The organism is Ruegeria sp. YKSF57 (assembly GCF_059612585.1).
The window spans coordinates 1-57,671 of record NZ_JBXWQW010000015.1 but is presented as its reverse complement, the minus strand read 5'-3'; the positions used below and the strand labels follow the sequence as shown (position 1 = coordinate 57,671).

The window sequence follows — 57,671 nt, the reverse complement described above, 5'->3', positions numbered from 1 at the left end:
TAGCGGTGCGCTAGGAAACTCTTGTTCACGGAGTTTTCTAGCACGGCGTCAGGCTTCACGGTCTGGCGTCGTCTCCTTTTCGGGGGTTTGCACAGCCTCCCGTGCGGGGTTGTGAGGACGCACACGGCGAAACCACGCGCAGATTTTGTCAGTAGCGAACTTCTTCAGAACCATAGTTCCCGGCGTGATCGCGCCAGTCGACGAAGACGGAACGGTAAAAGTAGCTGCCACATCCATTCGGGATGCTCAGGCCGGATGCGGCTGGCACCTGGCCCACGGTGGATCTTGTCCATCGGTAGTCGCCCTGCACGCCGTAGGACCCCAATCGCGTCGAGTCGCTGCGATTGCAGTCGCCATCTCGGTTTTCATGCTGGCGGTACTGGATGTGATAAACGCGAATGCTACGCACGAAATCAAAGGCGTCGCCTGAGATGTCGATGTCCGCTTGCTCATCCGCTTGGACGCGAACAAGGGGGATCGGAGTCGATTCCTGCGGTTCGGGCGGATCGCGGAATGTGATGTCATAAAGGCGTTCCATAGGCGACATCGGACTGGGATCGTTGAGCGACACACCCATCGGACACCGCCAGATTTGCAAGGGCGGCTCGATCGGCCAGGGTGTGATCCGCCGAATGAAGACCGCTCTGGCATGCACGCAGGGCGCGGATGCAGGCCAGCCGCCCGCAAGGCAGAGGAGGATCGCACAGTCGACCTGATAGGCCTGAGCCGGTGCTGACGAGGCCATTAGTCCAGATATGCTTATTGCCGTGGCTGTTGCCACGCCGTGGATCACGTGCTTCATGATGCCGACTCCATCCATAATGGTGCAGCGATACGAAACAACATTAATGATAGCAAGGAGATTTGATTGCTAGGCAGAGCGAAAGGTCCCCGCTAGCGGTACCTTTGCCGGAAGAAGGTCTATGCACGTGCGGGGTTCTGCTGTTAGCTCAGCAGGAACTGCGCGCAGCTACGAGACTACGGGGTAGAAAGGACGCCCCCAGTCTCCGCTCGGGTTATCCATCATCAGGTCAACAAAAACTGGCATCAGGAATGCAAGGATTGCCGCTCCATCGCGCACTTGCGCGCGATTAACTCCGCCGTTCCAAGTCGAACCGCCGTGCACGAGCTGGTTGCGCAGAACGTACAGACGGTCAAAGACAAAACTCAAAACTCTCGCTGTGTCTCCAGCCTGGAAAGCCTGTCCGAAGGCTCGGGCCGAAGCATTGAAACGCTCCTGCCAATCATCGAAGCCTTCGATTCCGTTGTGGTGTTGCCAGAACGGGCTAAAGACGTAGTGGTTCTCCAGGAGAAGACGAACTGGACCAGAGAAGCGCTGCCAAACGGCCTTGTAGATCCGCCGATCAGCATCCAGCTGTGTCAGCCGACCAAAGAACTCAAGGAACGTAGCGCGTTCACCAAGCGGGATAGACTGGAATTCTCGTTCGTCGGCGTAGGCTGCATTGAATGCGATCCAAAGAAATATGAACCGCGCGTCATCGTCTTCTTCACAGGCCTCGGCACGACCGATCCAACTGATTGCACGGTGGACACGAAGGCCCATGGTTTCGGGAAATCCCGAGCGAATGGCCCTCTGTTTTTCCTTCAGTGCTTGGAACGTCAAGCTGTCGTTCATAAAAATTCTCCTCGAAAAATCAGGTCACGGCATCGCGGCAAAATCGGAGCGGCGATAGCCCTCGACCATGGCTCGCAACTCCGCCGGGGCGATGACTTCAACCTTGTCGCCCCATTGATACAGGTGCCAAACCATCTCAAGCCAGCCCGCTGCATGGAAACGGACGATAAGACTGCCATCTGGCTGGTGTTCCAATGTCTGTCTTGGATGAAACTGGAAGCCGGCTGCACGAGCGGCTGCGTCTTGCCTGAAGCGCCAGACCACTTCCCCGAATTGCGTCGGATCTTGCCAGACCCCAAAGGCGTGGGCTGCATAATCTGCAATGGTGAAGCCGTCCTGGAGCTTGAAGCTTTCATTCAAGGTTTCTGCTTCGTGTATAAGATCAATGCGGAAGTTTCGGACCTCATCTGCCTTTGCTGGGTCACGCGCCGCAAGATATGTCCTGTGCCCCAGCAATACCCCATGCGGCTCCAAGATGCGTTTCTTCGTGTCCTGACTGTAGCGCACGCGTAACCGAAAGGGTCCGCGCAGCGCCTCGATAATTGCGTCAAGAATGTCGGGAGCGACACTGACACGGGGGCCGGGTCGTGTGACTTGGCCCATGGCCATCAGGACAGCCTCTGCATCCGCTTCGATGCGAGCTCGAGCCGGCACTCTTGCCAACATACCATCTCGAAGGTCCGCCAAGGCCTTTGCATGCCGCAGCCTGCCTTCTGCTTCGGCTGAACGAGCAGCGATCTCCAGTGCTTCGGCGCCAGTTTCATGCCGAAGTTGTAGCCGTGAGAGTCCAGTGTCGCGTAAGCACCAGCGTCGCTTCCGGTCCTCACCGTCTTCAGCCACGACATTTCCGAAGGTGGCCTCCAACGCATCGGTCATACGCTGAGCAGTGCGATGAGAAACCGAAAACTCGTCACAGATGTCTTCGAGACTGACCCCGCTGCGGCGCGCGGCGGCCATCTGAGCAAGACGAATGAGATCTTGGGCCTTGGAAAAGGACATGGGCTGCTCTGGACCTGTCAGTTTTTGACACCCTTGCAGGCTATTTGTGTCATTGCGTCCTGTCGAGCCGATTCCGGTAAGGGTGATCACGGTGCGAGTTGAGAGGCTCGTCAGGCGCAGCAGAACACAGAGAGGAAAAAACGATGCGTGGACGTGTGATCAAAATTGAACGGATTTGCTCTCGTGCCGGGGTGATTGAAGAGCCGGCAATCACCAGCAAAGGGTATCAGTTGGCGGACCCGGCGCATGGAAAGAACAAGCACCATGCTGAATTCGCAGTTTATGCCATTACGCTGGATGATGCGGCAAACTTAATCGCCAAAGGGTTCTCACTCTGGATGGGAGCAAAGGGCAAGCGCGCTTCCCTTATTGCGCCCAAAAGTCTTCGGATTGTTCGGGGCCAGGACGGCTTCGCCGCATAGCAGTGTCCGCAGCGCGTCGTCGGCTGTAAAGCGTCAAGAATCAAATGTTTGCCAAGCACGACAGATATTGACACCCACCGATGTTATTGAAGAAGCTGCAAGCTAACGAGACGTTTCCGCTCCGAGGGTTGCGCTCATTGATGATTGCTGGAACCCATGCGGAAAATTGACAACAAAATCCTTTTTTCGGCGACTGACTTGATGCGGTTCATGGGATGTACCCATGCGACCGCCCTCGACTTATTGCGCCTTAGAGGCGAAGGGCCCACCCCGGGAGAAGACACAGAAGACGCCGCACTTCTGCAGAAGCAAGGAGATGCGCACGAGCTGGCGCATCTCGAACGTCTGAAGGCCGCGGGCAACAAAGTCGTGGAGATCGAACGGGGAAACATCGCCCAGGATTCCGAAACGACACGCGCGGTACTGCAAAGCGGTGCCGAGGTCGTCTTCCAAGGTGCATTTCTGTCCGGGAACTGGGGTGGATGGTCGGATTTTCTTTTGCGGGTGGATACGCCCTCGGCGCTTGGACCATTCAGTTACGAAGTGGCCGACACCAAACTGAAACGCCGACCGCATCCCAAGCATGTTCTGCAGCTCGTGCTCTACTCAGACCTTCTGACCGAAATTCAGGGTGTGCCTCCCGTGTTTGCGCATGTTGAACTCGGGACAGGTGAGCGTGCAACGCTGCGGCTGGCAGATTACGCACATTACGCTCGAGCAGCCCGTGCGCGGCTTGAGGCTTTCGTGGCGGAACCGGCCACCACTCGGCCCGTGCCTTGCGCCGACTGCGGACTGTGTCGTTGGGCAGATCACTGTGCCGATGTATGGGCGAAGGAGGACAGCCTCTTCAATGTGGCGAATGTCACGAAGGGCCAGGTCAAGAAGCTTGAAGCAGCTGGTATCAAGACCATGGCGGAGCTGGCGGCGCTCGCCCAACCAGTACGCGGCATGTCCGAGAACACTCGCTTGCGACTGGTCACGCAGGCGCGTCTGCAGCATGACCGGAAGACTGGCGGACCAACGTTCGAATTGAGGGCGCCTGAACCTGGCAAAGGCTTTGACCTGCTGCCAGAACCAAAGCCTGGCGACGTCTTCTATGACATCGAAGGAGATCCACACTTCGAAGGCGGACTGGAATACCTGCACGGGCTCTGGTTTGACGGGCAATTTCTAGCGTTCTGGGCGCATGATCACAGGGCCGAGGCCCAAGCTTTGAGCGATTTATTGGCATTCTTCCGCGCAAGGCTGGAAGAGTATCCTAAAGCGCGCATCTATCACTATGCCCCTTATGAAATCACGGCTCTCAAGCGGCTGACGACCAAATATGGAAACGGCGAAGCCTTTCTCGATCGGCTTCTACGCGAGCGCCGTTTTGTCGATCTGTTCGCCGTCGTGCGTGGAGGACTGGTTGGTTCGGAGCCAAACTATTCGATCAAATCGATGGAAGCTTTTTACGATCGAAAGCGCGACGGAGAGGTCAAAACAGCGGGTGGTTCGGTCGTAGCATACGAAAGATGGCGCGAGATCGGCGATCAACACATCCTTGATGAAATCGAGGACTACAACCGTATTGACTGCATCTCGACCGAAGAGTTGCGAGACTGGCTGGTTGGCATCCGCCCGGCAGGACCGTGGCCATCGATTGGCCAAGACGCGACTCCAAAAGAAGCTGAGGAAGACGCAGAGACAAGGGCGCTCCGCGAGCGGATTGCCGCTTCTGCTTTGCCGGATGAGCGGCAGGATCTACTGTTCAATCTGGGTCTTTTTCACAGGCGCGAGGTCAAACCTGCCCAATGGGCCGTTTTTGACAGCGCCGCGAAAGACGAAGATGACCTCATCGACGATTTGGACGCCCTAGCTGGGCTGGAAGCGATTTCCGCTGTCGAGCCGGTAAAGCGTTCGTTTGCACGCCGCTACCGCTTTCCAGTGCAAGAGACAAAACTGCGGCCAGGAAAGAAAGCCACCGTTCCTGTTTTCGATGGCGCCCCGGTCTCTGTCAATATCGAGGAGATGGACCGGAGAAGACGCGAGATTACGGTCAAGGTCGGACCGGGAAAAGGCCACCTTTTGGAGGATCGCCTCTCTCTCCACCCCGATTGGCCGCTTGATACCAAGGTCATCGCAGCGGCTCTGCAGGACGTCATCGCCGATCAATGCACGGTCAAGTCCTACCGGGCCGTAGATGATCTTCTATGCAGAGCGGCGCCGCGGCTGACTACTGGGGCGCTGTCGCCGGTTGAGGACCCAGTCATAGGCACGATTGATGCCGTCGGCGCGATGGATCAAACGGTTTTGCCTATTCAGGGCCCCCCGGGCACGGGCAAAACGTTCGTCACTGCCCGCGCGATCCTGTCTCTTGTCCGAAAAGGCGCGCGCGTTGGTGTCACATCGAACAGCCACGAGGCCATCCGCAACGTATTGATGGGGTGCCTAGGTGCGCTTGAAGACGAAGATCTGCCGATCACGCTGGATCTGATTCACAAGGTTTCCGGGTCCGACGATGGCTACCCAGACGATTGTCCAATTCAACGCACTACAGATAACGCCGAAGCCGCAAGTGGCGGTCATGTCGTGGGCGGAACTGCTTTCTTTTTTGCGCGGGAAGAGAATGTGCAGGCATTCGACTGGCTGTTCGTTGATGAGGCGGGGCAGGTTGGCTTGGCCAACATGGCTGCCATGGGGCGGTCTGCAAAAAACATCGTGCTGGTTGGCGATCCGAGACAGCTTCCGCAAGTGATCCAAGGGGCACACCCTGAACCCGCAAATCTTTCCTGCCTGGACTGGATGCTGGGCGATCACGCAACAATTCCGCCTGACAGAGGGATTTTCCTTCCCGTCACGCGCCGGATGCATCCCGACGTCTGCCGTTTCATCTCCGATCAGGTCTACGAAGGTCGTTTGATCAGTCACGCAGATACGGTCCGCCAAGGCGTATCGGGAACCAGTTTCCCAGCTGCGGGTGCCTTTTGGGTGCCCGTGAACCATGAAGGCAATGCGCAGATCGCTTCCGAAGAGGTTGCCGCAATTCAGGACACGATTGACGACCTTCTGACGGGCACCTGGACTGAAAAAGACGGCACTGAGCGACCCATGCGCCGGTCTGACATCATCGTTGTGGCCCCCTACAACGCTCAGGTGAATGCCTTCCAAGATGCACTTCCCGATGGCATTCGGGTCGGGACGGTCGACAAGTTTCAGGGGCAGGAAGCACCTGTATGCCTTGTCTCAATGACGGCATCTTCTGCCGAAGAGACATCACGAGGCATGGAGTTTCTGTTTTCGCTCAACCGTATCAATGTGGCGGTGTCGCGTGCCAAGGGCCTGGCCTTGGTCTTCGGCTCACCGCGCTTGCGCGAGGCCAAGTGCGATACCGTGGAACAAATGCAGCTGATCAACACGCTATGCGCGCTGAAAAGCTATCAACCAGAATCAACGAGATAGGGAAAATGGACTGGAGCAGTTTCACAAACCGCATCTCCGAACTTGAAACAAAGCGAAAGCCCTCGGCTAATCGCCGTGCAGTGTTTGAAGTCATTCGGAACTCGAAACTGCGGCCAAACCCGGATTACGATGCAAGCCTCTATCTTGGCCCACTGATCGATCCGCAGGGTCGGCCGCTCTGTCTCGAGTATACGAACGATCGCCCAAACCTCTGGTTTCACGAGAGTCATGTGCCTGCGCTGCGCGATGCCGGCCTGGAACCCAGCAGGAAGCCGCCGTCCGGAAGCGACAGTGAAGGTCGCCACAGCGGGCTCAAGTCGAAAGGTTTTCAAGACATAGACGCTTGGAAGCTTGGTGACCTCGATCCCGATAGGGCGCGCGCAGCTCTGACCGCTCTTGGCTTTGCGGGAGACTTTCAGCTCGACCCGACTGCCGTGAAGCGCTGGATAGAGCGTCTGCAACACTTCTTTCCAAGCCTCGATCGCTTCGATCGCCCGGATCCAGATTTTGATGAAGCAGAACGAAACTACAAACTGGCAACGATCAACAAGCTGCGCCCGGCCCTGGAAAGCGCAGGCGATGACAGCTCGATTACAGAAGCCGTTTTCACCGCCGCGACTGACTCTAACAACCTTTTGGATTGGCGCACGAGCGAACCTCTAAGCCCAAAGAGCAACGCTGATCACGGGCTTCTCGATCCCGCCGTTGCGTCGCTTGTACGTGCTGCACTTAGATCACCGGAAGAACATGCGGCGGCGCTCGACATCTTCGCAGGCATTTGGAAAGAGGCCGTGCCGAAAGGCACGGAAGACGCGGCGAGGCAGATCGGTGAGTTCATTTTCTTTCATCTATGGCCAGATCAGGCAGTCTACATCCGGCATACGGTTCGGCAGGAACTATGGCGCGAAGCAGTAGGAACACCATTCCCGAAGCATTCAACGCTTGCCGAGACCTACGCGGATGAGATGCGCTTTATGAAGGCAGTACGTCACGCATTCGAAGAGCGCGGCCTCGCACCTCGAGATATGATCGACGTTCAAAGTGCGCTTTGGGTCGTCCATAACTATGCGATGGAGGAAGGCGCAAAAGGCCACGCACTCGATCGAGCCCAGATTGAAGCCGCGATGGACGCATACGACAGCTACCGTGCGAACGGAGCTCATAGCGATATCTTTGGTGCCTTCGGTGAGCCACGCGACTATTGGGTCCGGTCATCGCGTGAGCGCGGAAACCGCGTTTATCCGACCAAACCGCTAATTGGCTTCATTCTCGGCAAGACAGAACTAAACGGTGGCTGGGGACAGAAGGCGGATGCTGCTGCGCGTCTTCACAACGCCGGTTACATTATCGTCGACCAAAACGATCAGCCCACCGAGCGCCCTGAGCGGTACGAACACCTAATGGAAGGTGCCGACCGGATCAGGCTCTGCGCCCTGAACTATTTCATCGAACCTGCCCGGGAAAAGTCGGCCAGGGAGGTCTCCATCCGCGCAGGAGACCTTTCTGCGGCAATCGGGTTGAAAGACGCGTTCCCGAACATCTGCCAGGCACTTGGCGGTGAAAAATTCCAGAAACTTGCGCAAGTACCACCGCCCACGAGCACCGAACCAAATCCAAGCAGTTCGACCGTTTTCACCTATACGCTAAATTCCCAACCGGAGGCGGACACCGTGACCGACACAAAAAAAGCGCCCTCGCCATCCGCCGTAAACTTGATCCTCTATGGCCCGCCGGGCACGGGCAAGACCTATCAGACTGCATGGGAAGCCGTCCGGCTCTGTTTGGGAGAGCAGGTCGCATCTGGTCTGGAAGGGCGCGACCAACGATCCACCCTGATGCGCACGTACCGCGAACTCGTGAGCGAGGGACGGATTGAATTTGTGACATTTCACCAATCGATGTCGTACGAGGAATTTATCGAAGGGCTGCGGCCGACCACAGGAAATGGCAACATGGAAGGGCCGGAACCGATCGCAGGCAGCTCCGGCTTTCGCCTTGAATGTCATGACGGCATTTTCAAACGCATTTGCGAAGCGGCGCGCCTAGATCCGGGCACAACCGGACAAGCTCAGCTCTTGGATCGAAGAGAGGGACTCTTCAAGCTCAGCCTCATTGGCACAGATTGGAGGGATCAACTTTCTGCGGCCGTTCGTAACAACAAGATTTTTTGGGGATTTGGCGCAGGGATCGATTGGTCGGGGCCTGAGTATGAGGATTTTCAGGCAGTCAAATCTCAATGGCTCGAAAGCAACCCTGGAACAGACGGACGCGCGGCCGATATTAGCGGCACTTGGTACTTCAGAGGTGCTGCTGAACCAGGGAGCTACGTTCTCCTAACTGTCGGGAAGAACTTGGCAGTCGCTCTGGGAAGGATCGTCGGGGATTATGAATTCGATGAGACATCTACCGGTGCACAGCACAGTCGTCGCGTAGAATGGATTTGGAGCGACGAAAACGGAGCGAAACGGTCCGACTTTTACCCGCAAAACTTCAGCGCCTTTCAACCGATGTATCAGCTTGCCGCAGATCGCATCGACTGGGACGCTTTGGAGGCAATTGCGTTCGATGAAACCGAACCTTTTGAGCGCAAGAGACACGATAGCACATCAACACCCTTATTTACTGTGGGAACCATGCCGCCTGTGCGTGAAGGAACTTTCCGTCACATTGCACAACATGTCGCAACGCGCCTTGCGGACGAGAAACCGGATGGCTTCTCCTTGGAACAATATCGTGAAGCTCTCGTCCAGGAAGGAATGAAAACCGGGGTTGAGCCGACCGGGGGTTGGGAAGACCACAACATGCCTAGCTGGGCTAGTCACCCGGATCAATCCTGGCTGGTTCCAGTTGATCAGAAGAGCAAGCAACATGGTAATCGCATTCCAGCCGCCGGACCTGAAAGCTATGTCCTCATCATTGACGAGATCAACCGGGCGAACATCTCGAAGGTCTTCGGCGAGCTGATCACGCTTCTCGAGCCCGACAAGCGGCTCGGGATGGACAACGAGATCCGCCTCACGCTTCCCTATTCCAAGAAGTCCTTTGGCGTGCCTCAGAACCTCCATGTCATCGGTACGATGAACACGGCCGATCGCTCCATCGCGCTGTTGGACACAGCGCTACGCCGCCGGTTTTCTTTCAAGGAACTGATGCCCGACCCTTCAGTTTTGTCGGACAACGTTGATGGGGTCGATCTGCAAAAGCTGCTGTCTACGATCAACGAGCGAATTGAGTATCTGTTCGACCGGGAGCATCAAATCGGGCACGCGTACTTCACAGGCTGCCAGACGAGGGCGGATATTGAGAGCGTCATGCGAGACAAGGTGATCCCGCTTCTGGCTGAGTATTTCTATGAGGACTGGTCCAAGGTTGCAGCTGTTCTTGGCGACTCTACTCACGGTCCCGCCCGCTTCCTCGATGCCAAACAAATTGCGGTACCCGGAGGCATGACTGAAGACGACTTTTCTAGCGAAAAACTGCGGTGGACGGTCAAAGACAAATTCGACTTCTCGGAGTTTGCGGCCTGATGCCGGCCTTCACCCTGCGCGAATGGGAAACGTTGCCCCACGGCGAAGGGGACGGCTGCATTCCCGATCATTTTGCCGAGCGTCTCGCGGCGCTCGCCAGAGTATCGACCTTTGCGGGAAGGGGTGGAGGCGGAGTGCTTGAGGATCGGCGCCATGAACTGCGGGCGCGTGGCGTTGTCGGGGTCCTGGCAACCGATGGCTGCAGCCTTGAAATTCTTCCCAAGATCGATGTCGAAGGGCAAGGAGGCGAAGCAAGAAAGAATGCTGCCATTCGCAAGCGTCTTGTTCACATGCTCGCAGTCGCACTGGACCTAAAAATCGAGACAGGCCAGATCACAGAGCTTGACTGGCAGCGCGAAACGCTTCTGGAAATTCTCATCCGCATTTTCTGCACCAAGCTGACCGATGCCGTTCGTCGCGGCATGCCGCGGCGATATATTGTCCAAGAGGATGACCTTGCAGCGTTGCGCGGGACGCTCAATCTGCCTCGTCAATTTACTCGTCACGCAGCGAACCCCTCACGGCTCGCTTGCAAATTTGATGAGCTGTCAGAAGACATCGCTCTGAACCGCATCATGAAAGCAACGGTCGCACATCTCTCCAGAATGTCGCGCAGTCCCGCCAATCAACAGCGTTTGCGCGAACTGGCTTTCGTCTACGCCGATATATCCGAAGTCGCTGTTCCTGCGCTGAAATGGAATGAGGTCATCATCGACCGGACAAACCGGGCGTGGCAGGAATTGTTCGGGATGGCGCAACTTTTTCTGCGTAATCGGTACCAAACGACGAGTGCCGGGGTGGGGCGGGGGACTGCACTCCTCTTTGAGATGAACGCACTTTTTGAGGAATATGTCGGCCGACTGATCACACGCGCTTTGGCACGCACGGAGTATCGGGTCTCTCTACAAGGCGGGAGACTATTCTGCCTGACATCGCTCGATGATGACCGCGCTGTGTTCCAGACGAAACCCGATATCCTGATCTGGCGTGCGGGGCAGGTTGTCCATGTGATCGACACGAAGTGGAAGCGGATTTCCTCCCGTATTGATGATCGAAAACAAGGAGTGTCCCAAGGCGACGTCTATCAGATGATGGCCTATGCGCACCTGTACAAAGCCCCGCGACTGACGCTGCTCTATCCGCATCACCAAGATCTTTCAGGATCGGAAGGTCTTCAGGCCCAGTTTCGGATATCAGGTCAGGAGACGATCATCGAGACGGCGAGCGTGGATGTCGCAGTTGGTGAGGACATGATCGCCCGCTTGAAAAACATCATTGCGTTGGAGACTGACGGAGCGTTGGTCTAACGGTTGATTTCTACTGGCGGCACAAACCCGTAGTCGCTTACTCGAGAGCATTCAGGAACCTGGCGTAGTCATCACTGACCTCCCTCGCCTCAACAAAGGCGCGAGCGCGCTCGGCGTCGAGACAACGGAAGTAGTCCTGCACATCGGCAATGTAGGTCTCGAAATCGCTTCTGATCAGATCGGCGTAGGCACGCATGTCTTCTTGCGACTGAGGCAAGAACGGTCGTTCGGGAGGTACGCAATCTGCTGCCGCGGCTATCGGCATGCTTCCAAGCAGGAACGCGAACAGCAACGGTGCGTTGCGCGCAATAAACAAGCGCAGGGCAAAACTCCTTTGCCGCCTTTAAGATTATCATTCTGTCGGCTATCACCGTTATCGGAGCAAGGCGAACTTCGTCAACACGTTATTATTGTCTTGCTATCACTAATGTTGTTTTGTATCGCTCACGGTGTTGCGACCCCGTGGGCCTGATACTGCACCCAGGCAGAACAAGGACCCAAGGGAAGGCCATGATAGAAGAAGCCCCGAATGTGGTTACAGAAGACGGACTGCGCGGCTTGCTCGCCGAGGGCTACCTCATTGAGGTGGTCTGCAAGGAGAGAGCAGAGAAGCGCCATAACAGCTGGTACGGCTCGTGGGTCATCCGCGCCGTCGCCACTGATGGGCGTGACGATAAGATGCTCGTCACCAGCCGAAGCGTCCTCAAGCTCCGCGACTTCAAAACCATCGTTGGCCTTGTCAGTTTCCTGGCCGACATGGGCTGTACGACCGCTAGCATCCCACTTGAAGAAGGTGGCCGCGAGCGCCACGCCGCGCCTCCGGTCAAAGGCAGCTGACCGCGCGACTGCGCTCGTCGTTGCTTTGGGTACAGGCGTTTGTTCCGCGCCCCCGGCCCTGGCCGACGGTTTCATCTTTTCGGTTGGCCCAGACGGCCAATTGATTTCCACTTCTCAAGAGGCAAACGGGCGCCTTTTTCTCTTCGCAGAACCTCGCGTTCCTGACGCAACGAGCGAGACAGCGATCCCGGCTCGATCCGCCGCCCGCGCCACCCCAGAAATCCTCCATGCGATCGAGACCACGGCTCTGCGGTATGCCGGGCATGGTGCGCTGCGTCGCGCAGGGCTTTCAGTCACTGATTGGGCGCTCCTTTACCGGGCCAATATCGAAGTCGAGAGCGCATACAATCCGGCTGCACGTAGCCCTGTCGGTGCCATAGGCCTTGGCCAGCTTATGCCGGATACCGCCCGCGACCTCGGCGTGGACCCACATGACATTGCGCAGAACCTCGACGGATCAGCCCGCTACTTGCTGATGATGCTCGACCAGTTCGGTGAGGGTTCTCTGGCCCTTGCGGCGTACAACGCTGGCCCTGAGGCGGTCACACGCCACGGCGGCATCCCGCCTTTTCGAGAAACCCAAGGGCATGTGGCCCGTGTGACTGCCGTGTTTGAGCGGCTCAGAGGAGATCTTTCATGACATCGAGACCTTCGATCGTCGCGCTCGGCGCGATGGCCCTTATCGTGCTGGCGGGTCCAGCGCTTGCGCAGAGCATCGACCTCTCGCCGGTACAGACCCTGCTTCAAGGAATTGTCGATGCGATCACCGGCCCCTTGGGAATCGTGATCGGAACGCTTGCGCTGATCGGGGTGTTCCTTTCCTGGCTCTTTGGCATCCTCGACTTCCGTCAGGCGCTCTGGGTCGTGGTTGCAATCGCGGGCATCGCCGCAGCACCCACCATCGTCGCCGCCATCTGGACCACCTGAGCAATCCCGGAGTTCTTGGCCATGGCTGACCAGTCCCGCGTGTTCATCGGCCTTCTCAGGCCACCCAAGCTGATGGGCTTGCCGATCATGTACGCCATGGTCTGGCTCTTCGGCTCGACGCTTCTGTTCCTCTGGGTGCAGAGCTGGGTGGTGGCTGTTTTCGCGGGGCTGGCCTGGCCGGCGCTCTGGAAGGCCGCGGACTGGGATCCGAACTTCCTCGATGTCCTGGTGATCACCCTGCAGGAAACCCCGCCCACGACGAACCGCAAGCTGCACGGAGGCGACAGCTATGCCCCGTGATGGAATTGCCGATGAGATTGAGAACGCCATCGATCCGCTGACCGCGCTACCCGCATGGGTCAAGGGCGAGAAGCGGCTCTCAATGATGCTGCCTTATGTGAGCCTCGTGAACGACCGAACGATCCGGACACGCGGCAACGAACTGATGCAGTGCATCCGCCTCGAAGGGGTGAACAGCACCACGAGCGAGGACGGGCATCTCGACCGGATCGGAGGGTTGCTGGCTGGCATCGTCGCGCAGGTGGGGACGGAGTTCTCCTTCTACCTGCACAAGGTGTCGAAAGCGGTCGATGTGACCCTGCCGCCCGTTCCGGGCGAAGGGTTTGCGGCTGCCGTCGACGAACGATGGCACGCGCATCTCGGCCGCGCGGGTTTGCGCGACAAGACGCTGACCCTGACGGTGCTGAAGCGACCTGAGACCGGCAGCCGCTTGCCGTTCGGACTTGGGGCGTCTCGCTCGCGACATGCGACCGACACCACCCGCCGCTTGCGCAAGCTCGACGAGGTTGTGGGGTTTCTGCTGTCCTCCTTCGATGAGCTGAAGCCCCGCCTGCTGGCCGCAAGCACCGGCGAGCTTCTGGGCTTCCTCGGTTCACTAAACACGGGCGAGGAGCACCCGCTCTTCCCCCGGTCGCGCCTCGGTGTGATCGCCGAGGACGTAGCCAATACGCGCGTCACCTTCCGCGGCACGACCATCGCACTCTCGGACGGTGCCGTCGGCGACAAGCTCGGGGCGATCTTTGCGGTGAAGAACTACCCGGCCAAGACCGATAGCCTGATGCTCGACGAGTTGAATCTGCCCGTCGACATGGTGGTCACGCACTCTTTTGTGCCGATCAACGCCAACATCATGGCGGGCCGGATCAAGCGGCAGCTGCGGCTGATACAGGCCGCCAACGACGGGGCTGTCAGTCTCGCCCAGGAACTGGAACTCGCGCAGGACGATCTGGAATCCAAACGCCTGATCTTCGGCGAGCACCACATGACCGTGGCCGTCTATGCCCGCACGCAGACGGCGCTTGACGACATCGCGGCCGAAATCCGCAACATCTCTGCCACCTCCGGCATCAACCTGATCTCGGAGGCCTTCGGGGCGCGGGCGCATTTCATGGCGCAGCATCCCGGGAACACCGGGGCGCGCAGCCGCAAGGCCGCGATCACGAACCACAACTTCGCCGATCTCGCCACCTTCCACCGCACACCGCTCGGCAAAACCGGGCGGGAAGTCCCCTGGGGCGTGCCGATCACGCTCTTTCCGACACCCGAGCGCAGCGGTTTTCGCTTCAACTTCCACGAACAGGGCGCGCCGGATCGCGAGCCCACGGGAGGCCACACGCTGATCCTCGGCCGTCCCGGCTCCGGCAAATCCGTCCTGGCGGCTTTCCTGATGACCATGGCACGGCGGGCAGGTGCGCGGGTCTTCGTATTCGACTATCGCGCGGGGATGGAGATGGCCGTCCGCGCGCTCGGCGGCAGCTATTCGACCGTGCGGGCCGGACGGCCCACGGGCCTCAATCCGCTCCAGACCGAGATCGACATGCGGGGCCAGGCATGGCTTGCTGATTGGCTCGCGAGCCTCTTGGAGCGGCGCGATCGACCGCTGACCCCGGTTCAGACCAACCGATTGCAGGAGGTCGTACGCCAGAACGCGAGCGCAGGACATGCGGGCCTGCGGAACTGGTCGGATTTCGCCTCGCTGCTGGTCTCGACCGATGACGAGGGCGATCTCTTCGAGCGTATGCAGGAATGGACGGCCGAAGGTCGCTACGGCTGGATCTTCGGGGCCAATGCCGAGGACAGTTTCAGCATCGATGGCGAAGTCGCGGGCTTTGACCTCACCGGCATCCTCGATTCCGAGAGCGAACGGGAACGCATGGCGGTCCTGTCCTACCTCTTCCGCCGGGTCGAGCGGGTGATCGAGGACCGCAAGCCCACCATCATCGTCATCGACGAGGCATGGAAAGCCCTCGACAACGCCTACTTTGCGGAGCGACTCAGCAACTGGCTGGTGACCGCCCGCAAGCAGAACGCCGTCGTCGTGATGATGACACAATATGCCAGCCAGCTCGAGCGCACGCGCACCGGCAAGACCATCGTGGAAGCGGTGCCGACGCAGGTGCTCTTGCCCAACATTCGTGCGTCCGCCGCTGACTACGCGATGCTCGGCCTGACCGAGAAAGAGCTCGACGTGCTTCTGGGCGTCGGCTCGGCCTCGCGGCTCGCACTTGTACGCGACGACCGTGGTTCCGTCGTGATCGATGCCGATCTCAGCGCGCTCGGCCCGCTCGTGACCATCCTTGGCGGAATGGAGAAGGGCGAAGCACTTGTCGGCGCCGATTATCGCGACCGTCCTGATTTCTGGAGAGTGACATGACCCGTACCATCATTCGCAGCGTCGTGCTGCTCGGGCTCGGCCTGACCCTGACAGCCTGTGCGCAGCATAACCCCCCGCAAGCCAACTGCTTCAATTTTCGCGTGGCTCCTGCGCAGACAGGAACCGCCACCGCCACGATCTCGACCATGGGGGCGGAGGTCACGCGCCGCGACACGGCCTGCGATTTCGTCCTCTTGGGGGCGGGCGGCTGAGCCAATGCGGACCTGGCTTCCTCTCTCGATGATCGGTTTTGCGCTGGCAGGTCCCACGGCGGGGCCAGCGATCGCCCAGGGCGTGCCGACCTTCGACCTGCGCCTCTTCGCGGAGCGGCAGGCCATCCTTGAGCAGACCGATCGTGACCTGGCACTGCAGCAGGACCGGCTAAGCCGCGAGGAGGAACTGGCCGAAATCGAGCGCCAGCAACTCGCCTCCCTCGAAGGGCTGATGGATGCCATGTCGCTTGGCGCTGGAGACGTGGCCGGAACCGTGGCGGGGCTCGAGGCGGGGCAGGGGGCGGTAGACAACGTCGAAAGCGCGGCCGCCAGTCTTTATGCGCCCGAGGACGCCAATCCAGCGGCAGCGCGGATGTTCGGCGATGCCCGGGAGGGGATCGAGGAGCTGATCATCCGCGCGGCACGCGACACCCATAGTCTGTCCGGGGTCGGCCGCGCAGGTCTTTCGCTCGTGCAATGGCGCTGTCTCTTGCAGGCGCTGATCTGGCAGGAAAGCCGTTTCCAGATCGGGGCACGCTCACCCGTGGGGGCCTTCGGACTTACCCAGATCATGCCCGGTACCGCGGGCGATCTCGGGATCTACCCGGCCTATTACGACGATCCCTATCTGCAGGTCACCGGCGGTGCGCGATACCTCGCACAAATGCTGAACATGTTCGATGGCAACATTATCCATGCGCTCGCCGCCTATAACGCCGGGCCGGGCAATGTGCAGGATTATGGCGGTGTGCCGCCTTTCGCGGAAACCCAGCATTATGTCGTGGTGATCCCGCAGCAGTACAACAGCTACCTCGCGGCCATAGGCGGCATCGATGCGCTCGGCACCATCGACCCTGTGCTCCTCGCCAACGCGAGTTTCAGCCTCTCGGCCCATGGCGCCGGGGTCTATGGCGATTATTCGCTGGTTTCGGTCCGGGCCGCAGCCCTGCGGGTTCAGGACATCATCACCCGCATCGGTGAGACCGAGGATCTCCACGAGGCCATCGCGCTCAACACCTATGCCCGGGCCGAACTGGCCCGGCTGGTCGCAATCCGGACCCGGATCAAGGCCGCCCGAACCGAGCCACTCAGTGCGGAACAGATCGCCTTGGCGGCGGCCCAGGCTGCCGAGCGGCAATTCATGGATTTCAGTCAGGAGGATCTGCGTTGAACCTGCGCCTGCCCCGTTCCCTTTTCGCCGGTAGCATTGCTCTCGCGCTCGCCCTCAATGTCACCGGACCTGCCGCGGCACAGGGTGTGCCCACGGTGGACACTCAGAACATTGCTCAGGAAATCCGCCAGCTCCAACAGATGCTGCAGGATTTCGGGATCCAAACGGATCTTCTGGACAATGCGTTGGAGCAACTGGACATGCTGCAAAGCCAACTCGATCAGCTGAACGAGATGTATGCCTCGCTCACCGGGCCGCGCAGCATCCTCGGACTTGCCATGGGCGGGGACCTCGACACCTTGCTTGAGGCCAACTTCGAAGACATCCCCGGCCTGATCCGAGGCATCCAGGCGGGCGATTGGAGCGCTCTCATCGGGCCCAATGCCGGGCCCATGCGCACGCAGATGGAACAGGCGCTGGCAAGCGCCGGGTTCGACGAGGATTCACTCCGCGAGATCGCCACCAGCGGCAATCCGGGCGCCGAAGGCGTGGCTACGCGGGCAACCACAGGTGCTGTGATGTCGGCGGCGGCGCAGAACAGCCACGCAGAGGCGGAACAGTCGCTCGAACGGGTGGAACGTCTGGTCGAGATGATCCCGGACATGGAAGATCTCAAAGCCTCGATGGATCATAACACACGCGTCACGGCGGAACTCGCCATCGCCATGACCCGGATGTGGGAGCTGGAAGCGATCCAGACCCTCGGCGCAGGCAATGCAGGCGTGGTTGATGCCGCCACCGTCGCCGAAGAACGTCGTTACATGGACTTCACCTTGCCGGACCTTGAGCCGTGAGTGGGGCAGGGGTGATGACTGCGCGCGAGCTCGTGGAAGAGGAACTTGTCTACGGTGCCCTGCGCCGGGAACAGCTTTGGCGGATGATCGGCATTTCCGGGGCAGGTTTTGGCGTATTCGGCTGTTTGGCGGCTGCGGCTGTCGCGCTGATGGTCGAGACGCCGCCTCCCGTGGTTGTGCCCTACGATCCCGCGACCGGGATGGCGCTCCCCAATGCCACGGTTGAAACCGTGTCGCTCTCCGAACGGCCTGCCGTGATCGAAGCGCAAATCTACCGCTACATTCTCGACCGCGAGACCTACAACCAGCTCGACAACGATCTTCGTGTCCGCCGTGTCCTCGCACAGTCTTCCGGATCAGCCGAGGCCAACATGCGCGCGATGTGGACATCGGGTCAGGAGAGCTATCCGCCGACGCGTTACGGGGCTGCGGCCGAGATGGCCGTTGAGATCGCATCGATCACCCTTATTGGCGAGAACCGCGCCCAGGTGCGGCTCAGAAAGCGCCTGACCAGCCCTCAGGGGGTACAGGATGGATCGTTCACTGCCACGTTGATGTACGAATTCCGGCCCGAGCGGACCCGCGCGATCGACGATGTCTGGCAAAACCCTTTCGGATTCACCGTCACCCAATATGCTATCCGATCGGACCGTTCTGAATGACCCGCACTCCAATCTCTGCGCTGCTGGCCGCCAGTATTCTCGCGTTCGCGGGAACGACTGCTTTGGCCGAAACTACGCCCCGTCCAGGTTCTCATGACAATCGCGTGCGCGTCGCGACCTGGACTGAAGGCCAAGTTTACCGTGTCGTCACGACTCTGACCCGCGTCACCACAGTCGAATTCGGTGAGGGTGAAACCATCCGCTCGATCATCGCCGGCGATACGGTCGGGTTTCAATTCGACGGTGTCCCGGGTGGCCGTGCCTTCGCCATCAAGCCAACAGCATCTGGCGTCGCCACCAACATCACCGTCTACACCAACCGTCGCTCCTACTACTTCCATGTCGTCGAAGCCCGGGAGACGCCGCATTATGTCGTGCAGTTCCGCTATCCTGAAAACCGCGTGCAACCCACCAGGGCGGTTGCGGCCGATGCGCCGAACGCGAACTATGCGGTCAGCGCCCGAGAAGAGTTCACGCCGACGGCCATCTGGGATGATGGTACCTTCACGTATTTCCGGTTCGCACGGAATGCGCCGGTGCCCGCCATCTTCCGATATTCGAACGGCAGGGAACGCGCGGTGAACAGCCAGGCCTTGAGTGACGGCGTCATCCGCGTGTCCGGCGTCGACCGACAATGGGTCCTTCGCCTTGGCGATGAGGTGGTTTGCGTCCAGGACGCAGGGCAGGCCACATCATGACCGAAGGTACGGAAGACCTGGCCGCGCGCCTCGCGGCTCTCGAAGGCTCGACAGGCAAAGCGAAGGCAAGCAAGCGGCCTGCGCCGCTTGCCGCGATCCTTGGGGTCGTCGGCATCGCGGCAGCAGGCGGTCTGGCATGGGCTGCCCTGCAGCCGTCAGCAGAAGCACCAATGGCGACCGCCGCGCCGGAGGAGTTCCAGACCAGCGGCCCCGGATTCGGAGATCTGGCGCCGATTTCTGCCCCGCAGCCCAGCCAAGCCCCGCCTGCGGACACAGGTCCGAGCGAGTCGGAACTCGCGCTGATGGAAAGTCTTGCGACATTGAGAGCGGAACTCGAGGACCTGCGCGCAAGACCGGCCGAGGCCGCGGATAGCGGGGCGGAGCAGGCGATTGCGGACCTGACGGCGCAAATTGCCACCTTACAGGAAGCATCCGCCGAGGCTCAGCGTGCCCTCGAGCGGCAGCTGACAGAGCGGGATCGCGAATTGGATCAGCTCCGAATGGACTTGGAACTTGCAAGGCTTGCGCCACCAGAGCCGACCTCATTGGGACCAAGTGAAGAAGAATTGCGGCTGGCCGAACTCGAAAGGCGGCGCGCAGCCGAAGCCGAGGCCCGCGCAGAGCGTATCGCGTCTCCTATGATCGCGTTCTCCGGGATGGGCGCGGGTGCGGATAGGGAGAACACGCTGGAAGCCGCACGTTTGAATGCAGATGAAGCCTTTGTTCGTTCGGGCGCGCAACCTGCACAGGTGACACGTGCCGAAGTGATCGCGAACCCATCGAACACGGTTGTTCAGGGCACCATGATTCAGGCTGTGACAGAGACGGCCCTCGACAGCACACTGCCCGGCGCGATCCGCGCCATCGTCTCGGAAGACGTCCATTCTTTCGATGGAACGCGTATCCTGATCCCGCGCGGCGCGCGGCTGATCGGGCGCTACCGCTCCGATGTCGCACTCGCCCAATCGCGCGTCATGGTGGCATGGGACCGGATCATCTTGCCCGATAATCAGACCGTGCAGATCAGCGCCTTCGGTGGAGACGAACTCGGCCGTACTGGCACCACCGGGTTTGTCGACACCCGTTTCGCGCAACGCTTCGGCTCCGCCGCGCTGATCTCCTTGATCGGCGCCCTGCCTGCGGCTGCAGCGGGTCAAATCGACAGCGAGGCGGCGGCCGATGTTGCGAGTGATGTCGGCACCGACCTGCGCGATAGCACGCAAAGCGTGATGCAGGACTATCTGGCGATCCGGCCAGTGATACATGTCGATCAGGGTACACGGATCACGGTCATGGTTGATCGTGACCTCGAGATTTTCTGACATGGCTGCAAGTTATCTGGAAGCGTCGCTCGACCGTTTCGGCCCCGAGGTCCTGCGCGACGACACGATCGAGATCTGCATCAATCCCGACGGACAAGTCTGGGGCGAATTCCAGGGCGATCACTTCATGCGAGGTCTCGGCAGCCCGCTGAGCCAGACCGAGATCAAGGACCTCGGCAACCAGATCGCCTCCGCCGCCTCGACCACGCTAAGCACCAAGAAGCCTATCGTCTCGGTCTCGATCCTATATCGAGATCGCCCGATCCGCGCGCAGGTGATCCAGCCGCCGGCAGTCGAGGGCGGGTTTTCAATATCACTGCGGTTTTTCTCCTCCCTGCCGCTAGAGGCGATCCGGCTCGGATTTCTCTATGGCAAGGAGCGCAGCCTCGAAGGCCTGCGCCGCGAACGTAACGCCGCACTGCGCGATGTGGTGACATCCGGCGACATCGGCGCCGCGCTGCGGTTTTGCGTCGAGAACAAGCTCAACATGATCGTCTCGGGTGGCACGTCGACCGGCAAGACGGTTGCGGCGCGCAAGATCCTTTCGCTGATTCCGCCCGAAGAGCGGATCATCACCATCGAGGAGGCGGCCGAGCTGCGCCCCGAGCAGCCCAATGCCGTGACGTTGATCGCGGACCGGGACACGGATGCCCGCAGTGCCGATGTGCTCTTGGCCTCAACGCTTCGCATGCGACCCGACCGGATTGTCCTAGGCGAAGTCCGCGGTCGCGAGGCGATGACGTTTCTCGAGGCAATCAACACCGGCCACGGTGGATCGCTGACTACGCTGCATGCCGAGACCCCACAACTTGCTGTTCGCCGCCTCGCCATCGCCGCCCTGAAAACCGATGTGCCAATGACCTACGCCGACATGATCGATTATATTGAGGGCTCGATCGACGTGATCATTCAGGCAGGCCGCCATGAAGGCGCGCGCGGGATCACCGAGTTCTTTCTCCCGGGCCAAACCACAGATTTGAACCTCGACACGGTCGACGGCAGAGGCAACAAGAGCCCCTCCGTTGCCGCTGAGTAAGAAAGGAACCCCCAGATGCGAAAACCAATTCTCGCACTCATGCTTGCCGCCTTGGCGGGCCCCCTTGTGGCGCAGACTTCGCCTCCGATCTCAAACGATCTCACGGTCGATATGTCGCCTCAACAATACCGGATCTGCAACGATCGTCCGGCGCGCCCGACCTGGATGGACGAAATCAATCCGAGGGAGGCCTACAAGGCGCGGACCTTGATGGATCTCTATGAACTGAGGTCATGGCAGGCAATCAAGGAAACTGGTGATTGCGACTGTGACGTTCGCTTCCCGGCTTGGGACGCCGCGTCAGCTGAATACGAAGAACGGTTCCAAGCGATGTCCCAGGCTGAACAAACCCAAGCCCGCCGTTCAATCGCTGAACAGCGAGATAATATTTCAAGAGAGGTTCAGGACCTCTGCGAAGCGCAAGATAACTGGTAATGGGTGTCGTCAGCTGGATGGTCGGAACCGCAGACGCGTTCCTTGTCGATGCGGCCGAGTCCCAGTTCGGGGCAGTGGCCAGCAATACCGGCACGATCGTCCTGCTGATGGTTACGCTTTCGTTGATCGGCGTCTGCATCAACATGGCCTTCCAATTCCGCAGCATGGATGGGGCCAGCTTCTTCTGGTACCTGATAAAGCTGACTTTGATTGGCCTGTTCGCCTTCAACTGGGCCAACTTCAACGCGGTTGCGAATGCCGTCATTGGTGGGCTTGACTATGTTGCGGGCGCTCTCATCTCATCAGTCGGTGGCGGCGGAGCGGGCGCTACCTATTTTGCCTCTGAATTTGATGATCTCATCACAAAGTTCAGCCAATACCTGAACGCGATCGGCAACAACCTGAACTGGATGACCGGCGCGATCCTCGGAGGCATTGGCCTGGTGCTGCTGAGCCTCCTTGGCTTCATGACCGGCATCGTTCTCATCTTCGCCAAGATGATGCTGACCCTCATGCTTGGTCTCGCTCCGATCATGATCGCTCTGTCGCTCTTCGACGCGACCAAGGATTTCTTCCATAGGTGGGTCTCGACGACGGTCAGCTATGCTTTCTACCCCATCGTCATCGCAGCGATGTTTTCGACCGTCGTCGGCATGGCGAATTCGCTGCTGGCCCAACTCGGTGACCCAAACTCGGCAACCAACATCGGCGCGCTCGTACCGTTCTTCGTCATGGTCTTTCTGGCGAAGGGTTTCGTCGCAGCAACACCCCTGATCGTGCGCGGTATCTCGGGTAACCTGATGGTTGCAGCCGCGCCCGCCGTTGTCGCCGGATCGACTGGGATCATGCGAGGGCTCTTCAATACCGCCGGCGTCAAGGGCAGGTCGCGGATCGGTGCATTGACCACTGGAGAGGTGCTTGGGCGAGGTGTGGTTCAGACCCCAGCAGCTGTCCGGGCAACAGTTGCAACTGCCGGCACACAGGTGACTAGGATGGCCGAACGCGCAAAGCGCTTGGTTGGTAGCTAGGGGTGGCCGACACTAGGCAGAATGCAAAGTTTCATTGAAAGCACCTTCTGCCGATGAGCGTCACACACATCGAAAGCCGCTCGTGGCACAATCCTGCAATCACCCCCAAGACGTTCTGGCGTTTTGGTGTCGCCTTGATCTTCCAAGGCGTTAAAATCATTGTCAATTTTCACCCAACTTGTTCGCGAACCCAAAGATTTCGAGTGGGCTCAATCGATCAACAGGCGAGACGCTCTCAAATCGATACCGGCTGCGGTTGTCTTGTTCAGTCTGAACCCAAGGTGTAGGCATAAGACTAAGACAGAAAAAGACAACATACGACAGAGGCGGGCGGAATGGCTAAGATCACTTCATGGTCGGGCAACTCTCCACATGCAAGGGAAGTCGCAGCGCTTGAGCGCCTCAAAGCGGAATTACCCGCTCACTGGTTCGGCTATGCGAATGTCTTCGTGAAAGACCCGAGAAAGGATGCCGGTCAAGAGGTAGACCTTATCCTAGTATGTGATGATCGCATCCTGATGATCGATGTGAAAGACTGGATTGGGACTGTAACTCAAGGCCGGGGTTTCTGGTACCAAGCAAAACCCGGACGATCGGCTCAGCCAATGGACGGCGGCGACCCAATTCTGAAGCTCTTCCACGCAAATAATGCGCTTCGCAGTAGGATGAAAGCAGCGGGAATTTCACCGACACCATATGTCCAAAATGCTGTAGTTTTTGCGAGAAACTCTACCGACTTCTCGGATGTTGCAAAACACGCAAAGGAAGGTGGAAAAGGGCGCGTTATTAGTTTGGAAGCCTTTATTGCCTCGACCAAAGATCCCAAACGCTTTGATGAACTTGTCGGAAAACCCCCATTTGAATCTCGTCCGCGCGGCCTCGGAAACAAGGACGGAAAGCTCTATCAACCGATACGAAACTTTTTCACAGTCGGTCGTGATTTTGCGATCGCCGAAATAACTTACGCCGGGTACCGAGCCAAAGATCAATCGATCTCTGAAGCTCGCCTGTGGAAACAATACGAAGCCGAGTCTGACGAAGCGCATGGAGACGTTGGGCTCCTAAGGCTGTGGGACTTCGACGCCGAAGAGGGTCTCTCGATCGTGGATGCCGACCGAGAGACACTTGTCGGTCGTGAAGCAGGTGTACAGGCATTCCTCCGTATGCATAAGACCGGACGGGATGCGCCTACTCTGGCATTCAAACAGTCGTTCAACGACGGAGGCGCTTGGCGTTGGGAACTATTCCAAAACGATCCCGACAACATATGTCTCGATGCATTCTTGGCCCGAAGTTTAGACGACGTCCCCATAAGCGTACGCAAGGATCTCCTAGAGTCGCTATTGGGTGCTGGTGCGGCATTGGCCGCTGCTATGGTTGCACACCGTGATTTGGGTGAACACAGTGTTTGGATTGACCTCGAACGTCGTAAAATCAGCCTTTCAAATCTAGGCGCAGCCCGTGTTCCTGAGACAAGCACGGCCGGAAGACATTTACCCAACCTTGCTCGCTGCAGCGTGATGGATCCGCACTTAGAAGATAGAAATCAGGCACAGGAATTTGACGTATTCCGTTCAGATGTGCACGCTTTTGCTTTTGCCGGCCTAAAAATACTTCTCGGGCCGCTTTCGAGAAATGAATTGGATGACAATTGTGCTGTATTCGCTCTTTCCGATGAGACGAAATCAAAAACCGGAATAGGTTCAGAACTCGCCAAGTGGTTTGAGAAAGCACTTGATCCCGAACAGGCTCAAAGATTCGCCACTTGCGCAGATGCACATGCGGAACTTGTTGCCGCTCTTGCCAGCGATCGTGAAGAGCGTCCGACTGATATTCTAGCGCCGTACAAAAGAACAACACCGTGCATGCAAGACTATCCGCAGAATGAAGTATTTAATACTTCACGCCCAGGCGTCATGGAATGGCGGACAAAGCGGACAACTGGAGCATCCGCGCGTGCACGTCTGTGGTTGGCACCGCCATCAGGACAAGAACGAAGTGTACTCGATTTCGTTCGCCGCGGCGCTGCACTCTCAATACTCCCACCGTCTATTGCTCCAAGGATCATTGAATGTTCGATCGACGCATACGGACCTTTTCTTTGCGTCGAAGAGATTTCTGGAAAGCGACTCCCCGATATCTCTGACATCATTGCTGACCTTGACGAGGACGGAATTGCGCGCCTCACACGTAAACTGGCTTGGACCGTTCTTAAAGCACATGATCTTGGATTAGCGCACGGCGATCTATCACCCTCCAACATCCTTGTCAGTGGCCTAGACAAAAACATCAGCGATATCGAGCGTGAACCTGAACTCCGATTAATCGACTGGCTAGATTTTTCAACAACGGAGGCAGGCCCCCGTGAGAACGTAGCTTACGGTGGTGACGAGGCAGATCCATTTTTGCGCGACCGAAGCGCCCTCGGCAAAATCGTTCTCGAGTTATCGAAGGGTAGTAAGGCAAGTCAGGATTTAATTGCCGCCGCACAGGCGTTTGCGGCGGAAACGGCTTCAGGAGACCTGCCGCATTGGCGTGAAATTTCGCTAGCTGACATAGATTCCCTTTTGGCGCCACCGAATAGCATCGAAACAGAAAGAAGACCTGTCTTTGCGAGCGGGCTTTCTGACGGCGAGGAGTTAGCTGCTGAGGATGGCGGATTCCGAGTACTTTTTGACGACGGCAGCAGAGACCCAAGGGCGGGAGCGCCGCGGGCTACATTAGTCGGTTCTGGAGTGGCAGCGGTTGTTGAATTCGATCAGACTACCGGTGCACCTTGCAAGGCATTCTGCAAGGCTGTGACCCCAGGTCTAGAGGCGATTGCTGGCCGACATGGTGAACGAATTGAAGTGCGCCTCATCGGGAACGCATCAATAGGTTTGGAAGGCTGGAGCTTCCTCGAAAGTCTATCTGGTTTTGAACGCCTTTCGATTTCTCCGCAAAAGCTTGGCGCCGATCGAAAGAGGCCAATACTTTCCCTAAAGAATGCGTCGGGGAATAGAGAAGTAGACCAATACGTCGAGGAAAACAAACTTACCCAAGTAACTGCTATTAACAGCAAACGTGTTGTTTTGAACCCTTTGAAGACTTGGGAAACGGCGTTGAAAGCAGAAGCCGAGACTTGGCCATCAGCAACAGCACTCTCCAAACCAGAACGGGTGAGCGGGCCAAATGGACTTTTCAAGGTCGAAGTCGAATTCTCCGTTGACCCGGCTCGAATCGAAGATGGATCAATCGTCTACGTTAGGGATCGTGCTGCCGGGAAATTCGACAAAAATCGTAGCGGCGAAGGTGTTATCACTATTTCAGTGGAGCGTAATACACCTTGGATCCGTGAGGGTGACCGATTGGAATTTCGCAATATGGGCGAATTGTCGAACATACGGCGCAGAACCGCTGCACTTATCAAAATCGCGGAAGCACCGCAAATTCCTTTACTGCCTTCATACTTCTCTGAGAACGCGCCTGATACACTTGGAGAAACCGCAACCACTGGACCGAAGGCGACCGACTATGGTCTAAATGCACCCCAAAGAGACGCCTTAGATCTTCTTTGGCGGCGCGGACCAGTTAGTTACCTTCAGGGGCCGCCAGGAACGGGAAAAACAAAGTTCATAGCGGCCTTCGTGCATCATGCGCTTACCGTTGGTGGGGCGAAAAACGTACTTCTGACAGCGCAAACACACGAAGCGGTCGACGGGGCAGCTGCTCGTGTAATTGATCTCTTTCGCGACCGAGGTGAGCAGATTGATTTGATTCGGATCGCGTCCAACGCCGAGAGGGTTGATGCAGCCCTGAAGGATGCTCATGCGTTCGCTCTACAAGAGAGAGTACGAGAAAAATTCGCTGCCGAACGCGCTGAACGAGTGGCGGCACTTGCTGCGCCCCTTGGCATTGAACCCAGATTCGTGCGGGAGTGCGCGAAAATCTTAAAAGGTGTCGTTGCTACAGCGGAGAGCGTGACAGCTCTAGAAGCGGCAAAGGACAATGCGGACATAGATCTACTCCAGAGAATGCGCGGGGTATTGGAGCGTCAATGTGAAACACTTGGGATTGCACCAGAGATCGCGGCCGACACGAGACTACTGCGAGTGCGCGCCCTGGAAGACGCAGCTAGGCGCCACGACGTTCGTAGAAAGGATGCTGCAGGCCTTATATTGAAGCTATTCGAGGCGGCAAACGAGTACGAGGAGGCTCTAGGCCGTCGGGGAGCCCTTGAACCAGTTTTCGTGCGGACAAGAAGGTTGGTTTGTGGAACTTGCGTCGGCCTCGGTGATGAAAAACTTGGGCTCAGCACACAAGCATTCGACCTAGTCGTCGTCGATGAAGCTGCTAGGGCGCAGGGCAGTGAGCTTGCGATCCCCCTGGGCACCGCTCGAAAAGTTCTTTTGGTGGGAGATCAGAAACAGCTAGAGCCATTCCTTGACCCAGAAGCTACACGCCTCACGGCCGAAGAGCTCAAGATCGATGAAGCTGAGTTGGCGAGAAGCGACTTTGCTCGAGCGTTTGATAGTCCGTATGGGAAATCAGCCTCTGCTCTACTCGACATCCAATATCGCATGGCGCCTCGTATTGGGAGACTTGTATCTGATGTCTTTTATGAAGGAAAACTGAATACTGGGCGTGAAGAACCTAAATCCGATTGGTCGAACTTGCCATGGCCGTTTGATCAGGAACTATCGTGGGTCGACGTTGCCGGCTCCGAAATTTCAGATGCTGGACGTGTAAGAAATGAAGCTGAAATCGAGGACATCGTTGAGAGCCTGGAACGTCTTGCTACATCCAACGCAGGACGCCGTCTCCTAGATGATCACGAAACAAGCGGCGTAAGCGAGGCGTTCATCGGCGTAATAGCGATGTATGCTGATCAAGCGGTAGCAATTAGGCGCCGCGTGGCGTCATCATCATTGAGTCGACGATGGCGTGATCAGATCAAGATAGGCACAGTTGACAGCTATCAGGGCAAAGAAAACTCTATTGTCCTTGTCTCACTCGTTCGCGACAATCCAAGAGGCAGTATTGGCTTCCTGAGAAAGGAAAACCGGATCAATGTTGCCCTGAGCCGAGCAAAAGAACGTCTCGTTGTTTTCGGATCACAGCGAATGTTTGCAACGTCAGACAGCAAACTCGCGTTGGCGCTTTCACACCCTGAATTCAGTGAAAGAGTAGCGCCACTTAAAAACAAGACGCTTGCTGCGGAGTAAACAATGAGTGATGACGTAAGAATTGCCAATCTGGCGCTAGAGGTTCCAGTGCGCAGGTATCGGATAGAGGCGATCCTGCGGCAAAAACCGAAACTTGAGGCCCCAGCAGAAGCCTGTCTTAGAGCGCTCCATGTAACTGGTCGGCTAAGTGAATCTTCGCTCGCGCGTTACTTGGGGCTTTCAGTAGGAGAGTTCGATGTGGTCGCGGCAGAGTTGCTAAGCCAATATTTGGTGCGCAGGAGCGGACCAGATCTAATGCTCACGGAAACAGGAAAACAAGCTGTAGATCCAAATGCCGAAGGCCAAAGGCGCGAGAAAGCCGTAGCGACACTTGCATTCGAGGAAACTGCATTCGCTGAAGCGCCTCGTGGCCGTGCAAAACCATGGATGCGCCGCATGACACCTCGCGAAGTTCGCGAAGACGGTCGTCCAGAAGCCGCAGAAGCATTTCGTGAAAGCTTCTGGGCTTGGAGGACGCGGGAGCGTGACAGTAACCGCGGGGATGCTTTGGCACGTGTGGTAAACGTCGCCCCATTGGGAAAAGAAACAGCAGTTATCAAGGCACCCGTCACACTCGCCCCGGCCTCCAATGCCGCATATATTGACGTCTCGAATATCGAACTTGGAAGTCTAACCTCTGCCTCACGTAGAGAAGCTTGCGCAGAAAGATTTCGGGAAACTGTTTCTACAGCACTTGCTCCAGATGACGGAAATGAAGCGCTTAACTGGATCGCACGAGAGATTGTTTCTTTGCCGGGCGCGCCTGCACTTGATCCAGTATCTTGGGCACGCCAAGCGAGATTAGGCGAACTTGTCCCGCCGGACAGGTCGATCCTGGTTTCGGAAACCGTTCCATCCATCATCATGCGAAACATTTTCCCTGTAGAATCTGATCTTGATGACGATAGCTACTCCAACGATTTCGATCCAAACGCCTCGGACGCGGGGATCGTGCTTTGGTCCCCACCGGAAGGGGAAGCATGGCATCTGGATGCAGACATCGACTCTGCGGCATCGCAGCTATCGCAGAGAAATCGAGGCAAGAACGACAAAATGGGGCTCGTAACCGCAATATTCCGATTGCGTAAGGGCAGTGAGCGAGAAGTGGTAAGGTCCTGGGACCTAGAGCGCCAGACGGGCCCATTTGGGGCGGCTTTGCTTTCTACAACGTCTCGAAGCACAGTGGCCGTACTTGCGCCAGGAGTCGGCGAGGAGTTGCCTCAGGCTCTTGAACTGGTCACGCTACCTGGGCGTTGGGCTATCGCGGTCGCTCATTTGTCCACCGATAGATCACCCATTCCCATACCTGTCGGAATCGCCACCACCGACCCCACTTTCGTAGAGCGCGTTGTCACGATCCTTCGACAAAAGATTGACCAATCCTCCGACAGCGATTGGCGGGCACAAGGCGGACCGAACGGAGCCGTAGAAGCTGCACGTCGAGTCTCCATCGCGACACGACGTTAATGAATGATGTGCGGCGATCTAGTTGAACCGATATCGCAAAAGTCGGCGCAACTAGTTTCACCGGATTTAGGCGATAAATGTAGAATCAACCAGCTAGGCATGTTCGTTGATGATCATGCGTGTCGTCTGCACCGCCGAAGCGAGTGCTGATGCGTCCAAGTTGTTTATCCCTAAGCCATTCAAATCAACACTCAGCCGACCTTGGCCACCTCCGCTTGCAGCAGCACGAGCCGCGCGGCCGCGGGCCTTCGCTGCGCTGACAGGGTCAGTTTTCGATGCGTTAGGCGCATTGTGGCCGACTTCCCGCGGTCCCGCAGCCGCCCGCACTTCCTGCAGTTCTTGCTTCAACCTCTCCACCGTTTCCCGGGTCTCAGACATCTGCCGATCCCGCCGCAGCCCGTCCTCGTCCGGATACGGGAAACTCCCCGACTGACCGGCGTGCAGCACCTTCAAAGCCGGGTCCTCGAAATACTTCACCCTTCTAGCCCGGATCGGCATTTGCGCGTCGATCACAAGGATGACCTCGTCGAGGTCCATGCGCCGGGCCTCATCCTCTGTCAGAAGCGGGGTATCTTCTGTCCTCTCCGAAACGCTGCGCCCCTCAAACGGATTGCGCCCGACCGCGCGTGACCGGGTCACCACGCGCTTGGTGGTCTTGCCGACGGCCTGGCTTAACTCCTCGATGGTCTTCTGCTCGGACGGTGTGAGGTAGAGCTTCACACCTGCGCCGCCCTGAAGCGACCTGCGGGTGTTCTCACCATAGATCTCGTCCAGCGCGGGGATCGTCTGGGTGACGATGGCGAGGTTGCCGCCGAAGGAGCGCAGCGTCTTGATGCTCTCGGCGACGATCGGCATTTTGCCGAGCCGGTCGAACTCGTCGAGCATGATCATGACGGGCCAAGGCTCGTCGTCTCCAGGTTCCTGAGCCTGCAGCGAGGCGATCAGGTCCGAGAAGAAGAGGCGGATCAGCGGAGCCAGCGGGCGGATCATCTCTGACTCGACCACGAGATAGATCGCATGCGGGCGGCGGCGGATATCCCGGAATGAGAAGTCAGAGGTCGCGGTGGCCGCGTCAATCGCGCGGTTGTCCCAAGTGTCGAGGCCCGATGTCATCAGGAGGGAGAGGTAGGAAGTGAGGGTGTCGTTGTTGGTCGATGCCATACGCTCGAAGATCAGTTTGGCCGACTTGTTCTTCACCTCCTGTGAACGCTTCAGGTATTCCTTCTGCTTGTCGCCCCCCGAGGCTGTGATGCGATAGATCTCGCCGATGGTCGGCACGCCGCGCTCGAAGGCCAGAAGGCCGGCCGCCACGAAGAGGTCGATACCCCCGGCCAAAAGCCCGCTCAGCTTTTCATTGTCGGTCTGCAGAAAGAGCTTCGCGGTGAGTTTAAGCTCCATCTGCTGCCGGTCGGGGTTGGTCATGGCAGCAATGCGCGCCAGCGGATTATAGCGATGTGTCGGTCGGTCCCAGTCGGTCGGCGCGAAGCGGAAAACCTTGTCCCCCATGCTGGCGCGGAAGCGCGAGGTCTCGCGGAAGTTCTCGCCTTTCACGTCGAGCACCACGGCGGAGCCCTTGTAGGTCAGCAGGTTCGGGATCACGAACCCCACGCCCTTGCCCCGGCCTGTAGGCGCCACGATCAGCGCGTGGGGGAAGGTTTTTGAGACTAGGAACGGGCGCTTGGATTTCGGGGAGCCGAGCTTGCCCAGAAGGAAGCCGCCGCCGGGCTTGGCAAAGAAACCGTTCCTCTTCATCTCGCTGCGCGTCTGCCAATGCGTCGTCCCGAAGCGGGTCAATGCATCCCCCAGAAGCGTGACGCTCAGCATCAGCGATGCCAGGCCGAAGCCGCCAAGGATGAGGTTCACCCAGAGGAAGTCTTTTGGTGCGGACTGAGACAGACCCCGATATTCGCGGGCAAGCAGGGTGACGTCGAAACGCGTAGGAGAAATCCCATAGCGGAACATGACAAAGCCGGTCGCCACGACATAGCCCATGGCGAGACCGACCAGCACGAGGCTCAACACTCCTAAGGCAATCTTGCCTTTATCCATGGGTGATCCCCTTCTCACCATGTGCCGCGGCGTGGCGCGCGCGCTGCGCCTCGATCTGCTCTTCGGCCAAAGCATCGAGAACGCGCTCCATGGCCGGGCCATGCGCGGTGACCTCGCTGCTTTGAAGATAGGTCTTGGCGAGTTCCAGCTGGCGCAGCGGATCCTCGGTGAATGTGTCCAGGACGTCCGCGTTTCCGGCCCGCAGCGCGTCGATTGCGTCGGGGCTTAGTCGCTCGTTTATCTGCCGGACGATGCCCTGCTGCTCTGACTCGGAGAGCGGGCCCTCGACGTCGGCGTTTCGCACAAAGGCCATGACGGTTGGCGCTGTCTCTTCCAGATACCGGCGCTCGGCGTAGTCTTGTCGCGCCTGGTCCTCGATCTCGAAACTGCGCTCGCTGATATAGGCACGCGACGCGCCGAGCGAACGAAGGTGATTGATTTCGTCCTGGACGGCCTGCCCGAATTCATCATCCGGCATCTCCGTGCGATAGCGGGCGAGGGTGCGGAGCTCTTCGGTAATCGGACCGAAATGATCCGAAGGATCCCGCAAGGCGAGGTCCATGTCGCCAGCATGAAGCGTGCGGTCCTGCTCCGATACCGCATATTGCGGCGGCATTCGACTGTCAGTCATCTGTTCCCAAGCCATCGAGGCCAATTCGGCATGCTGCGGAGATCTCTGCGCATAGGCGCCGAACGCGACGCGGGCCTCTTCAACCTCCACGGCGCCGGCCCGCCTTACAGACGGGTCGTCGGAGAACGGATGATCGAAATCCGTCCGGCGGAACTGCGCCACCAGCGCCCTGAACGCCTGCCGCTCCGATGGGGCAAAAATGTCGAGCCCGTCCTTCACGAGATCACCCCCTGGTGCCGCCAACCGCTCACCGAGCACTTCCTCAGCGTCATCCACCTCGTCGACGTCGGTTGGCGCACGCAGGACGCGTACATCGGTCAGAACATCGCCCAACCGAACATGCGTGGCTTCCAGCAGGTCGAGCGCTTCTTCCCGGTCCGCAGATTTCTCCAGATCGAGGCCACCTTCTTTGGCAATCGCCTGAAGATCCTGTGCCAGCCACTGGCGTTCCAATGCGGCATTGCCTGCCCCCTCCCGCAGGCGCGCGGCCACAGCCTCGGCATCGATGCCTGTGCCTTGCAACGCCTCGGCCAGTTTTGGTGCCACCTCGCCATCGTCAAGACGCGCGAGGTGATCTTCACTTAAGTTCGGCATTGCATAGATGCCGTCCCGGGACGGGGCATCGACCAGGGCGGCGGAGCGATCCCCAAGCGGGTTCAAATGCGCGACCGAGGCCAGAACGTCGGTCAGCTTGCGCTCGATCACCGGCCTCTCGGCCGCCGGCGCCCTGTCGATCGCCGCCTCGATCTGGCGAATGTTCTGAGAAAACTCGGTGATCAGCGTGTCGAACGCTGCTTCGTCTTGGGACATGTAGATGGCTCCGTCAGATTGAATCTGACCACCACTGGCAAGGATGGTGCTGGCCCTCTCGAGCGCCTCGGACACGTCGTCGAAATTCGAGCGTGACGCCTCCGCCGCGAGCCCGCGGTATATCAACGCGTTGTGCCTGACGGTTTCCAGAGCGGCCGCCAGGTCAGCGCCGGTTCGCTGGCGCTCGACTGGGGGACGGCCCTCGTCGCGGGCCTTGTAGATTTCATCGATCTCGGCGCGGTAGGTCGTGACGCCGCGATCCAGACGGCGCGTCGCCTCAAGGCGGATCCCATGAACTTGGGCCGCCTCGACCATCGCCTCGCGAAAGGCGTCGTAGTTGAAGTGATGATCCTTCCCGAGAAAGAACATTTCGCCATCCTTGCTGCGGCGATTCAGAACGATATGCGCATGTGGATGCGCGCGATCTTGGTGTATTGCAGCAATATAGTCGAATTGCGACCCCTCACCTTGAAAGAACTTCTCGCAGACCGCCTGGGTGATATCGCGCACCTCCTCGCCGCTGGTTCCAACCGGGAATGCCATCAGCAGATGCGACGTATGGCCAAGCTTGGGGCTGTAGCGCTCGTTCCACTGGTTCTCGAACCGCCGCGCCACTCGGTTGATCTCGGCTTCCGAGAGCTGCTTCTTCCCGTCATGGGTGCCGCGACTGTCGAGGATACGGGTCGACTTCGTCGTGAGATATGTGAGCTGCGCCCGTAGCTGCGCCCCGGTGTGGCAGCCCCCTTTCGAGATAGCCTTGAAGATCGCTGGCGAATAGCCGCGCGCGGCCCGAACCATCTGCGCGCCCTTGGAAAGCCCCTGCCAGGATCCCGAAACCCGGCTCCAGCCGCGGTCAAATAGCGCCGGGTCGATGCCACGGACCCGGTCACTCCGCGCCATTCTCATCCCTCTCGGCGAGGCCCGCCAGGGCAGAGCTGATCTCAAGGTCCAGCAGGCTGCGCCGCGCACGCGACATCTCCTGGACCTGGTCGGCCAGATCGAAGACCAGACCCGCAAGGGCGCGGACGTCACGGTGACTTGAGGCCGGGTAGGACAGTCTCTCGCCCCGCACCTTGGCCTCGTTCAGACGTCGCGCGATCTGGTTCACGTTGTTGCCGACCCGGTTGAGCGCGGCGCCGAGGCTGCGCAACTCGTCACACATCTCGTCGTCAGGCAGGAAGACACCTTCGGCCGCCAGCATCAGGCGGCGCATTGCATCCGAGCGGTGCGCAATCCCACGCCGCGACAGCGCCGCGTCGAACCGGCGCAGGTCGTCGTCCGAGACCCGGATCCCCACAACCCGCGATCGGCTGCCGTTCGCTGTCTGACGCTCATCCCGGTGGTTCACCACGTTGTAGATCGTCTTCAGGCTGACATCGTAGCGCGCGGCCAATGACGCCGCGGAGACGCCGTTCCGGCGGTCCTGGGCGATGGTCGATCGCTCGATCTCTGACAGTCTACGACGGCGGGGCATTTTGAAGTTAACGTTCCTATTTCTTGCCAACTTCGTACAAGCCCGCCGACTCCCAACGCAAGTGGAGTCGGCCATAAGGGCTTGTACTCAATGTAGAAAATCGCCCTGCAGAGGCGATTTCCCGTCCTTTGTCAAATGGATGGCGCGTCGCGCTCATTGCACCCCGCGATGCGGTCTCCGCATCGCGCATCGCGTCTTTCGCGCCCCGTCTCTTGCACCCCGCAAGACGGGTTTTGCTTCGTGCTGACCGTCTCGCGTCACCCGCAGAACGACATACGCGAGACTGCCTCCCGTCGTCTGGAGCGCGCTATCCGTCACCTGCATTCCGTCCGCAGTACATCGCCGAGCGCATCCCGACATTTGGATGGTGTGTCGTGCCCCGCGACGAATGCTGAAGGCGCCACGGCAGACGTCGCACGGTCATCGCACAACGCCGCCCGCTGCATGCCAAACGCGGGTCGCATCCCGACTTCTGCTTGACCCCTCCGCCTCATGCGTTTAGCGACATTTTTGCATTATTGTTGCGATTCACTATTTTTGCGGAGGGTCAGAATGCCGAACGAAAATCTCGTGGTGATCGCAGCGATGGCCCGGAAAGGGGGCAGTGGAAAAACGACGCTTTCGCGCGCCTTGATCAGCGCCGCGATCGCCGCCGGACGCAGAGTGATGTTGATCGACACGGACAGCACGAGAGTACTCGGGGCATGGCATGCTCGGGCGCAATCCGGTGGGCTGAGTTCGCCGCTTCTCTACTCGGCCACCGTCGAAAGCGTGGCGGGTGTCGAGGATCAGATCGATCAGGTCTACATGGCAGGCACGGCAGACTTCATCTTCATCGATACCGCAGGGGTCGGTGCCGAATGGTCAGACGGCATCGCGGTGCTTGCGGACCACATCGTGACGCCCGTCATGCTGTCGACGTCTGATTTCGATGTCGGAGCGCAGACTTCTGATTGGTTTGAGAAACTGAAATCCCGCGTTGACGACCCCTCCAGCCTTCCGCGCCACCATGTCGTCCTCAACATGGTTGACCCGAAAACGACCCGTGCTGACGCCGCCCTGATTGAAGAAGCGCTCACCCGTTTTCCGGTGATTGAGACCGTCATGATGCGACGGAATACTTACAAGGAGATGGACCAGAAGGGGCTTCTCCACGCCTTGGCGCTGGAAAAGCAATCTGATCCGAACCCGCTGATGCGCCCACATGTACGTCATGTCGTCGAGGCGCTCGAGGAGGCGACGGACATCCTCAACAACATTCTTGCGGCGTGAGGACAGGCGATTGCGCAAGAAAATCCCGACCATCACCAGGCCCGACCCAGCCTACGCCGCCACCCTGCAACAGGGTGACCGCGAGGTTCCCGGGAAGGAAGATGAGGCACAGGTCACAGCAACAAAGACTGGGACCCCAGCCGCTGACGTTGACGCTGATCGGCACGAGTCAGAGCGTGTGCCAGAAGGTGCCGTGGCGCCGCACCAAGTCACCGCGGAAAGCTCTGACCCGCATACCAGCCTGAGAGCTCCCGTATCGGCGCGCGCATTGAGCCCGACCCGGAAGATCGACATCAGGGTCAACGCACTCGAACGACAGGAAGCGGCGCTAGAGACTTGTGGTGTTGAGCCAGCACATGTGGTGCGTGCCGCCCTGCGCCGTGCAGTCAAAGGCTGGCAACTGTCGCCGGTCTTCGCGCCAGTCGCGGAGGAGCGGCGCACTCGAAACACGCAGTGGCAGGCCCGGACATCTCTGGCAGTCGATGCGGCCAGCCTGAGTGTCCTCCTTCGGGACCAGGATCCCCTCGACGTCTTGAGTAAATGGGCTCTGATCCGCGGTCAGGTGGAACCACGCATATGGGGCGAAATCGACAGGATCTTGGAAGAAATTGCGGTTCGTTCTGCATTGCAGCCGGAGCAACACGAGAACTAAGCGACCAGCCGCAAACGACAGTTGGTATTCTCCCGGTGGAATTTCGCCTATCAAACTTGCCCGTCATTGAGGCACAACTTGAAGTTGCTATCGCCTGGCGCTAATGAGCGTCTAATTGGAAGCTGCGACCTCGGTGTTGACGAGTTACGAGGTTCTTTTGGAGGAACATACCATGATTTCAAAGCCCCGCCTGACTGGTGAACCGATCATGCGCATCCTCTGCAAGACATCTGAAAATCTGGTTGGCTACCTTTACCAATGGAACAATGGTGACGTGCAGCCTGCCTGGTTCGACGGCGCCATGGCGGACGTTCGCTATGAACCATTCATTCAAGCGCCGGAACAAAACCCTGTCGATCCGAAGACCCTCAGAACGCGTCAGCAGGATCTGACGCACCTTGAAAAGGCCTAGCTCAAGGCCTCGCGTCGGTTTGTGGGTCATCCCATCCCGCAGGTCCTTTGAGCGATAGAGTTGACTTCTATGCCTCAGAAGTGATCTAGATATGAGCTATAGAAAGGATGTCTATAACTCATGGCTTGGAACTGGACGCTGCCCGATTGGCCGGATTTCCGATATGACGCCTCCGCTCTGGAGCCGTTTGAGCAGACGTTCCTGCTGTCGTCCGGAGAAATTCTCGGCGCGGTCCATCATGTCAGCCAGCCGGAGCGCGAGCAACTCCGCATCGAACTGCTCAGCGAGGAAGCGATGCAGACGAGTGCCATCGAGGGTGAAATCCTCGATCGGCTCAGTGTCCAGTCTTCGCTGCGCCGCCATCTGGGCCTCGATCCGGACAGCTACCCTGCCAAACCGCGCGAACAGGGCGTCGCGGAAATGATGGTCGATGTCTATTCCAGTTTTGCAGAGCCGCTGACCCATGAGACACTGTACCGCTGGCATCGGATGCTCCTGTCCCATGACCGCCGGTTGGAAACCATCGGGGCCTACCGACGCCACACCGAGGCGATGCAAATCGTTTCCGGCCGCCTTGACCGGCCCACGATCCATTTCGAAGCGCCGCCCTCGGAGCGGGTCATGCCTGAGATGGAGCGATACGCGGATTGGTTCAACAAGACCGGGCCGGGGGGAGCAGAGCCGCTTCCAGCGCTGACGCGCGCAGGGCTAAGCCACCTCTATTTCGAGAGCATTCACCCATTCGAAGACGGCAACGGCCGCCTGGGTCGCGCCCTCGCTGAAAAGTCGCTGGCGCAGAACATTGGCCAGCCGACCCTCATCTCGCTCGCCTTCACCATCGAGAAGGAGCGCAAGGCATATTACGATCAACTCGAGCAGCATCAAAAAACGCTCGACGTGACCGATTGGCTCGTCTGGTTCGCAGAAGTTGTCTTGAAGGCCCAACACGTAACACTCGACCGCGTCGGCTTCTTCATCAGCAAGGCACACTTCTACGATCGCCACAGAGACCACTTGAACGAACGCCAGGCCAAGGCCATCGCTCGAATGTTTCGGGAAGGCCCTGGCGGTTTCAAAGGCGGCCTCAGCGCCGACAACTATCTCAAGATCACCGGAACCTCACGCGCAACCGCAACCCGCGATCTGCAGGACCTAGTCGAGAAAGGTGCGCTCAGCCGAACTGGAGAACGACGCCATACGAGGTACTGGTTGAACACAAGACTTGAACTTGATCCACGGCAACGCGCGCTCAGAAACGAGCGATAGCTGCAAAAAATATCGCTTCTCTATGTGACCCCTCAGATTTTTGAGCATCAATCCGTGGAGATATTCAAAAGTGACGATGGTGTGCCAGACCAAGAAACCCGCAACGCCCGCTTTGCGCGCGTCGCTGCAACGTGCAAAAGCGACTGATATTGGGTAACGATATCTTCTCGGTCGGCAGCGTCCACAGCTGCCTTCAAGGCGCCTGGCGGTGGGAAGGCTGAGTCAGACACGAATGGGATAGCTACTGCGAAGAACTCAAGTCCCTTAGCGCGGTGCATGGTCGTGACACGTACCCCCGGGATTGATCGATCATCCGCACCAGCTTGGAGAGTCACTGTCTCGATGCCACCCGCGCGCAAGGCTTCACTCACCCGACCTACGTCCGATCGACGAGCACAGAGAACACCAACGTCTGACAAATGCATGTCATCGGAGGGGAGAGCTCGCACCCAAGACGCAACACCCTTGAGCTCCTCCTCTTCGGAGGCGCATCCAACCAGGTTCGGTGATACTCCATGCAGGAGGCTCACATAGCCGCGTAGCGTGTCACTTCCCTCATCGAGATCATCCACGCTTACACCCTCAAGAACGGATACGGCCCAAGCTCGAATCTCCTGGGTCGTTCGATAATTCAGGCGTAGTCGCCGAGACCTTCCGCGCACATTGATGCCGCAGGAAGCCATGCTGGCTCTGCGCCCGTAAATTCTCTGGTGCGCATCCCCGACTATGAAGAGAGAATTGCTATCCCCGGACGGCTTCTCCGGCACGATAGCCCTAATCAGTCTAAATGCCTGTTCCCCCATATCCTGCGCCTCGTCGACGATCACCGCCGCATAGGGCAGGCTGGGGGCTTCAGCAGCTAGGATCTCGATCGCTTCGCGGTAGGCGTCATCCGGTTCAGCAAGACCACCACTTATCATTCTAGCCCGGTAATCCGCGAAGATTATCCAAAGCGCGGCCCTCTTGCGGCGATCGAGAGGAGTGCCGCGTCCGGCCCTAGATGCTTTCAGGTAAGACCGCTGGTCGATGAGACCTTTCGCCTGAACGATCTGCGCCCATTCCGCGCGGATGAAGGCCTCGGAGAGCCCATCAGGTAATTCATGATCGTCGAACACTTCTCGCCAGATCTCATCGAGACGATCCCGCGCCTCTCCGAAGAAGGCGACTTCGCGTGCGAAATTCTTCCGCTTGAGGAACTGGGACACCCAACGGTCCAAGTTGATCACTTCGATCCGAGGCGGCCGAGCGTCCAGATGTTCTGGACACAGAGTTCGTAGGTTCGCTTCGATGTCTTGTGCGAGGCTCGTCGTGAAAGTTGTCAGCAGAACCCGTTGACCTGCCCGCGTCATGTCCTGTTCGATCTGATCGGCAAGGTGCTTCGCCCGGTGCATGGCAACGACGGTTTTCCCGGTCCCGGCGCCACCGCGGACCATGGCTGGGCCGTTGTAGTCCCGGTAGGCAATCTTGCGTTGATCAGGGTGTAAGAACACCCGCCATCCCTCGAGCCCCTCTTCAAAAACACGCCTGAGTTCCTTTTCATCCTCTGGGATGAAGATGGTCTGGCGGCTCTCCTCCGTTTCAATCATTTGATCGAACGTCAGGTCAGCAGGTGCGTTTTCTGCCGTGGCTTCCGGTTGTTCCGGGATGCCCGTCAGAGCGTAAACCTCCTCGTCGGAATAGCCTGCGGCGAGGGCATAGAGGATCTGGTAGGTCAGCGGATCGAAAGCCTCTTCTGCAGCTTCCAGCGCATCAATCGAGGCAAGCGCACGGACCGCGGCTATTTCTTCTTGCTGAACACCGAGGGCTTTCAGCCGCTTTTCAGATACTGCCGCGAAGAGACGTGGCTCGTTCGCAGTCTGGGGAGCGGTCTCGACGATGTCCGCTTCCAGTTCCTCGACGACGCGGATCCGGTTCGTATCCGGGTCGAGTTTCACCCGACGGTTTCCGGCCCACCGGTAGGCTTTGTCATGTTCATTCACATGGACGAACATGATGTCGCGGCCCACTTCGAAGGCGATCGCGCGGTAGCCTTGGTCGACACGGAGGGATTTGATCGAACTGTCTTTCGCACCTTCCACGGTTTCAAGGTTCAACCCGTTCGCAGACGGATCAGACATGTAGCGGGTCATCATATCCATGAAGCGCAGCGCCACCTTGTCGGGAAGTTTCCGCAGGCTTTTCATACAACCGATGTCATAGGAGACCCGCTTGTTGATTGCGTCCATCATCTGTTTGTCTCCTGAATCGCCTGAATAACTTTGGTGACCGTCTCGCCGATTTGGTCGCTCTCCGGATCAAACGGGATGAGCCGCCAACTCACCCCTTCACAGAGGGTTTCCGCAATCGCAACGTTGGCCTCCCTCCACCCAAATTCCAACATCCCAACAACCCGCCCCTCGACGAGCAAATCGTCCCCAAAACGGTCCGGGCCGGGCACTTCAGCCGCTATCAAGGCGTCGATCAGAGGATGGAACAGATCATCACATAGGGCCCGGGCTTCAAGCCAGGCTTCAGTGTCAGCATCCGTTGGTCCGGTCCCTACCGACATATCGGGTGGAGACAGAGTGTCGAGGCCCGCCAGTTCCACATGGAAACCGCGAACACACTGAAACAGATTGACGAGGCGCCAGAGGCCACGCCACGCTTCAGTGTAGAGCGCCTTCGCAGCAGGCTGATGACCCGGATCCGGGAGTTCAGCTCGCAGAACAAGTCGAATATCTGCGTCCGATCCGGCCCACTCCGTCGGAGATATCTGTTTGCATGCCAAATATAGGTCAAGCGCTCCAGCCCCAACATGATCCGTCAGCCCCGGCGTGAGAAGGAACTGGCGCCCTTCTTCCGTAAGGGAGGCCTGCCGCGGCAGTTGATCGAGCGGCCGCCCGGTCGCAACGAATCCCCTGGTCAGGATCGACCGGCTCGGAGCGTCATCGTCCCTTACGCCGTCCAGAAGGTGCCAGAACCCTTCGAGGGAGCTTTCGACCTGGAGTGCGCGGACGCTTTCGATGTGAGTCGCGAAGCCGGGGAAGGTGCAGACCCTAGCGAGTCGTCCGACCTTTTCCACGTTGAGGGCCGGTTCCGCGAGTGGATTGAGATAGGCTCGGTTTTGTGCATCTAGGTCTGCCCAGGCGAGGGTCCAGACCCGGACCTGACCGGACCGGATCATCTCGATCCGGTCTAGAAGATCTTGGGCGACTGTGTCCGCGTGATATTCGAGGCCATCCATTTCGAGCACGACAGGCAAGGCACCGGCTTGGCCCGCCGGTGTAAAGAGAAAGTCGATCCGTTTTCGAGGGAGGTTCTTGAAACGGGCATCGATCTGCACTTGGGGTTCGATCGTCCAGAGCCGGGGCCGGTCCTTAGGACCAGCGCGCAACACAAAGCCGCGACGCCCACCTGAGAGGACTTGAGGGGTCAGCGCATCGTTCCCATACCGGTCGGCAAGGGAGTTCAGGAGCCGCTTCTCGAGGGCACTCTCCACCATGGCACCCCGGATCGACTCGTCGATCCCAGTCTCCGTCCGGTTGAGGCTATCCCACTTCTGCAGGATCGTTTCCATCATCTGACGTGCACGATCCCGATCAGGTTCGCCGGGCCCGAACTGGGATCGGTAGGGCTTCACGCAACGGAAACAGCCGTTTCGGTCTGGTTCCTGGTTACAAGGACAGTCCCGAAGCGCCTCAGCCGCGCGACTGATCACCGCCCGCATCGTATCAGGGTGCTCTCCGACCTGTCTCAGATACCCGGACCCGCCTGGGACAGCATCATAGAGGTAGAGGCTGCGGACGGTGGTCATCCCGTCGAGCTGGGCGGCGAAGATCGTGGAGCGGAGATGGTCGACCTTCCCCGCGAAATGTCTGCGCATCCCGAGGTTGATCGCAGCGACGAAGCTCTTCAGATCATCATCATCGGCCTCACCAACGACCGGGATCACGATCCGGATTGCTTCAGTATCGAAGTTCCGCATCAGAAAGACGCCGGTCTCCCATTTCTCGCGGGCGAGTGCCGTTTCGCGGATGACCTTGCAGCTCGGTGGGTGGGTTCCGCGATCTGCTTCATCTTTCGCCGGCTTTTGGAGCGTGCCGCAATGGCGGCAGATCAGGAACGGCTGCGCCGGTCGTTTTTCGCCGGCGATTTTCGGCCCTGGAAACGTGGACTTCGGGCCGAAGTTGAAATCCCGGAAGGTGCAGTGCGGCAGGAACTCGAACCCGAACGGCGCGCCATTCTCTCGACTGGTGAACCAGGAAGTGTGGATATGCTCCGGCCCGTGGAATGGCATAAGAACCCGGTCGAATTGTCTCTGGTCGCGCTGATCGCCATCCCGGATCGCCGCCTTTTCCTCGCTGTCCACCGAGATCACGGACTTGAGCTGAACGACATCATGGTTGGACCCGGAATCGGACCACATTTCATCCCCACAGCGCGGGCATGTACTGGTTTCCATGCCTTCAATCCGGTGCGCGACATGTGAGCAGGAGGGGCAGAAGGTCCAACGGCTCAGGTCTTCCTTCCCGATCTCGATCCGCTCGATCTCAACCTGTCGCCCGTTTGCATAGAAGAACTGACCCGGTGCGAACTCCGATAGGGCCGAGCTGGCTGGACGGGAATACTCAACATAAAGAAGCCCATCCTCATCCTTCGATGCGGTCTTGGTCGGATCGTTTCGGCGCGAGAGGATCGAGGTGAGTTTCACGCCCTCTTCCGGGAAGGCGTAGTTTGGGAGGATCCCTTTATCGGTAAGGAACTTGATAACGGCCACATCATCGATCCCGCTGCGGATCAGCCGGTTAATCTCGGTCCGGTCACGCGCGATCTCACCCTCGCGCTTCTCGAACTCCTCATCTGTCAGCTCTGCCCGTCGTTTCCGAAGCCGATTCAGTTCTTTTGTGGCCTCTTCCCGCTTCTCTATAAGCCGCGCCTTCTCCGTGGCTGCGGCATCAAACGCCGCGCCGATCCGCCAACCAATCGACCTTTGATCGCTACTGATCAGGAAACCGCGCACCCGGTCCACGAGATCCGAGCGCGCCTGAACGGCGGGCGGAAGTCCCGCCAGAAACGCGGTCGCCAATTCATCCCCTCTGTCGTGGACCAGGTCCAGCCATTCGATAGGGAACCCCTCCGTCGCTCCGGAGGAGCGGCGCTTCAAGACATCACGCACCTTCCCGTAGTCGCCCGCCTCCGCAGTGGCCGCGACATAGGTATCGAGTGTAAAGGCTGTCACCTGGCGAAGAAGAACTTCTTCGGCCGCAAGGAAGACCCCAGGCGGGCGCACCTGGCCCGCCAGCATCGGGGTCGGATCTTCCCAGAACTGAAGGTCATGAGCTCGCGAATTGGCCAGGACAATGTTCAAGGCATTTCCGTCGCGCCGACCGCTCCGGCCCATCCGCTGCACGTAATTCGCTTCCTCAGGTGGAACCGACCCCAGAAGCAAGGTCGATAGATCCCCGATGTCGATCCCCATTTCGAGAGTCGGTGTGGCGGAAATCAGATTCGGCGCCCACCGGGTCTCATCCTTGATGAACCCGGTCTCGACACGCAATCGCTCATCGGTTTCGAGGATCCCAGTATGTTCGCGCGCGACCACCCGGTGGTTTCGGTCGGACCGAAGAGATCGGTGCAACGCCGGGCGTGGCGGAGCACCTGCCAGCGCGAAATGCCCAGTACATCCGATCTTGGTGCATGGTGATCCTGCCGCGATCTCCTCGTTCTCCGCGAGGACCGTCTCCTGCCGACCGCAGCGGTCACAAGTGAGCCCGATCGTACGGGTCGAGACCGTGACCTTGTCCGGTTCAATCAGCCACGCGTGCCGGTTCTGCCCATCCGGGCCGTTAACCCGGCGCAGAATGCTGTCGGCTTCGAGACGCTGCAGAACCATCGGATATATCGTGTCCGGGTCCGTTCCGTAGCGGAGATCCGCCACCCCGAGGGTCCGGAAGAGCCAGTCCCGATACCAGCTCACCCCCTGCGACCTCGTGATGCGCTCATACCCGAGCGGTGGATGACCCAATGTAACTGGGATTGGCGCGAGGCCGCGTCGGCTGTCTGGTATCGGAAGCGTTCCAGTCCTGCCAACACCCATTTGGATTGCTGATGCGAACCAGTTCAGACCCCGCGCGCCCGAGGCTGTTGCCACCGCACTGGCAACATAGGGGTGCGCGACGGAGCCCTGGCGGCGCATACGTTGAACTACACCGAACAGGAAACGGGCGAGAAGCGCAGGGTCGATGTCGGGGGCACCAGGAAGATCGTTCCTGAGTTCGCTTGCGAGCCGCTGTGCGGAAGCGCTCAGAACATCGGCAGAGACATCAGCCGCGACCATGCCGTTCGCTTCGAGCGTATGGCTGAAATGCGACCGATAGCTCAGGTCCACGAAGTACTCCCACCCGAGGCGTAGCTTCATGTGATTTAGGAAGACTGTGTCGGTGATCGATGTTCCGTCCCGGATCAACTCTTGGTACCGACCACGCCAAGTCTGCTCTTTCGGGATGTAAAGGGCCGTAAAGGCGTCCGGTCCATGCAAATCGAGCTGCGCGGCAGGGGTTTTCTCGATCACGTCAGTGAGGCTCATCCCGTCCGTTTCAGCTTCCTGCAGGGCGGTGAAGAGGGATTTCTGATAGACCGACAGTGAGTTACGGGTCTCGGCCACCGCCGCACGATGAGCCGCGTCCTGGACGGAATCGGAGAACATGAGAAAGCGCGGTTTCGCCTCTGGCTCTTCCTCGTTCTGTGCCGAGGTGTAGAGGGTCCCTGTGATCCCAGTCGTCAGTCTGGCCGCTCGCATCCCGAAGAGGAGCAATCCGCGCGCCTGTCCACAGGCCGGACACGACCGGTCAATACGCCCACTCGCCGCGTCCGTCGGGTCATACATCCAAACCGGTGCGGAAGGACCCGGCGCAAGGTTTTCATGATCCGACGGGGTGAATTCGATGCTTTCTGCATCGAGCAGCCCCTTCACAATCCGCACACCACCACCGGCCGCCGGGATCATTCGATCGAGCGTTTCGTGATAGAAAAGTCGGATCTTTCCACCTGCGCTCTCGTCGAAGAACTCTTCATAAAGCTGCTCGAGCGGGGCCCAGCAGGAGGTTGAATTCGGGTTCAACCGCCCGACATGGGCGGTGGCCCCACATCGGTTACAGTTCACGATCGGCAGGGAGCGGCGCAATGTGTGTCGGTCGAGATCAAGAGCATGGGACAGGCTCATCTGCGATCGCACACCGGCTGCCTCGGTTCGAGGCAGGTTAGTCACCATCCTCGACATTTCCCGGATCCAGAGCTGGAGCCGGACGTTGAATAGCGGACGTGGGCGTTCTGCTGAACCTGACCGGGCCCAAGCGACCAGCGCCACGACCAGTTCCGCGAGTGCACGATGATCGACTTCGGACCAGTCGCGAAGCACCCGGACCTGTGCGAGCCCTGCGGCGATCGCCTCGAGTGAGGCGGGGCCCTTGTGTTCGGCGATGATTTTGAGAACCCGCTGACACAGATGATGCTCCTTCAGCCGTTCACCAAGCGCGATCCGCCAGGCTTGGTCTGAAACAGCGCCATCATCAATGAAGGCCAGATCCGGATCGGTCCGGTCCGGGAATAGGGCGGTCGCGAGTCGAAGCGCCGCGTCAGCCTGATCCATTTCCTCGGCCTCGCGGAGGGCAGTGTGGATTTCCGCCGGGTCCGGCCGATCCACATATTCCGGGTCTCCGAACACCTCGTTCGGCGTTTTCCGTGTCTCCGTCACAACCGCCCCTTCATCGAAGGGTTCGCCGAAAATGGTTTCGGCATAACGCCGAAGATCGACCTTCGCGTCTTCACCCGCGCCAAGCGTGGCCGAAGACCCCACGCAGATCAGATGACCTTTCGGAGTACTTAGACGGTGTTTCAGACGGCGCAGCAGGAGGGCGAGATCCGCACCCTGCGCCCCGTCGAAAGTGTGCATTTCGTCGACCACCAAAAACCGCAGCGTTTCCGGGTCGTTCTTTTCCCACAGCGGCTTGTCCCGACCGCGCAGAAGGAGGTAGTCGAGCATCTTGTAGTTGGTAAGCAGAATATCGGGCGGGTTCCGCCGCATCGTCTCGCGATGGGTGATCACGCTGTCCGCCGTCACCTCATGCGCAGGGTTCTGTGGCTCTGCGTCCGCATAGATGCCGGCCCGCACGCCGTCCAATGACCCGATCTCGGAGATCGCCGCCGCAATCCGGCGCGCCTGGTCGGTGGCCAGCGCGTTCATTGGGTAGATCAGGATGGCCTTGATCCCGGGCTTCCCCTTGTTCCGACGACAGTGGTCGAGGATCGGCCACAAATAGGATTCCGTCTTGCCCGACCCGGTCCCTGTCGCAACCAGTGTCGAGCGCATCGCCTCTCCGCTCAGCCTGGCAAAGGCATCCGTCTGGTGCTGATAGGGGGCAAACCGGAGCGGTACGTCGGGGAAAGGCTGCCGCCAGCTGCCGTCTTCTGCCCCCTTGATCTGCCGGAACGGCATGTCGACCGAGATCCACGGACCTTTGATGAAGTTTGCTGGCTCGTCGATGAACCGGTCCACCATCCCTTCAAAAGCGGGGCTGGTGCTATTCAATGTCGTATGGACCAGTTCGCGCAAGCTGTCCTGGACATGGCGGGCAAGGAGGATCGGGTTCATGTCAGGCGGCCTCTTCGGATTTCAGCCGCTCGAAATGGGCCCACGCACGGCGGTAATCCTCGATCCGGTCGCATTGGGTGAAGGGGCCGACAAAGTGCCGGGTGACCTCGCGCGGGCCGCCGGGCATCGTGTCGTCGATGGCGGTGCAGGTCAGTTCCGAGGGGTTATCGGCAAGGATCTTGTCCCAGGCGGCGCGACCGGGGCTTTTGCCGCGCTCGTCGAGCCAGCCGACGCCAGGCAGGCCCTTGGAGCAGGTCCAGACGATCCGGCCGTTTTGGTCGTACCAAGTGCCCGCCTCGTTCTCTTGCAGAACCGGAAAGTAGATCCGGTAGATCTCGATCAGCTGCTCGAGGGTCAGGCCGAGGGCCTGCGCGACCAGCACGTCGATCTCGACCAGCGCCATACGGCGGGCGAATTCGGTCCGAAGGCCTGCGGTCCGGTCCCAAGTGGCCGGACCTTGGACCGGGCCTTCGATGAGCAAACGCGGATCACTCGATGACCATGTTAGGGTTGAAATGTTGGGAGCGTGCCTGTCCCAAAGATCGCGGTACGCTGATGTAAGACAAGTTAATCTTAATCCTCGGCTTCGAGCGGTTTGCCCCACATCTATCCACGGGAGTCTTTTTGCGTCTTTATCATGCAAATTCAGTTTGCCGCTGGCCTTGATCAGGAAGTCAATTGGGATGGAGACGTACAATGCGCATGCATTCAACAAGTTACTCTCATTCTCGAATGCTATGCTCTCAACGCTGTTCACATGAGTGGTCGCTGGCGGAATCATTGCCCCAACCAAACTGCGTTCATTGTTAAGGTTGATCATCGCACGGAAGGCTATCCTGAAGAAATCCGAATGACTTTTTGTCCCATTCCATAAACAACGAGCCATCCTGCTGCGATATTCTGAAATGCTCAAATCTGTTACATAATTTGTTCTGGGAAGGTAGTCCTCAGGAATCTCGCACAAATCTACAGCATCATAAGCTTTGTTAGTGTTACAAATTGCTTTTGGAGACTTGTAGAATGGATTTCCGACGAAGAACAAGGGCCCCTGAAAAACTAGATTTTGAGCACTTCGAAAAGCTGTTTGACGCTTGATCGTCCCATCTTTTTGCGCAGAAGTTTCATTCCATCCAGCTGAAATTTGCCATCCGAGACTATCACCTTCAGAGACAAAAGAATTAGTTTCCGAATTTTTAAGAGCACTTTCGAGCTTCTTGGCCGCCGCCATCTGCTTAAAAACGGCCAACGTCTCTGTCGAATAAGGTTGGATTAGACGTGCTTGGTTGGATGGCACGTCCCCATTTTCAGAAAGTGAACAAATTGTTGATAGCGTCCTACTGTCAATACGGACAATTTTCTTTTTGTGACCGCGGACATCCCAAGCACCATCGCCCTTTTTGATTGCGGGAACTGGACCAGCACCGTCATGCGAGTAGGAATCGTCTATTTGAGAGGGCAGAAATGCCCCGTAGAAAAGGTCAAACGATGGCTCTTTTTCCAATCCTCGATATATGTTTACCGAGAACCGTATATTATTATTTACTTCGGGAAAGTTCTTGCTCTTGATTTGATTTCGGCACTCAAAGTACTTTGCAATATGTCCGTACCAATGTCGTCGGAACTCCTTCGAACTCGGGTCGCTGAGATGTCCGTCTTGATGAATTAGAGCCGAATATCCTTCTGGTGAAACTACGCGAAAAGCCAAGTCGACAAAGCAGCGATACAGATTGTTTGACCCGCCGCCAGCGAAGGGATTCATCACCTCGGACGAGGTCACCTCCATCGCCCCTCGGGTCGACACGAAATCCTGCAAAAACGCCCGTTCCGCCGAGATCATCCGCCCTTCGCGCCGCACGGAGGGCGCCTTCGGAAGCGCCTCGGGCAAAACCTTCTTCGCGTCCGACGCCGACAACCCGGCATAGAGCGGATCGATGTCCGCCAGCACCAGCCCCTCGTTCCACGAGGGCTTGGCCCAAGGCGGGTTCCCCACGATCAGGTCGAACCCGCCCCGCGCCTTCATGATGTCGGCAAAGATCAGGTCGAAATGCACAAAGCGCTCGCGCTCGGCCACACGGGTTGCGACACCGAGCCAGTCAAAGGTCTCGATCAGCGCCTCGACATTCGTCTCGCGGAACAGGTTGTCCTGCCGCTTGACGGCGGCCTTGAACAGATCCCGAGCAGGCGCGTCGGGCTCCATCATGTCCAGAAAGTCGGGGGACGGATCGGCGAACTCATCCATGCTGGGGGCGGCCAGTGACCCGTCCGGGGTAAAGCCACCTTCCAGGATCATGGCCATGCCCTGCAGGAACTCCGCCCGGCTGGGAAGCAGGTCCGCCTTGTCCAGCGGCCAGAGCCAAAGCGCGCACCACGCATCCATCGCCGTCTTGAGCCGCTTGTAGGGTAGCGTGTTGGTCGCGTGATCGGCCCCGATCAGGTGGGCATTCAGCTTTTCCTTGGCATGGAAATCGAGGCCCTTGTTGCCGGGGATGACCTTGTCCGGCCAGAGCGTGATCGCATCATTTGCCGCGGCGCGGGTCTTGGCGAGATCGTCGGCGACCTGGTCGAACAGCGCCTCGGCGATCCGGCTGAGCTTTTGAACCAGCTTGATCTCATGCGGTTCCAGCTTTTTGAAGAAGCCGTCCTTCCGCCAGGCCTTGATCTGGTCCTGCGCGTCACCAGCGAAGGGTTTGATCGACTTGTCCTTGTCGAAATTCGCCATGTCCTTGGCGGGGAGCAACCACTGCCAGACGTGGTTCTCGGGCAGGCGTTTCCGCCAGCCGATCTCGTCCGGCTTTGCGTTGAGCCAGAGATCCGCTTGGGTCCTGGCACTGAGCCAAGTTGGCGCATAGGAGGCGCGACGGGCGCCTATCAACGAGTTCCCGGAATGAAGCTGATCCCCGAACCACGGCGAGAAGTCGCTGGCATGGAGGCTGTTCAGCCAAAGCGAGATCGCCCCCAGCTCCACGGCAATCGGGTTCAGGTCGACGCCAAAACAGTTCCGGTCGGCGATATAGGCCCGTACCTTCTGTTTCTCGACGACCACCTTGTCTTGGGGGATCGTCGTGCCAGTCTCCTTCTGCTTCCGCTCGAGGTAGAGATCGGCAAGCTGATTTGTGGTTTCGACCAGAAAGGCCGCAGAACCCATGGCCGGCTCGAGGATCTTGAGTTCAAGAAGTTCGTCTGCGGTCAGATCCCGGCACCGCTCCATCAGCGCATGCTTGACGAGGAGCCGCGCCAACGGTTCCGGGGTGTAGTAGGATGCAGATTTTTCCCGGTCCCGGCCGGCAAGGCGGTAGATGAAGGTCCCCTTGGGATAGACCAGCGCTTCCGAACCGTTGAACACAATCTCTTCTGGCGCGAACTCGCCGATCCGGCTGCGCGGCACGAACCAGCTTGGCGCGAGCGGATCGACCTTGTCGCGGCGGAACGCCTCGTCCTGTTCGGCTTCCTCATCCCCGAACAGATCTTCTTCGACGTCGTCATCCAGATCTGGCGCGTCCGCATCGCCCCCGTCCTCGGCCGCGTCGTTCGACCGCCCCTTTCGAGGTTTTAGCTCGATGAGGTCTGTCTTCGCAACGACCCCCGTGAAGGAAATTAGCGTTTCATAGACCGCACCAAGCTGACCGATCCCGAGCTTGGCATAGGAGATCCGGCCCGTGCTCTTTCCGGTGGACCGGAGCGAGAGGAGCCGGATTACCTTCTGGATCGCCTCGTTGCGCAGCATCAGCCCGTTCAGAAGCGGCGTGCTCGCCGGGTCGAGAAGGGATACCTTTACCGATGGCAAGCGCAGCCCGCTGCCCTTTTCCTCGTCGGCGAGATCAAGCCCGGTGTAGAGCAGCGTCAGTGTCTGCTGGAGGCTTTCCCACAGGAAGGTCCCCTCCCGGTCCGCCGTGGTGCGCAGGGGCACAGATTCCAGATCGCGTAGCGTTTCCAAGGAATAACCCGTCGCATAGATCGGATTTTTCAGGTCCAGGAGGTTCAGTCGCGGGTTCGCCTCAGCGTAGAACAGGAAGAGGAGCCGGTACATGTAGCGCAGACACTCACGCGACAGTTCCGGTCCATCGATCCAGACGTCTTTGTTCTTCCCGCCCGTGACAGTCAGAACTTCCTGGCCGAGGAGTTCGATGGCGTCCCGAACCGTGCGCTTCAGCGAGGTGGTGACAGCGTTGGCATTCCGCTGCGCCTCCTCTTCGAGCCGGTCCGAGATTGGTGCGCCCTGTTCCGGCACCCGGGTCTCCCGCGAGATCAAGCAGGCCATGACCGTAAGTGTGTCGCGGTCCGTGCGCGTGAAGATTTCCTGAAGATCGAAGCGTAGGACGGACCGGGCCGGCCATTTCCGCTTGTCGATCAAAACGATCTGGGAGAGCCCCAAGACCATAACATGGCGAGGTCCGTCGGCGAGCTCGAACACCCCCTCCGCCAGAACGGATTCGATCGTCCGGTCAAGAAGTGCCGCTTCGCCTGCATCGGCGGGAAACTGATCCAGCGCAAAACACGCCCCTAGCGGATCCGCCGCCTCGTCCTCGGCGTGCTGAAGGGGCGCCTCGATAATCCAGAGCGCATCCCGACCGGAAGCGTCCGCCACCCGCGAGATCATCGGAATAACCGGTGCGCCTGCCAGCGCGGTGAACGCAGCCTCTCGTTTCCAGGCATAGCCGAGAGCGCCCAACAGCGCGTGGTGCATCTCCCGGGTCAATTCTGTTCGGCGATCTGCGTCCGAACTGTTCCGGATCTGTCGAAGGGCTTCAATGGTCGAGGTCGCAACCCGGGACAGCCGCTCGATCGGATGGGCGGATTTTTCCAGACCCGCCCAGCGGGCTGTGATGTCGGAAAGCTCCTCCTTCAGAACATCGGAGAGCGTCCCGGACGGGAAGAACTCGGCTTCGTTTTCAATACCGATCAGATCCATCCGCTCACCCCACAAATACCGCTTTGACATCGACATAGGGGTTGGGGTCATCCACCATCAGGCGGGTCCGCTCAAACCACTCTGTCCAGTCCTTGAACAGGTCCTCGATCTTCTTCTCTTTCGCGCGCCGTATCGTCAGTCGTCTCTTTTCAAGCGCGCTGAGACCCTCGGTCGACTCCACTGCCTCGCCGAGATCGAGCGTCAACTGGGCCTGGAACCGGCCCTCCAGCTCCCCGAGCCGGGTCAGGACCGCGTCAAGATCCTGCTGGATCAGGGCCGCGCGTTCTTTCCCGAGCCCGCGCAGATGGGTCTGGAACCGGTCCACAGAGGTTTTGATCGCAGCCTGCGCAGGGCCCAGATCCTCCACCGGACGGCCGGGGGTATCCTGTGCGAGACGGACCCGGGCGATGAAGTCCGGCACCTCTTCGATACGGACATCCCCGTCCGCCCCCTGGATCACGACAGCCCACCGGTCGACAACCGGGGCACCGTTCGCGTTCGGGATCGCACCATGCATCACCACCGCGACCTCTCCCTTGGAGAGGGCACTCAGCGGCGCGACCGGAGCGGAATGCTCCGGGAAAAAGGTGCTGGCCCGGTCCGCGAACCATTCGAGGATCGGGTGACCATCCCAGAGGTATTGCACGGTCGGCCAGGACCGCTCCTGCATCTTCGCATGATCGATCGCCCGGTTGATTACCTGAGCCTGATCAGTCAATTCGATCCGGTCCCCTGCACCGACCGCCTCTTCGGGCATGAAACGACTATCGACCGCGCCTTCACTCGCGTAACCGAAACCATCTCGGGCCCGCATATCATCTGGAATCGCGATCCGGATCATCCGATCCCCCAGGGAGATGTCGGGGGCAGACGGGAAGGCACGCTCCTCGGCGCGAGACAGCCGGCCGATCATTGCGGCAGCATAGCTGAAGGTATCTGGGAAGAGCCGTGGCAGCGCCGCCTCAGCAGCGGGGATCTCATCCGCCTTGGACTCGGCCGGGGCTGCGTAGTCCCCAAAGAGGGCGGCGAACTCGTCATCGAGGGACATCTGTGTCTTGGCCTCGTCCGCGCGGGCATTCATCTGGGCATCGAACGCATCCTCGCCGATCCCGGCAGCAACCGCTTCCGCGACGACAGCCTCTTCCTCGTCAGCGTCCCCTTTCCCGAGAAAGACCGCGGGGTCGCCAACCCCGGACTGGGCCGCTTCATCTTTTTCGACGAGCTTTTCAAGAACCCACATCTGCCGCACCTTCGGGTGCGTGCTCTCCCCCACAAAATAGGTAATCAGCGGTGGGCGGTCCTGACCGTAACGATCGATCCGGCCGTTGCGCTGCTGGAATCGCAGCAGAGACCACGGCAGGTCGAAATGGATGAGCCGGTGACACTGGTAGTGCAGGTTGAGCCCCTCGGACGCCATGTCAGAGGCGATCAGGATCCGGATCGGGGACTTCTCTTGCCCGAAGGCGTCGATCACTTCCTGGGTCCGGACATCCGCTTCGACGCTTCCCCCATCCACGCGCGCCACTTGCCCCTCGGACAGGTCTAGATCAGCCTGAAGGCGCTCTGCGAGCCAGGACACGGTGGCGATGCGTTCTGAAAAGATGACGATCCTGTCCCGCGGCGCCTTTCCGGTCCAACGCAGGTCCCGCAGCATTTTGAGAAGGTCCTGATACTTCCGGAAGGCCCCCGTATCGATCGCCGCCACCTGATCTGCGAGATCGCGGAGCCGATCCCGGTCCTCTTCCGTGCCACGGGCGGTTCCGTTCTCGATTCCGCGGATGCGCCTCTCTAGAGTCTCGAGGCAGGCAGCCGGGCTCGAGAAGATCGCTTTCGCCAGCGTGGTTCGGAACAGATCAATCGCGCGTCCCCGCGTCGACTGTTCATCGAGGTCCAGACGTAACTCTGCGATCGACTGATAGGCGATTTCCTCTTCGATGCTGAGGGGGAAATTTCTGCGGATGAGTTCCCGCTTGGGGACCTGTTGACCGATATCAGCAGCGACGTTCTTATCAGACCGGAACCGCCTAACCACCAGATCTTCGATATCGGAGCGGTGCAACCGGGTCGGGTCTGGAACCCGGGTCGGGTCCAGCATCTCGATCAGGCTCGCGAAACTCTCCTGCGACCCGTCATGTGGCGTCGCGGTCAACAGAAGCAGGGAGTCGGTTCGCCGAGACAGAAGCTGCGCCAGCTCAGCCCGCTGAGAGTTTGACCCCGCCGCTGCTTTCCGCGCCGCCGCGTTATGCGCCTCGTCAATGATGATCAGGTCCCAGTACGAGTGCTTGATCGCGTCCCGGATCTGGGCGTCCCGCTTCAGCGTGTCGATCGACACGATGGACCGGTCGAACTGATCGAACACATTATAGTGGGCGGGGATCCGGTTCCGCATACGCCGGATCGCCGCGCTGTCCAAGCGCGACAGTGGGATCGAGAACCGGGTCCAGAATTCCTTCTGGAACTGGGTGAGCATCGCCCGTGTCGTGACGACGAGGATCCGGTCCGCCCGCCCGCGTAGTACAAGCTCAGAGGCAATTAGCCCTGCTTCTAGGGTTTTCCCGAGACCGACATCATCCGCGATCAGTAACCGCACCCGATCTTGGGCGAGAGCCCGTTCCACGGGCAGATGCTGAAAGGAAAGATCATCAATCGCGGCGCGACCAAGAGTGAGTGGTTGACGGGTAGTGGTTGGTGTATTTCGGAACGCGGCCTCGAGATGCAACTTGGAGTCAATCAAACCAGAAGACGCGTCTGAGACGAGCTGAATCGCCGCCGGATCCAGAATACGGGCACCCTTTTCCAGATCCCACACAAAACGAGCTTCTTTGTCTCGAACGATGCTTGACAAGCCCCGACAGTGGATCTCGCGATAACCACGTTTAAGTGCAGAGCTGCCAAGCACCTTCCAAGTGGTCGAGCGCAGATGAATGACTGAACCTGGTTGAGGTATCACACCCATTTAGTCTCTTCCCAAAATAGCATTACGATTCAATAATATGATCTGCTGGTCTTGCGGGCGCCGGGCGGCGGGATCTGTATCCAATCCCAAGCGCCTCAGCGCGTAATAGAGCAGCGCGCGGCGCACCTTTATCTTCGCGCTGCCGCCACGCATCCCGTAGTCGAGGGCAATGACCTTAGCCTGCGTTTCTGACAGTTCGGGATGAGGAGCCACTTCGAGGACGACTTCTGAATTCCAGTCGAGATCATCATCGGCCGATGTCCCGCTTTCGCGTGAGCCACGAATCTCAATCATCCGGGAGAGAAGGAAATCCTTGAAACACTCGTCGGTTAGACAAAACGCGCGGGCGTGCCAGCGAAATCCATCGAAGGCAATCGCGTGAGGCGCAATCCAACGCCATCGCGGATCTGGGCTGGAAAGGGACTGGTATCGTATCTCTATCTCTTCGGATCGCCTGATCGCTCCCACAACGGACCGAAGCGTCACGGGGTCAACACCACGGACCGGCGTCGGCGCAGAGGCAAAGGACGGAAGATTAGCGATCCAAGAGTCTTCACGGTCAAGAATGTTTTCGGCCACGGACCGTAGCTGAGCTAGATAGCGACTGGCATCAGGTTCCAGAAATTGTGGTTGGAAAGCACTGCCTCGCACATAAGTCCGCGCACTCTTGTCGTAGACCATGTTCGCCGGAGCAAAGCCGATGTAGCGATTCAGGTCAGTGGACGCTTGGTTGACCGAGACACCGAACTGATCCATGAGGTCACTCCGGTTTACATGCCCCTCCCAGAACAAGCGGAACTCTATGAACTCGAGACGTTGCTCGACTCCCCATCGAAGTTCTGACTTGTCGTTATCCACCCTGGCCTCCCGGTATCCCAATGCGCATTGTAACTATGCGCGCCCATTTTCTGGGCCTGCGACAACCTTAGGGAGTGACACCGAGATTATCAATCGAATTTCAAGGCGTTGCCGTGGAAGTCGACCATTCAGGCGTGGATACCCCAGGGACTGGTCTTGGACTATCAGAGCCCAAAAGATCAGCTAGCTAGAACGTAAGTATCCTCGGCGATGCTTCGTCGCTGCGAGCTTCAATAGGGCGGTCACAGCATGCCCCTCGTCCGGGTGCCGTTCGATTAGCATCTGCCCTCGAAACCCGATACGGCCCCATTCCCGCACGAGGCATGCGCCGCCAAACAGGTCCGGCTGAACGCTCATTCGATAGAAGCGCCGCATGTTGAGAGACGGGTCGATCCGCTTGAGATCGACCGTCGTCGGGAACACTTCCATTTGCTGCGATGTGTCGAACATGTTGTTGATGCCTCTCTCCAGACCACAATATCAAGCGCTCTTCGACGTTTCCACAATGTTCTGTCCCGGATTGAAGTCGGGGGCTCACGCCCCCTTCTCGAACTTCATGACCGGGATGCCGAGCTTCTTGGCCTTGTCGGCGAGGTTTTCCTGGATACCGGTTCCGGGGAAGACAAGGACCCCGACCGGGAGCACATCCAGCATCGCGTCGTTGCGCTTGAAGGGCGCGGCCTTGGCGTGCTTGGTCCAGTCGGGCTTGAAGGCCACCTGCGTCACGCCCCGGGCTTCGGCCCATTTGGCGGCGATGAGCTCTGCGCCCTTCGGGCTGCCACCGTGCAGGAGGACCATGTCGGGATATTTGGTCCGGACCTGGTCGAGCTTGCCCCAGATCAGGCGGTGATCGTTGAAATCGGTCCCGCCGGTGAGGGCGACCTTGGGGCCTGCGGGAAGCATTACCTCGGTCTCGGCGCGGCGCTTGGCGGCCAGGAAGTCGCGGCTGTCGATGAGCGCTGCGGTCATGTGCTGGCGGTTCACCATCGATCCGGTGCGGGGTCGCCAGGTCGATCCCGTGTGATGGACGAACTCGGTGGCGGCGTGATCGCGCATCATGTCCATGCAGTTGCGCCGTTCGACGAGTGTCAGGCCTTCAGCCGTCAGGCGCTCGAGTTCGACGGATTTCACCTCGGAGCCGTCCTGCTCGCGCTGGAGGCGGCGCTGCGCCTGCTCGTTCTCATCGAGTGACCGCTCGATCCGTGCCGTGGCGCGGTGGAAGAGGTTGACCTGGCCCCAGAGCACCTCTTCGAGGTCGGGTTCCATACGGGTGTCTTCCAGGGTCGCGACGAGGGCGTCGAAGATGTCGGCGACGGCGACGGCGAGGCGCTGCCCATCGGGCATTGGGCGCGGATCGGGCTCGTCAAAGGGGCGATAGCCATAGAGCTGAAGCTCGTCGAGCGCATGGGCGGTCTGGGATGCGCTATGGGCGGGTTCATACGCGTCGTCGTGGGTGTGGATCGTCATCGGTTTCTTGCCTCCGGGCCTGTCTCGTCCGCGCGTCATCCCGCGCGGCCTTCATGGGCAGACCCGAGCCGTCGGGGCGGTTGCCCCTTCACCCCGGCTTCACCGGGGCCGGAACAGCGTGGAGGAGGTCGGCAGGGAAGCTATTTGTCTCGCGATGCAAAGGCGGCTTTGCCGCCGGCGGAAATAGGTTCCCTGCCGACCTTGCAGGGGCAACCGCTTTGACGGCCTGCCCATCTCTTGAAGGCCGCTCGGGTGACGGGTGGATGCGCAAGGCCCGGGATGGGGTGAGGACGACGATCCAGAGCCACGACTGGGATGCAGCCCCCTGCCCCGCACTCCCAGCCCCCCCTGCGCGATGTAGCTCAGCTGGGCAGGCGATGCCGATCCTCGGGCCCGATCTGACCTGCCAGATGCTGGCGCAGCGCGTCCTTGCCGTTCGCCCGAAGATCATCGTTGAAATCCCCGAGCCGCGGTTCCAGCACCCGCA

At 59.1% G+C, this 57,671-nt stretch carries 38 protein-coding genes and 1 pseudogene; 24 read left to right on the top strand and 15 right to left on the bottom strand.

Annotated features, from left to right (window positions below; translation table 11 throughout):
- Positions 1-148 precede the first annotated feature (148 nt).
- The 3 genes from AC2FLX_RS08130 to AC2FLX_RS08120 form a co-directional block, all read right to left on the bottom strand.
- Positions 149-745, bottom strand: coding sequence for a hypothetical protein (locus AC2FLX_RS08130; RefSeq protein WP_496810181.1), 597 nt, complete (start codon positions 743-745; stop codon positions 149-151).
- A gap of 225 nt (positions 746-970) precedes the next feature.
- On the bottom strand, positions 971-1,636 hold the full coding sequence (locus tag AC2FLX_RS08125) for a HEPN domain-containing protein (RefSeq protein WP_065267398.1): 666 nt from the start codon (positions 1,634-1,636) through the stop codon (positions 971-973).
- A gap of 24 nt (positions 1,637-1,660) precedes the next feature.
- Positions 1,661-2,635, bottom strand: coding sequence for a helix-turn-helix transcriptional regulator (locus tag AC2FLX_RS08120; RefSeq protein ID WP_496810165.1), 975 nt, complete (start codon positions 2,633-2,635; stop codon positions 1,661-1,663).
- A gap of 143 nt (positions 2,636-2,778) precedes the next feature.
- Between AC2FLX_RS08120 and AC2FLX_RS08115 the strand changes: the two genes are divergently transcribed.
- The 4 genes from AC2FLX_RS08115 (at position 2,779) to AC2FLX_RS08100 (ending at position 11,332) form a co-directional block, all read left to right on the top strand.
- Positions 2,779-3,057 (top strand): hypothetical protein, encoded by a 279-nt coding sequence (locus AC2FLX_RS08115; RefSeq protein ID WP_065267400.1) that lies wholly within the window; start codon positions 2,779-2,781, stop codon positions 3,055-3,057.
- Between the two features lie 156 nt (positions 3,058-3,213).
- On the top strand, positions 3,214-6,498 hold the full coding sequence (locus AC2FLX_RS08110; protein ID WP_496810164.1) for a TM0106 family RecB-like putative nuclease: 3,285 nt from the start codon (positions 3,214-3,216) through the stop codon (positions 6,496-6,498).
- A gap of 5 nt (positions 6,499-6,503) precedes the next feature.
- A complete protein-coding gene (locus tag AC2FLX_RS08105; RefSeq protein WP_496810163.1) occupies positions 6,504-10,025 on the top strand; it encodes an AAA family ATPase in 3,522 nt (1,173 codons plus the stop codon).
- On the top strand, positions 10,025-11,332 hold the full coding sequence (locus AC2FLX_RS08100; RefSeq protein WP_496810162.1) for an McrC family protein: 1,308 nt from the start codon (positions 10,025-10,027) through the stop codon (positions 11,330-11,332). Before AC2FLX_RS08105 ends, AC2FLX_RS08100 begins: the two co-directional genes overlap by 1 nt.
- Positions 11,333-11,369: 37 nt before the next feature.
- Here AC2FLX_RS08100 and AC2FLX_RS08095 read toward each other — a convergent pair whose 3' ends face one another.
- Complete coding sequence (locus AC2FLX_RS08095; protein WP_425427248.1) at positions 11,370-11,648, bottom strand: hypothetical protein; 279 nt, start codon at positions 11,646-11,648, stop codon at positions 11,370-11,372.
- 194 nt (positions 11,649-11,842) lie between these two features.
- Here AC2FLX_RS08095 and AC2FLX_RS08090 point away from each other — a divergent pair, with 194 nt between their 5' ends.
- The 16 genes from AC2FLX_RS08090 to AC2FLX_RS08015 all read left to right on the top strand — a co-directional run bounded on the left by AC2FLX_RS08090 (position 11,843) and on the right by AC2FLX_RS08015 (position 29,799).
- A complete protein-coding gene (locus AC2FLX_RS08090) occupies positions 11,843-12,169 on the top strand; it encodes a hypothetical protein (RefSeq protein WP_010138156.1) in 327 nt (108 codons plus the stop codon).
- On the top strand, positions 12,126-12,809 hold the full coding sequence (locus tag AC2FLX_RS08085) for a lytic transglycosylase domain-containing protein (protein WP_029375161.1): 684 nt from the start codon (positions 12,126-12,128) through the stop codon (positions 12,807-12,809). The genes AC2FLX_RS08090 and AC2FLX_RS08085 overlap by 44 nt, the downstream gene beginning before the upstream one ends.
- Positions 12,806-13,096: a TrbC/VirB2 family protein gene (locus AC2FLX_RS08080; protein ID WP_054540759.1), complete on the top strand. Its 291-nt coding sequence runs from the start codon at positions 12,806-12,808 to the stop codon at positions 13,094-13,096. Before AC2FLX_RS08085 ends, AC2FLX_RS08080 begins: the two co-directional genes overlap by 4 nt.
- Before the next feature lie 21 nt (positions 13,097-13,117).
- Positions 13,118-13,396 (top strand): VirB3 family type IV secretion system protein, encoded by a 279-nt coding sequence (locus AC2FLX_RS08075; protein WP_009574151.1) that lies wholly within the window; start codon positions 13,118-13,120, stop codon positions 13,394-13,396.
- The gene (locus AC2FLX_RS08070; protein WP_496810161.1) at positions 13,386-15,770 is read left to right on the top strand and encodes a VirB4 family type IV secretion/conjugal transfer ATPase; all 2,385 of its coding nucleotides are present in this window, start codon (positions 13,386-13,388) and stop codon (positions 15,768-15,770) included. Before AC2FLX_RS08075 ends, AC2FLX_RS08070 begins: the two co-directional genes overlap by 11 nt.
- The gene (locus AC2FLX_RS08065) at positions 15,767-15,982 is read left to right on the top strand and encodes a hypothetical protein (protein WP_496810160.1); all 216 of its coding nucleotides are present in this window, start codon (positions 15,767-15,769) and stop codon (positions 15,980-15,982) included. Before AC2FLX_RS08070 ends, AC2FLX_RS08065 begins: the two co-directional genes overlap by 4 nt.
- A gap of 4 nt (positions 15,983-15,986) precedes the next feature.
- Complete coding sequence (locus AC2FLX_RS08060; protein ID WP_496810159.1) at positions 15,987-17,153, top strand: lytic transglycosylase domain-containing protein; 1,167 nt, start codon at positions 15,987-15,989, stop codon at positions 17,151-17,153.
- Complete coding sequence (locus tag AC2FLX_RS08055; protein ID WP_008336087.1) at positions 17,150-17,947, top strand: type IV secretion system protein; 798 nt, start codon at positions 17,150-17,152, stop codon at positions 17,945-17,947. The genes AC2FLX_RS08060 and AC2FLX_RS08055 overlap by 4 nt, the downstream gene beginning before the upstream one ends.
- A gap of 14 nt (positions 17,948-17,961) precedes the next feature.
- On the top strand, positions 17,962-18,609 hold the full coding sequence (locus tag AC2FLX_RS08050) for a VirB8 family type IV secretion system protein (protein WP_496810158.1): 648 nt from the start codon (positions 17,962-17,964) through the stop codon (positions 18,607-18,609).
- The gene (locus AC2FLX_RS08045) at positions 18,606-19,307 is read left to right on the top strand and encodes a TrbG/VirB9 family P-type conjugative transfer protein (RefSeq protein ID WP_496810157.1); all 702 of its coding nucleotides are present in this window, start codon (positions 18,606-18,608) and stop codon (positions 19,305-19,307) included. The genes AC2FLX_RS08050 and AC2FLX_RS08045 overlap by 4 nt, the downstream gene beginning before the upstream one ends.
- Positions 19,304-20,629, top strand: coding sequence for a TraB/TrbI/VirB10 family type IV secretion system protein (locus AC2FLX_RS08040; protein ID WP_496810156.1), 1,326 nt, complete (start codon positions 19,304-19,306; stop codon positions 20,627-20,629). The genes AC2FLX_RS08045 and AC2FLX_RS08040 overlap by 4 nt, the downstream gene beginning before the upstream one ends.
- 1 nt (position 20,630) lies before the next feature.
- Positions 20,631-21,665, top strand: coding sequence for an ATPase, T2SS/T4P/T4SS family (locus AC2FLX_RS08035; protein ID WP_009574167.1), 1,035 nt, complete (start codon positions 20,631-20,633; stop codon positions 21,663-21,665).
- 15 nt (positions 21,666-21,680) lie between these two features.
- Complete coding sequence (locus AC2FLX_RS08030; protein WP_496810155.1) at positions 21,681-22,100, top strand: hypothetical protein; 420 nt, start codon at positions 21,681-21,683, stop codon at positions 22,098-22,100.
- A complete protein-coding gene (locus AC2FLX_RS08025; protein WP_496810154.1) occupies positions 22,100-23,128 on the top strand; it encodes a TrbL/VirB6 family protein in 1,029 nt (342 codons plus the stop codon). The genes AC2FLX_RS08030 and AC2FLX_RS08025 overlap by 1 nt, the downstream gene beginning before the upstream one ends.
- A 335-nt stretch (positions 23,129-23,463) precedes the next feature.
- Positions 23,464-28,332, top strand: coding sequence for an AAA domain-containing protein (locus AC2FLX_RS08020; RefSeq protein ID WP_496810153.1), 4,869 nt, complete (start codon positions 23,464-23,466; stop codon positions 28,330-28,332).
- A 3-nt stretch (positions 28,333-28,335) separates the two neighbouring features.
- Complete coding sequence (locus AC2FLX_RS08015; RefSeq protein WP_496810152.1) at positions 28,336-29,799, top strand: hypothetical protein; 1,464 nt, start codon at positions 28,336-28,338, stop codon at positions 29,797-29,799.
- 93 nt (positions 29,800-29,892) lie between these two features.
- On the opposite strand, the gene AC2FLX_RS08010 is transcribed toward AC2FLX_RS08015, so the two are convergent.
- From AC2FLX_RS08010 to mobC, 3 genes are read right to left on the bottom strand one after another with little or no spacing between them, the layout of a single operon-like run.
- Entirely contained in the window at positions 29,893-31,848 is a 1,956-nt protein-coding gene (locus AC2FLX_RS08010) for a type IV secretory system conjugative DNA transfer family protein (RefSeq protein WP_496810151.1), read from the bottom strand.
- Positions 31,841-34,189: a relaxase/mobilization nuclease domain-containing protein gene (locus AC2FLX_RS08005; protein WP_496810150.1), complete on the bottom strand. Its 2,349-nt coding sequence runs from the start codon at positions 34,187-34,189 to the stop codon at positions 31,841-31,843. The genes AC2FLX_RS08010 and AC2FLX_RS08005 overlap by 8 nt, the downstream gene beginning before the upstream one ends.
- Positions 34,176-34,793, bottom strand: coding sequence for a plasmid mobilization relaxosome protein MobC (mobC, locus tag AC2FLX_RS08000; protein WP_496810149.1), 618 nt, complete (start codon positions 34,791-34,793; stop codon positions 34,176-34,178). The genes AC2FLX_RS08005 and mobC overlap by 14 nt, the downstream gene beginning before the upstream one ends.
- A 522-nt stretch (positions 34,794-35,315) precedes the next feature.
- Between mobC and AC2FLX_RS07995 the strand changes: the two genes are divergently transcribed.
- From AC2FLX_RS07995 to AC2FLX_RS07980, 4 genes are all read left to right on the top strand, one after another.
- Complete coding sequence (locus AC2FLX_RS07995; protein ID WP_496810148.1) at positions 35,316-36,035, top strand: nucleotide-binding protein; 720 nt, start codon at positions 35,316-35,318, stop codon at positions 36,033-36,035.
- Positions 36,036-36,045: 10 nt separating this feature from the next.
- The gene (locus AC2FLX_RS07990) at positions 36,046-36,687 is read left to right on the top strand and encodes a hypothetical protein (protein WP_496810147.1); all 642 of its coding nucleotides are present in this window, start codon (positions 36,046-36,048) and stop codon (positions 36,685-36,687) included.
- A gap of 172 nt (positions 36,688-36,859) precedes the next feature.
- Positions 36,860-37,099, top strand: a complete 240-nt coding sequence (locus tag AC2FLX_RS07985; RefSeq protein ID WP_496810146.1) for a hypothetical protein — start codon at positions 36,860-36,862, stop codon at positions 37,097-37,099.
- Between the two features lie 120 nt (positions 37,100-37,219).
- The gene (locus tag AC2FLX_RS07980) at positions 37,220-38,365 is read left to right on the top strand and encodes a Fic family protein (protein WP_496810145.1); all 1,146 of its coding nucleotides are present in this window, start codon (positions 37,220-37,222) and stop codon (positions 38,363-38,365) included.
- A 47-nt stretch (positions 38,366-38,412) separates the two neighbouring features.
- On the opposite strand, the gene AC2FLX_RS07975 is transcribed toward AC2FLX_RS07980, so the two are convergent.
- The 8 genes and pseudogenes from AC2FLX_RS07975 to AC2FLX_RS07940 all read right to left on the bottom strand — a co-directional run.
- Entirely contained in the window at positions 38,413-40,593 is a 2,181-nt protein-coding gene (locus tag AC2FLX_RS07975) for a UvrD-helicase domain-containing protein (protein WP_496810144.1), read from the bottom strand.
- Entirely contained in the window at positions 40,590-46,994 is a 6,405-nt protein-coding gene (locus AC2FLX_RS07970; RefSeq protein ID WP_496810143.1) for a DEAD/DEAH box helicase, read from the bottom strand. Before AC2FLX_RS07970 ends, AC2FLX_RS07975 begins: the two co-directional genes overlap by 4 nt.
- Position 46,995: 1 nt before the next feature.
- Positions 46,996-51,954 carry an Eco57I restriction-modification methylase domain-containing protein gene (locus AC2FLX_RS07965; protein ID WP_496810142.1) on the bottom strand — a complete coding sequence of 1,653 codons (4,959 nt, stop codon included), beginning with the start codon at positions 51,952-51,954 and terminating at the stop codon, positions 46,996-46,998.
- Complete coding sequence (locus AC2FLX_RS07960) at positions 51,908-54,859, bottom strand: DEAD/DEAH box helicase (protein WP_496810141.1); 2,952 nt, start codon at positions 54,857-54,859, stop codon at positions 51,908-51,910. The genes AC2FLX_RS07965 and AC2FLX_RS07960 overlap by 47 nt, the downstream gene beginning before the upstream one ends.
- The gene (locus AC2FLX_RS07955; RefSeq protein ID WP_496810140.1) at positions 54,860-55,717 is read right to left on the bottom strand and encodes a BrxR family helix-turn-helix transcriptional regulator; all 858 of its coding nucleotides are present in this window, start codon (positions 55,715-55,717) and stop codon (positions 54,860-54,862) included.
- 183 nt (positions 55,718-55,900) lie between these two features.
- Positions 55,901-56,167, bottom strand: a complete 267-nt coding sequence (locus AC2FLX_RS07950; RefSeq protein WP_244691431.1) for a WGR domain-containing protein — start codon at positions 56,165-56,167, stop codon at positions 55,901-55,903.
- An 84-nt stretch (positions 56,168-56,251) separates the two neighbouring features.
- A complete protein-coding gene (locus AC2FLX_RS07945; RefSeq protein ID WP_347431446.1) occupies positions 56,252-57,184 on the bottom strand; it encodes a DUF2493 domain-containing protein in 933 nt (310 codons plus the stop codon).
- Between the two features lie 362 nt (positions 57,185-57,546).
- Positions 57,547-57,671, bottom strand: a pseudogene (locus AC2FLX_RS07940) (DNA primase); the annotation flags it as partial.

Excerpts from the sequence above, each read along its gene's own strand:
- AC2FLX_RS08130 (WP_496810181.1), bottom strand. The coding sequence starts at position 745 with ATGGCCTCGTCAGCACCGGCTCAGGCCTATCAGGTCGACTGTGCGATC.
- AC2FLX_RS08125 (WP_065267398.1), bottom strand. The coding sequence starts at position 1,636 with ATGAACGACAGCTTGACGTTCCAAGCACTGAAGGAAAAACAGAGGGCC.
- AC2FLX_RS08120 (WP_496810165.1), bottom strand. The coding sequence starts at position 2,635 with ATGTCCTTTTCCAAGGCCCAAGATCTCATTCGTCTTGCTCAGATGGCC.
- AC2FLX_RS08115 (WP_065267400.1), top strand. The coding sequence starts at position 2,779 with ATGCGTGGACGTGTGATCAAAATTGAACGGATTTGCTCTCGTGCCGGG.
- AC2FLX_RS08110 (WP_496810164.1), top strand. The coding sequence starts at position 3,214 with ATGCGGAAAATTGACAACAAAATCCTTTTTTCGGCGACTGACTTGATG.
- AC2FLX_RS08105 (WP_496810163.1), top strand. The coding sequence starts at position 6,504 with ATGGACTGGAGCAGTTTCACAAACCGCATCTCCGAACTTGAAACAAAG.
- AC2FLX_RS08100 (WP_496810162.1), top strand. The coding sequence starts at position 10,025 with ATGCCGGCCTTCACCCTGCGCGAATGGGAAACGTTGCCCCACGGCGAA.
- AC2FLX_RS08090 (WP_010138156.1), top strand. The coding sequence starts at position 11,843 with ATGATAGAAGAAGCCCCGAATGTGGTTACAGAAGACGGACTGCGCGGC.
- AC2FLX_RS08080 (WP_054540759.1), top strand. The coding sequence starts at position 12,806 with ATGACATCGAGACCTTCGATCGTCGCGCTCGGCGCGATGGCCCTTATC.
- AC2FLX_RS08075 (WP_009574151.1), top strand. The coding sequence starts at position 13,118 with ATGGCTGACCAGTCCCGCGTGTTCATCGGCCTTCTCAGGCCACCCAAG.
- AC2FLX_RS08070 (WP_496810161.1), top strand. The coding sequence starts at position 13,386 with ATGCCCCGTGATGGAATTGCCGATGAGATTGAGAACGCCATCGATCCG.
- AC2FLX_RS08065 (WP_496810160.1), top strand. The coding sequence starts at position 15,767 with ATGACCCGTACCATCATTCGCAGCGTCGTGCTGCTCGGGCTCGGCCTG.
- AC2FLX_RS08060 (WP_496810159.1), top strand. The coding sequence starts at position 15,987 with ATGCGGACCTGGCTTCCTCTCTCGATGATCGGTTTTGCGCTGGCAGGT.
- AC2FLX_RS08050 (WP_496810158.1), top strand. The coding sequence starts at position 17,962 with ATGACTGCGCGCGAGCTCGTGGAAGAGGAACTTGTCTACGGTGCCCTG.
- AC2FLX_RS08045 (WP_496810157.1), top strand. The coding sequence starts at position 18,606 with ATGACCCGCACTCCAATCTCTGCGCTGCTGGCCGCCAGTATTCTCGCG.
- AC2FLX_RS08040 (WP_496810156.1), top strand. The coding sequence starts at position 19,304 with ATGACCGAAGGTACGGAAGACCTGGCCGCGCGCCTCGCGGCTCTCGAA.
- AC2FLX_RS08035 (WP_009574167.1), top strand. The coding sequence starts at position 20,631 with ATGGCTGCAAGTTATCTGGAAGCGTCGCTCGACCGTTTCGGCCCCGAG.
- AC2FLX_RS08030 (WP_496810155.1), top strand. The coding sequence starts at position 21,681 with ATGCGAAAACCAATTCTCGCACTCATGCTTGCCGCCTTGGCGGGCCCC.
- AC2FLX_RS08025 (WP_496810154.1), top strand. The coding sequence starts at position 22,100 with ATGGGTGTCGTCAGCTGGATGGTCGGAACCGCAGACGCGTTCCTTGTC.
- AC2FLX_RS08020 (WP_496810153.1), top strand. The coding sequence starts at position 23,464 with ATGGCTAAGATCACTTCATGGTCGGGCAACTCTCCACATGCAAGGGAA.
- AC2FLX_RS08015 (WP_496810152.1), top strand. The coding sequence starts at position 28,336 with ATGAGTGATGACGTAAGAATTGCCAATCTGGCGCTAGAGGTTCCAGTG.
- AC2FLX_RS08010 (WP_496810151.1), bottom strand. The coding sequence starts at position 31,848 with ATGGATAAAGGCAAGATTGCCTTAGGAGTGTTGAGCCTCGTGCTGGTC.
- AC2FLX_RS08005 (WP_496810150.1), bottom strand. The coding sequence starts at position 34,189 with ATGGCGCGGAGTGACCGGGTCCGTGGCATCGACCCGGCGCTATTTGAC.
- AC2FLX_RS07995 (WP_496810148.1), top strand. The coding sequence starts at position 35,316 with ATGCCGAACGAAAATCTCGTGGTGATCGCAGCGATGGCCCGGAAAGGG.
- AC2FLX_RS07985 (WP_496810146.1), top strand. The coding sequence starts at position 36,860 with ATGATTTCAAAGCCCCGCCTGACTGGTGAACCGATCATGCGCATCCTC.
- AC2FLX_RS07980 (WP_496810145.1), top strand. The coding sequence starts at position 37,220 with ATGGCTTGGAACTGGACGCTGCCCGATTGGCCGGATTTCCGATATGAC.
- AC2FLX_RS07975 (WP_496810144.1), bottom strand. The coding sequence starts at position 40,593 with ATGATGGACGCAATCAACAAGCGGGTCTCCTATGACATCGGTTGTATG.
- AC2FLX_RS07970 (WP_496810143.1), bottom strand. The coding sequence starts at position 46,994 with ATGAACCCGATCCTCCTTGCCCGCCATGTCCAGGACAGCTTGCGCGAA.
- AC2FLX_RS07965 (WP_496810142.1), bottom strand. The coding sequence starts at position 51,954 with ATGACCCCAACCCCTATGTCGATGTCAAAGCGGTATTTGTGGGGTGAG.
- AC2FLX_RS07960 (WP_496810141.1), bottom strand. The coding sequence starts at position 54,859 with ATGGGTGTGATACCTCAACCAGGTTCAGTCATTCATCTGCGCTCGACC.
- AC2FLX_RS07950 (WP_244691431.1), bottom strand. The coding sequence starts at position 56,167 with ATGTTCGACACATCGCAGCAAATGGAAGTGTTCCCGACGACGGTCGAT.
- AC2FLX_RS07945 (WP_347431446.1), bottom strand. The coding sequence starts at position 57,184 with ATGACGATCCACACCCACGACGACGCGTATGAACCCGCCCATAGCGCA.